This window comes from Coralloluteibacterium thermophilum (genome assembly GCF_042654365.1).
In the GTDB taxonomy this organism is placed as follows: Bacteria; Pseudomonadota; Gammaproteobacteria; order Xanthomonadales; family Xanthomonadaceae; genus Coralloluteibacterium; species Coralloluteibacterium thermophilum.
Genome location: NZ_JBHSGG010000002.1, coordinates 1 through 54981, shown reverse-complemented (window position 1 = coordinate 54981; position 54981 = coordinate 1). Strand labels below are relative to the sequence as shown.

General features: G+C 73.3%; 51 protein-coding genes and 1 riboswitch (1 of these 52 only partly in view). Of the genes, 26 read left to right on the top strand and 25 right to left on the bottom strand.

The genetic code is table 11. The annotated features are described in order from the left end of the window. Window positions 1-552 carry the end of a chaperonin GroEL gene (gene groL, locus ACFO3Q_RS00660; protein WP_377002596.1) on the top strand. Its footprint begins 1089 nt before the window's first position, so 552 of the gene's 1641 nt are visible here — the last part of the coding sequence; its start codon lies off the left edge, out of view; its stop codon occupies window positions 550-552. A gap of 121 nt (window positions 553-673) precedes the next feature. Here the strand turns inward: groL and ACFO3Q_RS00655 are convergent, their stop codons facing one another. Then, window positions 674-1276: a mismatch-specific DNA-glycosylase gene (locus ACFO3Q_RS00655; RefSeq protein WP_377002595.1), complete on the bottom strand. Its 603-nt coding sequence runs from the start codon at window positions 1274-1276 to the stop codon at window positions 674-676. A gap of 87 nt (window positions 1277-1363) precedes the next feature. Here ACFO3Q_RS00655 and ACFO3Q_RS00650 point away from each other — a divergent pair, with 87 nt between their 5' ends. Together ACFO3Q_RS00650 and ACFO3Q_RS00645 are read left to right on the top strand one after the other, a co-directional pair. Beyond that, on the top strand, window positions 1364-2965 hold the full coding sequence (locus ACFO3Q_RS00650) for a phytoene desaturase family protein (protein ID WP_377002594.1): 1602 nt from the start codon (window positions 1364-1366) through the stop codon (window positions 2963-2965). 366 nt (window positions 2966-3331) lie between these two features. Continuing rightward, the gene (locus ACFO3Q_RS00645) at window positions 3332-5824 is read left to right on the top strand and encodes a S8 family serine peptidase (RefSeq protein WP_377002592.1); all 2493 of its coding nucleotides are present in this window, start codon (window positions 3332-3334) and stop codon (window positions 5822-5824) included. 79 nt (window positions 5825-5903) lie between these two features. Here ACFO3Q_RS00645 and ACFO3Q_RS00640 read toward each other — a convergent pair whose 3' ends face one another. Continuing rightward, the gene (locus tag ACFO3Q_RS00640; RefSeq protein WP_377002591.1) at window positions 5904-6389 is read right to left on the bottom strand and encodes a hypothetical protein; all 486 of its coding nucleotides are present in this window, start codon (window positions 6387-6389) and stop codon (window positions 5904-5906) included. A gap of 72 nt (window positions 6390-6461) precedes the next feature. Between ACFO3Q_RS00640 and glnE the strand changes: the two genes are divergently transcribed. The 5 genes from glnE to ACFO3Q_RS00615 all read left to right on the top strand — a co-directional run bounded on the left by glnE (window position 6462) and on the right by ACFO3Q_RS00615 (window position 10809). Then, a complete protein-coding gene (gene glnE, locus ACFO3Q_RS00635; protein WP_377002590.1) occupies window positions 6462-9299 on the top strand; it encodes a bifunctional [glutamate--ammonia ligase]-adenylyl-L-tyrosine phosphorylase/[glutamate--ammonia-ligase] adenylyltransferase in 2838 nt (945 codons plus the stop codon). A 143-nt stretch (window positions 9300-9442) separates the two neighbouring features. Continuing rightward, window positions 9443-9772 carry an ArsR/SmtB family transcription factor gene (locus ACFO3Q_RS00630; protein ID WP_377002589.1) on the top strand — a complete coding sequence of 110 codons (330 nt, stop codon included), beginning with the start codon at window positions 9443-9445 and terminating at the stop codon, window positions 9770-9772. An 11-nt stretch (window positions 9773-9783) separates the two neighbouring features. Then, a complete protein-coding gene (locus tag ACFO3Q_RS00625; RefSeq protein ID WP_377002588.1) occupies window positions 9784-10044 on the top strand; it encodes a hypothetical protein in 261 nt (86 codons plus the stop codon). Next, complete coding sequence (locus tag ACFO3Q_RS00620; protein WP_377002586.1) at window positions 10041-10376, top strand: DUF3817 domain-containing protein; 336 nt, start codon at window positions 10041-10043, stop codon at window positions 10374-10376. Before ACFO3Q_RS00625 ends, ACFO3Q_RS00620 begins: the two co-directional genes overlap by 4 nt. Before the next feature lie 7 nt (window positions 10377-10383). After that, window positions 10384-10809, top strand: a complete 426-nt coding sequence (locus tag ACFO3Q_RS00615; protein ID WP_377002585.1) for a CopD family protein — start codon at window positions 10384-10386, stop codon at window positions 10807-10809. On the opposite strand, the gene ACFO3Q_RS00610 is transcribed toward ACFO3Q_RS00615, so the two are convergent. Next, a complete protein-coding gene (locus tag ACFO3Q_RS00610; RefSeq protein ID WP_377002584.1) occupies window positions 10796-11791 on the bottom strand; it encodes a mitochondrial fission ELM1 family protein in 996 nt (331 codons plus the stop codon). The genes ACFO3Q_RS00615 and ACFO3Q_RS00610 overlap by 14 nt on opposite strands. Before the next feature lie 154 nt (window positions 11792-11945). Between ACFO3Q_RS00610 and ACFO3Q_RS00605 the strand changes: the two genes are divergently transcribed. The 6 genes from ACFO3Q_RS00605 (at window position 11946) to ACFO3Q_RS00580 (ending at window position 16608) form a co-directional block, all read left to right on the top strand. Further along, window positions 11946-12545: a malonic semialdehyde reductase gene (locus ACFO3Q_RS00605; protein ID WP_377002583.1), complete on the top strand. Its 600-nt coding sequence runs from the start codon at window positions 11946-11948 to the stop codon at window positions 12543-12545. Window positions 12546-12573: 28 nt separating this feature from the next. Then, a complete protein-coding gene (locus tag ACFO3Q_RS00600) occupies window positions 12574-13149 on the top strand; it encodes a YceI family protein (protein WP_377002582.1) in 576 nt (191 codons plus the stop codon). 84 nt (window positions 13150-13233) lie between these two features. Next, window positions 13234-13917 carry a pirin family protein gene (locus ACFO3Q_RS00595; protein ID WP_377002581.1) on the top strand — a complete coding sequence of 228 codons (684 nt, stop codon included), beginning with the start codon at window positions 13234-13236 and terminating at the stop codon, window positions 13915-13917. A 58-nt stretch (window positions 13918-13975) separates the two neighbouring features. Continuing rightward, window positions 13976-14200 (top strand): zinc-finger domain-containing protein, encoded by a 225-nt coding sequence (locus ACFO3Q_RS00590; RefSeq protein ID WP_377002580.1) that lies wholly within the window; start codon window positions 13976-13978, stop codon window positions 14198-14200. Window positions 14201-14210: 10 nt separating this feature from the next. After that, window positions 14211-15338, top strand: a complete 1128-nt coding sequence (locus ACFO3Q_RS00585; protein ID WP_377002579.1) for a glycosyltransferase — start codon at window positions 14211-14213, stop codon at window positions 15336-15338. Next, window positions 15304-16608 (top strand): O-antigen ligase family protein, encoded by a 1305-nt coding sequence (locus tag ACFO3Q_RS00580; RefSeq protein WP_377002578.1) that lies wholly within the window; start codon window positions 15304-15306, stop codon window positions 16606-16608. The genes ACFO3Q_RS00585 and ACFO3Q_RS00580 overlap by 35 nt, the downstream gene beginning before the upstream one ends. 70 nt (window positions 16609-16678) lie before the next feature. Here ACFO3Q_RS00580 and lpxL read toward each other — a convergent pair whose 3' ends face one another. Beyond that, window positions 16679-17605: an LpxL/LpxP family Kdo(2)-lipid IV(A) lauroyl/palmitoleoyl acyltransferase gene (lpxL, locus tag ACFO3Q_RS00575; protein ID WP_377002577.1), complete on the bottom strand. Its 927-nt coding sequence runs from the start codon at window positions 17603-17605 to the stop codon at window positions 16679-16681. A gap of 109 nt (window positions 17606-17714) precedes the next feature. On the opposite strand from lpxL, the gene waaA reads away from it, so the two are divergent. Further along, window positions 17715-19028, top strand: coding sequence for a lipid IV(A) 3-deoxy-D-manno-octulosonic acid transferase (gene waaA / locus ACFO3Q_RS00570; protein ID WP_377002576.1), 1314 nt, complete (start codon window positions 17715-17717; stop codon window positions 19026-19028). A gap of 6 nt (window positions 19029-19034) precedes the next feature. Here the strand turns inward: waaA and ACFO3Q_RS00565 are convergent, their stop codons facing one another. Both ACFO3Q_RS00565 and ACFO3Q_RS00560 read right to left on the bottom strand, forming a co-directional pair. Further along, complete coding sequence (locus tag ACFO3Q_RS00565; protein ID WP_377002575.1) at window positions 19035-20498, bottom strand: TolC family outer membrane protein; 1464 nt, start codon at window positions 20496-20498, stop codon at window positions 19035-19037. A 42-nt stretch (window positions 20499-20540) separates the two neighbouring features. After that, a complete protein-coding gene (locus ACFO3Q_RS00560) occupies window positions 20541-21194 on the bottom strand; it encodes a protein-L-isoaspartate O-methyltransferase family protein (protein ID WP_377002574.1) in 654 nt (217 codons plus the stop codon). A gap of 582 nt (window positions 21195-21776) precedes the next feature. Beyond that, window positions 21777-21880: riboswitch (TPP riboswitch) on the top strand. Between the two features lie 52 nt (window positions 21881-21932). Between ACFO3Q_RS00560 and thiC the strand changes: the two genes are divergently transcribed. After that, complete coding sequence (gene thiC, locus ACFO3Q_RS00555) at window positions 21933-23813, top strand: phosphomethylpyrimidine synthase ThiC (protein WP_377002573.1); 1881 nt, start codon at window positions 21933-21935, stop codon at window positions 23811-23813. A 160-nt stretch (window positions 23814-23973) separates the two neighbouring features. Here the strand turns inward: thiC and ACFO3Q_RS00550 are convergent, their stop codons facing one another. The 10 genes from ACFO3Q_RS00550 to ilvD form a co-directional block, all read right to left on the bottom strand. After that, complete coding sequence (locus ACFO3Q_RS00550) at window positions 23974-25071, bottom strand: HDOD domain-containing protein (protein ID WP_377002572.1); 1098 nt, start codon at window positions 25069-25071, stop codon at window positions 23974-23976. 161 nt (window positions 25072-25232) lie between these two features. Next, window positions 25233-26333: a 3-isopropylmalate dehydrogenase gene (gene leuB / locus ACFO3Q_RS00545; protein WP_377002571.1), complete on the bottom strand. Its 1101-nt coding sequence runs from the start codon at window positions 26331-26333 to the stop codon at window positions 25233-25235. A gap of 11 nt (window positions 26334-26344) precedes the next feature. Further along, the gene (leuD, locus tag ACFO3Q_RS00540) at window positions 26345-26920 is read right to left on the bottom strand and encodes a 3-isopropylmalate dehydratase small subunit (RefSeq protein WP_377002570.1); all 576 of its coding nucleotides are present in this window, start codon (window positions 26918-26920) and stop codon (window positions 26345-26347) included. Then, entirely contained in the window at window positions 26920-28332 is a 1413-nt protein-coding gene (gene leuC / locus ACFO3Q_RS00535; protein ID WP_377002569.1) for a 3-isopropylmalate dehydratase large subunit, read from the bottom strand. The genes leuD and leuC overlap by 1 nt, the downstream gene beginning before the upstream one ends. Window positions 28333-28576: 244 nt before the next feature. Further along, window positions 28577-30178 carry a 2-isopropylmalate synthase gene (locus tag ACFO3Q_RS00530; RefSeq protein WP_377002568.1) on the bottom strand — a complete coding sequence of 534 codons (1602 nt, stop codon included), beginning with the start codon at window positions 30176-30178 and terminating at the stop codon, window positions 28577-28579. Window positions 30179-30259: 81 nt separating this feature from the next. Next, entirely contained in the window at window positions 30260-31144 is an 885-nt protein-coding gene (locus ACFO3Q_RS00525) for an aminotransferase class IV (RefSeq protein WP_377002567.1), read from the bottom strand. Continuing rightward, window positions 31135-31371 carry an ACT domain-containing protein gene (locus ACFO3Q_RS00520; RefSeq protein ID WP_377002566.1) on the bottom strand — a complete coding sequence of 79 codons (237 nt, stop codon included), beginning with the start codon at window positions 31369-31371 and terminating at the stop codon, window positions 31135-31137. Before ACFO3Q_RS00520 ends, ACFO3Q_RS00525 begins: the two co-directional genes overlap by 10 nt. Beyond that, on the bottom strand, window positions 31355-33124 hold the full coding sequence (gene ilvG, locus ACFO3Q_RS00515) for an acetolactate synthase 2 catalytic subunit (RefSeq protein WP_377002565.1): 1770 nt from the start codon (window positions 33122-33124) through the stop codon (window positions 31355-31357). Before ilvG ends, ACFO3Q_RS00520 begins: the two co-directional genes overlap by 17 nt. Continuing rightward, window positions 33121-34152 (bottom strand): ketol-acid reductoisomerase, encoded by a 1032-nt coding sequence (ilvC, locus tag ACFO3Q_RS00510; RefSeq protein WP_377002564.1) that lies wholly within the window; start codon window positions 34150-34152, stop codon window positions 33121-33123. The genes ilvG and ilvC overlap by 4 nt, the downstream gene beginning before the upstream one ends. An 11-nt stretch (window positions 34153-34163) precedes the next feature. Next, window positions 34164-35867 (bottom strand): dihydroxy-acid dehydratase, encoded by a 1704-nt coding sequence (gene ilvD, locus ACFO3Q_RS00505; protein WP_377002562.1) that lies wholly within the window; start codon window positions 35865-35867, stop codon window positions 34164-34166. Between the two features lie 564 nt (window positions 35868-36431). Between ilvD and ACFO3Q_RS00500 the strand changes: the two genes are divergently transcribed. Continuing rightward, complete coding sequence (locus tag ACFO3Q_RS00500; RefSeq protein WP_377002561.1) at window positions 36432-37028, top strand: DUF4136 domain-containing protein; 597 nt, start codon at window positions 36432-36434, stop codon at window positions 37026-37028. A gap of 34 nt (window positions 37029-37062) precedes the next feature. Here ACFO3Q_RS00500 and ACFO3Q_RS00495 read toward each other — a convergent pair whose 3' ends face one another. Together ACFO3Q_RS00495 and ppa are read right to left on the bottom strand one after the other, a co-directional pair. Then, complete coding sequence (locus ACFO3Q_RS00495; RefSeq protein ID WP_377002560.1) at window positions 37063-38154, bottom strand: HDOD domain-containing protein; 1092 nt, start codon at window positions 38152-38154, stop codon at window positions 37063-37065. Between the two features lie 103 nt (window positions 38155-38257). Next, complete coding sequence (gene ppa / locus ACFO3Q_RS00490) at window positions 38258-38785, bottom strand: inorganic diphosphatase (RefSeq protein ID WP_377002559.1); 528 nt, start codon at window positions 38783-38785, stop codon at window positions 38258-38260. Window positions 38786-38958: 173 nt separating this feature from the next. On the opposite strand from ppa, the gene ACFO3Q_RS00485 reads away from it, so the two are divergent. Together ACFO3Q_RS00485 and ACFO3Q_RS00480 are read left to right on the top strand one after the other, a co-directional pair. Further along, a complete protein-coding gene (locus tag ACFO3Q_RS00485; RefSeq protein WP_377002558.1) occupies window positions 38959-40545 on the top strand; it encodes a M91 family zinc metallopeptidase in 1587 nt (528 codons plus the stop codon). A gap of 178 nt (window positions 40546-40723) precedes the next feature. After that, window positions 40724-41257 (top strand): hypothetical protein, encoded by a 534-nt coding sequence (locus ACFO3Q_RS00480; protein ID WP_377002557.1) that lies wholly within the window; start codon window positions 40724-40726, stop codon window positions 41255-41257. Window positions 41258-41270: 13 nt separating this feature from the next. On the opposite strand, the gene ACFO3Q_RS00475 is transcribed toward ACFO3Q_RS00480, so the two are convergent. Both ACFO3Q_RS00475 and ACFO3Q_RS00470 read right to left on the bottom strand, forming a co-directional pair. Further along, complete coding sequence (locus tag ACFO3Q_RS00475) at window positions 41271-43322, bottom strand: sodium-translocating pyrophosphatase (RefSeq protein WP_377002556.1); 2052 nt, start codon at window positions 43320-43322, stop codon at window positions 41271-41273. A 253-nt stretch (window positions 43323-43575) separates the two neighbouring features. Beyond that, complete coding sequence (locus ACFO3Q_RS00470; protein WP_377002555.1) at window positions 43576-44454, bottom strand: SIR2 family protein; 879 nt, start codon at window positions 44452-44454, stop codon at window positions 43576-43578. A 275-nt stretch (window positions 44455-44729) separates the two neighbouring features. Here ACFO3Q_RS00470 and ACFO3Q_RS00465 point away from each other — a divergent pair, with 275 nt between their 5' ends. From ACFO3Q_RS00465 to ACFO3Q_RS00445, 5 genes are all read left to right on the top strand, one after another. After that, window positions 44730-45305 (top strand): adenylate kinase, encoded by a 576-nt coding sequence (locus tag ACFO3Q_RS00465; RefSeq protein ID WP_377002554.1) that lies wholly within the window; start codon window positions 44730-44732, stop codon window positions 45303-45305. Between the two features lie 16 nt (window positions 45306-45321). Continuing rightward, a complete protein-coding gene (gene mpl, locus ACFO3Q_RS00460) occupies window positions 45322-46680 on the top strand; it encodes a UDP-N-acetylmuramate:L-alanyl-gamma-D-glutamyl-meso-diaminopimelate ligase (RefSeq protein ID WP_377002984.1) in 1359 nt (452 codons plus the stop codon). 42 nt (window positions 46681-46722) lie between these two features. Continuing rightward, window positions 46723-47313 (top strand): LON peptidase substrate-binding domain-containing protein, encoded by a 591-nt coding sequence (locus ACFO3Q_RS00455; RefSeq protein ID WP_377002552.1) that lies wholly within the window; start codon window positions 46723-46725, stop codon window positions 47311-47313. Between the two features lie 94 nt (window positions 47314-47407). Then, the gene (locus ACFO3Q_RS00450) at window positions 47408-48049 is read left to right on the top strand and encodes a phosphotransferase (RefSeq protein ID WP_377002551.1); all 642 of its coding nucleotides are present in this window, start codon (window positions 47408-47410) and stop codon (window positions 48047-48049) included. 5 nt (window positions 48050-48054) lie between these two features. After that, window positions 48055-48873 carry an SDR family oxidoreductase gene (locus tag ACFO3Q_RS00445; protein ID WP_377002550.1) on the top strand — a complete coding sequence of 273 codons (819 nt, stop codon included), beginning with the start codon at window positions 48055-48057 and terminating at the stop codon, window positions 48871-48873. On the opposite strand, the gene ACFO3Q_RS00440 is transcribed toward ACFO3Q_RS00445, so the two are convergent. Further along, entirely contained in the window at window positions 48861-49727 is an 867-nt protein-coding gene (locus tag ACFO3Q_RS00440) for an ion transporter (protein ID WP_377002549.1), read from the bottom strand. The genes ACFO3Q_RS00445 and ACFO3Q_RS00440 overlap by 13 nt on opposite strands. A 181-nt stretch (window positions 49728-49908) precedes the next feature. Here ACFO3Q_RS00440 and ACFO3Q_RS00435 point away from each other — a divergent pair, with 181 nt between their 5' ends. Beyond that, window positions 49909-51144, top strand: coding sequence for an acetylornithine/succinylornithine family transaminase (locus tag ACFO3Q_RS00435; RefSeq protein WP_377002548.1), 1236 nt, complete (start codon window positions 49909-49911; stop codon window positions 51142-51144). Window positions 51145-51168: 24 nt separating this feature from the next. Here ACFO3Q_RS00435 and hemL read toward each other — a convergent pair whose 3' ends face one another. Further along, on the bottom strand, window positions 51169-52455 hold the full coding sequence (gene hemL / locus ACFO3Q_RS00430; RefSeq protein ID WP_377002547.1) for a glutamate-1-semialdehyde 2,1-aminomutase: 1287 nt from the start codon (window positions 52453-52455) through the stop codon (window positions 51169-51171). A gap of 28 nt (window positions 52456-52483) precedes the next feature. Further along, window positions 52484-53125, bottom strand: a complete 642-nt coding sequence (gene thiE, locus ACFO3Q_RS00425) for a thiamine phosphate synthase (RefSeq protein ID WP_377002545.1) — start codon at window positions 53123-53125, stop codon at window positions 52484-52486. A 57-nt stretch (window positions 53126-53182) separates the two neighbouring features. Between thiE and ACFO3Q_RS00420 the strand changes: the two genes are divergently transcribed. Then, a complete protein-coding gene (locus ACFO3Q_RS00420) occupies window positions 53183-53377 on the top strand; it encodes a rubredoxin (protein ID WP_377002544.1) in 195 nt (64 codons plus the stop codon). Window positions 53378-53399: 22 nt separating this feature from the next. On the opposite strand, the gene ACFO3Q_RS00415 is transcribed toward ACFO3Q_RS00420, so the two are convergent. Together ACFO3Q_RS00415 and ACFO3Q_RS00410 are read right to left on the bottom strand one after the other, a co-directional pair. After that, a complete protein-coding gene (locus tag ACFO3Q_RS00415; RefSeq protein WP_377002543.1) occupies window positions 53400-54245 on the bottom strand; it encodes a SirB1 family protein in 846 nt (281 codons plus the stop codon). A 70-nt stretch (window positions 54246-54315) separates the two neighbouring features. Next, on the bottom strand, window positions 54316-54795 hold the full coding sequence (locus ACFO3Q_RS00410; RefSeq protein ID WP_377002542.1) for a DUF192 domain-containing protein: 480 nt from the start codon (window positions 54793-54795) through the stop codon (window positions 54316-54318). Window positions 54796-54981: the final 186 nt, after the last annotated feature.

Sequence of the window (54981 nt, the reverse complement as noted above, 5' to 3'; positions counted from 1 at the left end):
AAGCTGCAGGAGCGCGTGGCGAAGCTGGCCGGCGGCGTGGCCGTCATCAAGGTCGGCGCGGCCACCGAGGTCGAGATGAAGGAGAAGAAGGCGCGCGTCGAGGACGCCCTGCACGCGACCCGTGCGGCCGTCGAGGAAGGCGTCGTCCCGGGCGGCGGCGTGGCTCTGATCCGTGCGCTCAAGGCCGTCGAGAACCTCAAGGGCATCAACGAGGACCAGAACCACGGCATCCAGATCGCCCGCCGTGCGATGGAAGCGCCGCTGCGCGAGATCGTCACCAACGCCGGCGAGGAGCCCTCGGTCATCCTCAACCGCGTGAAGGAAGGTTCGGGCAACTTCGGCTACAACGCCGCCAACGGCGAGTTCGGCGACATGGTCGAGTTCGGCATCCTGGATCCGACCAAGGTCACCCGCACCGCGCTGCAGAACGCCGCGTCGATCGCCGGCCTCATGATCACCACCGAGGCCATGGTCGGCGAGCTGCCGAAGAAGGACGAGCCCGCGATGCCGGGCGCCGGCGGCATGGGCGGCATGGGCGGCATGGACTTCTGAGTCCGGCCACCGGCTGCACCGCCTACGAAAAGGCCCCGCTTCGGCGGGGCCTTTTTTTTTTGTCGAAGGCGCGGTCGCCCCGGGACGGTGCGAGCCGCCACGTCGGCGACGCGCCTGCCCGTCAGCGCCTGCGGTCGGGCAGCCCGGCCGCCTCGCGCAGGCGCGCGAACTCGGCGGCCAGCGCGACGGGCTGCCAGTGCGCGTTGAGCCCGCTGGGGCTCGGCAGCAGCCATACCCGCGTGCCCTCGAACGGCTCGGGCTGCGGGCCGACCTGGGCGTCGCGTGCGCCCGTGGCGCTGCGCCAGGCGCCCAGGCCCACCACGGCGAGCCAGCCCGGGCGCGTCGTCCTCAGCAGGCGGCGCAGGCGCGCGGCGCCTGCCACGTATTCGGCGGCGGCGAGTTCGTCGGCGCGCGCGGTGGTGCGGGCGACCATGTTGGTGATGCCGAGGCCGAGGGCGGGCAGCCGCTCGTTCTCGAACGGGGAGAAGCGGGTCGGCGTGAACCCCGACGCGTGCAGCGCCGGCCAGAAGCGGTTGCCCGGACGCGCGAAGTGCCGGCCGGTCGCGGCGGAGTACAGGCCCGGATTGATGCCGCAGAACAGCACGGCCAGGCCCGGCGCCACCAGGTCGTCGAGCCCCAGCCCGCGCGCGGCCTCCAGCTCCGCGGGGGTGGGGCGGCGCAGGCCGGCGGCGACGTCGGGATGGCGGGTTGCGGCTGGAGGCATGGCGATGCTGCGGCGACGGGCGCCGCAGCATCGCGGTCCGCGCGCGAAGGCCATGTCCTATAGTCCCCGCCGGAGGGGAGGGACGGCATGACCAAGGCTGGCGACTGCGACATCGCCCTGATCGGCGGCGGCCACAACGGCCTGGTGTGCGCGGCCTACCTCGCCGCGGGCGGGCTGCGCGTGCGGCTGTTCGAGCGCCGGCCGGTGCTCGGCGGCGCCGCGGTGACCGAGGAGTTCCATCCCGGCTTCCGCAACTCGACCTGCAGCTACACCGTCAGCCTGCTCGACCCGGACATCATCCGCGAGCTGCGCCTGGCCGAGCACGGCCTGCGCATCGTCGAACGGCCGTTCGCGAACTTCCTGCCGCTGTCGGACGGACGCGCCTTCCGCCTCGGCGGCGCCAATGCGCAGGCCCAGGTGGCGCGTTTCTCGGCGCGCGACGCCGAGCGGCTGCCGGCCTACGTCGCCATGCTCGAACGCGTGGTCGCCGTGCTGCGCGCGCTGATGCGGCGGACGCCGCCCAACGTCTCGGAACGCTTCGTGCTGGCCGACTGGATCGCCTCGGCCGCGGTCGCCCGCCAGCTGAAGACGCTCGACCTGCGCGGCCGCCGGGACCTGCTCGACCTCTTCGCCAAGTCGGCGGGCGAACTGCTCGACGACTGGTTCGAGTCCGAGCCGCTGAAGGCCGCGCTGGGCTGGGACTCGGTGGTCGGCAACTTCGCCAGTCCCTATACCCCCGGCTCCGCCTACGTGCTGCTGCACCATGTGTTCGGCGAGGTCAACGGCAGGCAGGGCGTCTGGGGCCACGCCATCGGCGGCATGGGCGCGATCAGCGACGCCATCGCGACGGAGGCGCGTGCGCGCGGCGTGCGCATGCACACCGCGGCCGCGGTCGATGCGGTGCTGGTCGAGAAGGGCCGCGCCTGCGGAGTGGTGCTGGCCGATGGCGAGGTGGTGCGCGCGCGGGCCGTGGTCTCGGCGATCAACCCGCGCCTGCTCTACCAGCGTCTGGTCCCGCCCGAGCACGTCGATCCGGACCTGCGCGGGCGCGTCGCGCGCTACCGCTGCGGATCCGGCACCTTCCGCATGAACGTGGCGCTCTCGGAGCTGCCCGACTTCATCGCCGCGCCCGGCACCGGCCTGCAGGCGCACCACCAGGCCGGCATCCTCGTCGGCGAGTCCCTGGCGTACTTCGAGCGCGCCTACTTCGACGCCAGGTCGCGCGAGCACAACCCGGGCTGGGCACGCGCGCCCATCGTCGAACTGGTGATCTCCTCGACGCTGGACGACAGCCTCGCTCCGCCCGGCGCGCACGTGGCGAGCCTGTTCTGCCAGCACGTGAACCCCGAGGTCGAGGGCGGCTGGGATGCGCACCGCGACACCGTGGCGCGGCTCATGATCGACACCGTGGACCGGGTCGCGCCCAACTTCGCGCGCAGCGTGCTCGGCTGGCGGGCGCTCTCGCCGCTCGACCTCGAACGCGAGTTCGGCCTGGTCGGCGGCGACATCTTCCACGGCGCGCTGGGCGCCGACCAGCTGTTCTCCGCACGGCCCTTCCTGGGGCAGGCCGCCTACCGCGGCGCGCTACCGGGCCTCTACCTGTGCGGGTCCGGCTCGCACCCCGGCGGCGGCGTCACCGGCCTGCCCGGCCGCAACGCCGCGCGCGAGGTGCTCCGCGATCTCCGCTGAGGGCGTATTGCAGCGCAGCGTGCGTTGCGCGCGCGGCTCCGGGAGGATGCGGAACAAAGACGTGGGGGAGGGAGAAACCCGTGCCGGCAACGGCACGGGTTTCGTTTTTTTTCCACGCCCCGTCGCCATTGGCACGCATTCACATTGCCTCGCCCGGACGCCGCCGCTAGCGTCGGTCGCGTCCGGTCTGCAGCGGCGCGTCGCGCCGCCAAGCCCCGGCCGGACACGACCTGACGGAGGGTGTCGCGGCGGCGCCTCGCGGTGCCGCGTCGCGTGGCGCGGACAGGGGTCTTCGTCTTCCCGCAGCGGCCCGCACGGGCACGCGCTGCGGCCGGCCGGTGCCGGCGAACAACGGGAGACGTGCACGTGGAAACGAAGAAGGAAGCACTGCGCCGCCACCTGCTGGCGGGCATGATCGCCGCCGCACTCGCAGCGCCTGCGGCCCACGCGGGCGGCCTTGCGGCGGTCCCCGGCATCGGCGGCAAGGACGGGCGCGCGCTGGCCGCCGAGGTCGAGGCCGCCGGCGGCAGCGACCGCATCATCGTGAAGTACCGCGAGGGCTCGCCGGCCCGACAGGATCCCGCGGCGGCCGTCGCCCGCGTGCAGGCCGCGATCGCGCGCGAGCAGGGCGTCTCCATCGCGTCCGGCGACGCCGTCCAGGCCAGCCACCTGCGCCGGCTCGGCGTGGGCGCCGACCTCATCCGCCTGTCGCGCCCGCTGGATGCGCGCCAGCTCGACGCGGTGCTGCGCGGCATCGCCGCCGACCGCGAGGTGGAGTACGCCGAGCCCGACGTCAAGCAGAAGCCCCTGGCCGAACCCGACGATCCCGACTACGCCGCGCTGCAGTGGCACTACCACGAGCCGGCGGGCGGCGTGAACCTGCCGCCGGCCTGGGCGCGCAGCAGCGGCGAGGGCATCGTGGTGGCGGTCCTCGATACCGGCATCGTCGAGCACGAGGACCTGGACACCGCGCTCGCCGACGCGAGCTGGGACTTCATCACCGACGCAGCGACCTCCGGCCGCGACGACGACTGGCGCGCGCCGGGCGCCTGGGACCTGGGCGACTGGGAACTGTTCTGGGGAATCATCCCGATCCCGAGCAGCTGGCACGGCAGCCACGTCGCCGGCACGGTCTCCGCGCGCACCGGCAACGGCCTCGGCGGCGCGGGTGTCGCGCCCGGGGCGAGGGTGCTGCCGGTGCGCGTGCTCGGCACCGGCGGCGGCTATCTCTCCGACATCGCCGACGCCATCTACTGGGCCTCCGGCGCCGGTCCGGTGGGCGGCGGCCCGGGCGGCAGCGAGATCCCGGCCAATACCGCGCACAAGGCCGACGTCATCAACCTGAGCCTGGGCGGCGGCGGTGCCTGCGGCATCTACCAGGACGCGATCGACGCCGCGCTCGCGCAGAACACGGCCGTGGTGGTGGCCGCCGGCAACGGCAACAACGACGTCGCCAACAACCGCCCGGCCAACTGCGCGGGCGTGATCGCGGTGGCCGCCAACAACCGCGACGGCATGCGCGGCTTCAGCACCACCTGGGGCACGGGGATCTCCGTCAGCGCCCCCGGTGCCGGCGTGTGGTCGACGATCAATGCGGGCGAGGAGGAACCGGTTCCCGGTGGCGACGCCTACGCGTCCTACAGCGGCACCTCGATGGCGGCGCCGCACGTCGCCGGCGTGGTCGCGCTGGTGCAGAGCGCGGTGGTGGCGGCCGGCGGCGAGAAGCTGAGCCCGGCGGAGATCAAGGACGTGCTCGAGGCCACCACCCGGCCCTACGTCTACGCACCCGACGTTCCCGTGGGCACCGGCATCGTCAACGCGGAGGCGGCCATCGCCGTCGCCCTGGGCGAGGAGGCGCCGGAGCCGCCGGAGCCGCCCGATCCCGTCGATCCGCTGCCGCTGGCCAGCGGCGAGGCGATCCCGGTGGGCGTCGAGACCGACGGCCAGGTGCTGCGCTACGTGATCGACGTCCCGGAGAACACCTACACCCTGACCATCGAGACCGGCGGCGGCACCGGCGACCTCGACCTCTACGTCCGCCAGGGCAGCGAGGTCACCCCGCTGCTCTACGACTGCCGTCCCTACGAGGACGGCAACGACGAGACCTGCGCGTTCGAGAACCCCGCGCCCGGGCCGTGGCACGTCGCGCTCTACGGCTTCACGGCCTTCGACGGCGCGACCCTCACCGCCGTCGCCGACGACACCCCGCCGCCGCCGCCGGCCACGCTCGAGAACGGCGTGCCGGTGACCGGCATCGCCATCCCGGCGGGCGAATGGGCGCGCTACCAGATCGAGGTGCCCGAGGACGCCACCACCTTCACCGCGCAGATCGGCGGCGGGACCGGCGACGGCGACCTCTACGTGCGCCACGGCGAGGAGCCGACCACCACCGCGTACGACTGCCGGCCCTACAGTGCCGGCAACAACGAGACCTGCGCGTTCGACGATCCCGACGCCGGGACCTGGTACGTGTTCGTGCGCGGCTACAGCGCGGTCTCGGGCCTCACCCTGGTGGCGACCCACGACGGCGATGTCGGTGGCGGCGTCACCCCCATCGGGAACGGCACGACGCTCCGCGACCTGTCCGGCGCGCCTGGCGAGGCGCTCGGCTTCAGCATCGAGGTGCCGGAAGGCGCCGGAAACCTTCGCGTGCTGACCGCCGGCGGCAGCGGCGACGTCTCGCTCTACCTCAGGCAGGGTGAGATGCCCACGGTCGACGAGCACGACCTCGCCTCGCGGCGCCCTGGCAACAACGAGACCGTGAGCGTGCGCGTGCCGACGGCCGGCACCTGGTACGCGCTGGTGGTCGGCGAGACGGCCTTCTCGCGGGTGACCCTGCGCGGCAGCTACGACGAGTAGCGCCGCATCGCGCCGTGGTCCGTCCAAGGGGCCACGCCGCGCACGCGACGCCCCGGCGCAGGCCGGGGCGTCGTCGTCTTCAGAGCCTGCGCAGGGTGCCGCTGGCGCGGTGGGAGACGTCGTCGGCCGAGATGTAGTTGAAGTGCAGCTCGCCTCCGTTGCCGCGCATCAGGCGCACGCGACCTGGCGGCAGGCAGGTCGAGACGCCCTCCACGACGCGCTGGGCGAACTCGGGTTCGTCCGGCACGGCGAAGGCGGCGTCCCCGGGAACCAGCTCGGCGATGCAGCCCAGCGTGCGGTAGTTGACCCGGTAGGGCGCGGCGCCGGGCCGCGCGTCCAGTTCGACCGGCCACTGCGCGTTCTCGTACTCCCGGTACAGCGTCCCGTGCCACAGGCCGTCGAGCCAGTCGGGGGAGGCGCGCGCCTGCGCTTCGAGCCGGGCCTCCTCGGCACGGTTGTCGGATGCGGCCGGCGGTGCCGGTGCGGGGTCGGCGGCGGGCGCGCAGGCGCAGAGCGCCGCCGTGGCGAACGCGAGGGCGGCGAGGCGGGGGCGGAGCAGGAGCATGCCGCCATGGAGCCCGCGCGCGGGTCGAGGCGACGTGGAGGCCGCCGCGGCGGCGCATGCGACACTTCCTGCATGCACGCACACGCAGCGATCCTGGCGCGTTTTCCGCGCGTCCGCGACAGCCTGGAGGCGCTCGCCGGGGCCGGCATCGCCGTGGCCGGCCGCGAGACGGAGTTCGCGCGTCTGGCCCTGGTCAGCGATTTCGCCATCGACACCCTGCTGCGCCAGCCGGCGCTGGCGGAGCGGCTCGACGACGCGCCCACGCCGCCGCCGGTGCTGTCGCTGGAAGCAGAAGCCGACTGGCAGCGCCTGCTGCGGCGCTGGCGGGCGGCCGAGTCCACGCGCCTGATCTGGCGCGACGTGCGCGGCCTGGACGATGTCGCGGCCACCCTCGCAGGCTGCACGCGCATCGCGGAGCAGGGCATCGCCGCGGCGCTGGATGCCACCGTCGCGCGGCTGGAGGTCCGGCATGGGCGCTTTCGCGACCGCGAGGGCGCGCCGCAGCGGCTGGTGGTGTTCGGCCTGGGCAAGCTCGGCGGCGGCGAGCTGAACTTCTCCTCCGACGTGGACCTCGTGCTGGCCTACCCGCACGGGGGCGCGACCGACGGCGCGGAGCCGCTCACCGACGACGCCTTCGCCATCCGCGCGGTGCGCGGGCTCACCCGCCTGCTCGACGAGGTGACCGCCGATGGCTTCGCGTTCCGCGTCGACCTGCGGCTGCGGCCGTTCGGCAGCGCCGGGCGGGTGGCGCTGCCGTTCGCGGCGATGGAGCAGTACTTCCAGAACGAGGGCCGCGACTGGGAACGCTATGCCTGGATCAAGGCCCGGCCGGTCGCGGGCGACCTCGGCGCCGGCGAGCGCCTGCTGGAGGCGCTGCGGCCCTTCGTCTACCGGCGCTATCTCGACTACACCGCCCTGGAGGGCCTGCGCGAGATGAAGGCGCTGATCGCCACCGAGGTGGCGCGACGCGAGCTGGCCGACGACATCAAGCGCGGGCCGGGCGGCATCCGCGAGATCGAGTTCCTCGTGCAGGCGCTGCAGCTGGTGCGCGGAGGCCGCGAGCCCGCGCTGCGCGACCGCCGGCTGCTGCCGATGCTCGCCGCGCTGGCCGAGGCGGGGTACCTGGCGCCGGACATCGCGCGCGACCTGCGCGAGGCTTACCTGTTCCTGCGGCACCTGGAGAACCGCGTGCAGATGCGCGGCGACATGCAGACCCACGAGCTGCCGCGCGAGCCCGAGGCGCAGGCGCGGCTCGCGGCCGGCATGGGCTTCGCCGACTGGGATTCGCTGCGCGCTGTCCTGGATGCGCACCGCGACCGCGTCGCCGGCGAGTTCGGCCGCCTGCTCGCGGCGCGTCGCAGGCAGGCGCCGGACGGTGCACTGCGCATCTACTGGAAGGCGCTGCCCGACGGCGGCGAGGCCGCCACGCTGGCCGCCGCCGGTTTCGCCGACGCCGCGTCGGCGGATGCGGCGCTGCGGGCATTCGCGACCTCCCCGGCGCTGCGCGGCCTGAGCGCGCGCGGGCGCAGCCGGCTGGACCACGTGCTTCCGGCCCTGTTGGAGGCCGCCGCCGCCGGCACCGCGCCCGACGCGGCGCTGCCGCGCTTGATCGCCCTGGTCGGCGCCATCGCCCGGCGCAGCAGCTATCTGGCCCTGCTGCACGAGCAGCCGGGCGCGCTCACGCGGCTGGTGGACGTCGCCACGCGCAGCGCCCTGCTGGCGGAGCGCCTGGCGGCGCACCCGCTCCTGCTCGACGAACTGCTGGACGCGCGCGCGGCCGGCCCGCTGCCGACGGTGGAGACCTTCCAGGCGGAGTGGCAGCGGCGCAGCGGGCACCTGGACCCGGCCGACACCGAGGCGCGGCTGGAGGTGCTGAACGAACTGCGGCACGGCTTCGCCTTCCGCATCGCCCTGGCGGCGCTGACCGAGCGCCAGACCGCGGTGGAGTCCTCGCACCAGCTCGCGGCGCTGGCGGAGTGCGTGGTGGGGGTGGTGCTGGCGCTGGCCGAGCGCGAGGTGGTGGAGGCGTACGGACGCCTGCCGGACGGCGGCATCGCGGTGCTTGGCTACGGCAGCTTCGGCGGGCTCGAACTCGGCTTCGGGTCCGACCTGGACCTGGTGTTCCTCTACGACGCGCCCGCCGACGCGGTCTCGGACGGTGCCCGTGGCGTGGATGCCGCCCGTTGGTACGGGCGGCTGGCGCAGAAGATCGTCGCCCTGCTCGGTACCCTCACGGCGGCCGGGCGGCTCTACGAGGTCGACGTGCGCCTGCGCCCGGACGGCGCCAAGGGCATGCTGGTCTCCTCGGTGGCGAGCTTCGCCGCCTACCAGCGCGAGCGCGCCTGGACCTGGGAGCGGCAGGCGCTGGTGCGGGCGCGCCCCGTCGCCGGCAGCGAGGCGGTGGCCGCGGCCTTCGCGCGGGTCCGCCACGAGACCCTGGCCCACCCGCGCGACCCGGACGGCCTGCGCCAGGACATCCTCGCCATGCGCGCGCGCATGCGCGCCGAGCTCGACCGTTCCCGCGCGGGACGCTTCGATCTCAAGCAGGGGGAGGGGGGCCTGGTCGATCTGGAGTTCCTGCTCCAGGCGCAGGTGCTCGAACACGCCGCGGCGCATCCGGCGGTGGCCGCACCCCAGGATTCTCCCGGCCTGATTGCGGCGCTCGCCGATGCCGGCCTGCTCGCGCAGGTGCAGGCCGCGGAACTCGCCGCGGCCCACGCCGCCCTGGTCGCCCGCGGCCTCGCCTGCACCCTGGACGCACGTCCGCGCATCGTCGAGGAGGATGCCGATCTCGCGCGCACCCGCGCCGCCATCCGCGCGGCCTGCCGATCGGCGGGGCTGGACTTCACCGCGCTGCCTGCGCGCCCGGCCCGGACGATGCCGCTGCCCGAGCGCCTCTCCGACGCCTGAGCCGCCGCCGACCGCCTGCCGGGCGCCTGGCAGGCGGTGATGCGGGTCGCATATGGTGTAAGTAATTTCTTTCATGTGTTCGAAATCGTTGACTACGCGCGTCGTCGCCGCCTAGGATCCCCGCACGTGAGGAGGGGCCGCTTGTGACGAGCGCCGAAGGCGACCGATTGCTCGAGATGCTGGCTGCGCTGGCGAACCCGCACCGCCTGCGGATCGTCGCCGCCCTGCATGCCCGCGGCCGCGTCTACGTCAGCCAGCTGGCGCGCGAGCTGGGCATCAGTCGGCCTCTCCTGCACCTCCACCTGCGCAAGCTCGAGGACGCGGGCCTGGTGAGGAGCGAGCACGCGCTGTCGCCGGACGGGAAGGCCCTCAACTACTTCGAGGCCGCGCCCTTCCACATCGCGCTGACGCCCGCCGCCATCGCCGGGGCGGTGCGGTCCCTGAGCGCGCCCGAGAAGAAACCCGACCCCTGAGGAGTCGCACCGTGGAAAACCCGCAGCTGTTCCTGTTCGTCACGATCCTCCTCCTGGCGACCGTCCTGGCGATCTTCGCGATGAAGTTCGTCGTGGCGACCCGCCAGGCCCGTCTGCGCGCGGGCGCCGAGGAGGCGTATCGCGATCTCGCCGGGCGCGCGGTCGCGGCCCAGCGGGAAAACGCCGAGGCGCTGCGCGCGCTGCAGGCCGGCGTGGCCGACCTCGATGCCCGTCTGGCACGGGTGGAGAAGGTCCTGAAGGAGGTCGAATGAACGCTCCGTGCGGCCGCGCCGAGGACCTCGCCCAGCTGCGCCGCATGCGCGCGGTCTCGATCCTCGAGGGAACGACGCTCCTGCTGCTCGTCCTCGTCGCGGTCCCGTTGAAGCACCTCGCGGGCATTCCGCAGGCGAGCGCGGTCATGGGGCCGGTCCACGGCATGGCCTTCCTTCTCTACGTCTGGATGCTGATCCAGACCGTGAGCGGGGGCGGCTGGTCGCGCGCGGAGGTCGCCCGCATGCTGGGCGCGGCGTTCATTCCCTTCGGCGCCTTCGCCAACGAGCGCGCGCTGGCGCGACGGCAGAAGGCACTGCTGGCGGCGGGGTGAGGCCGCGATGCTCTATCTCTGGCTGAAGTCCCTGCACATCGGCGCGGTGATCGTCTGGATCGGCGGGATGCTGGCGGCGACGCTTGCGCTTTCGGTCGCGGCCCGGCACGGGGCAGGCCAGGCGTCCGCGGACTGGCTTCGGGACGTCCTGCGCTGGGACCGGATCGCGACGTCGCCCGCCATGCTGCTGGCGTGGGCGCTCGGCCTGGCGCTGGCCACGCAGGGCGGCTGGTTTCCGAGCGGCTGGCTGCTGGCCAAGCTCGTGCTGGTCCTTGCCCTCTCCGCGCTGCACGGGGTGGTCTCCGGGCGCCTGCGCAGGCTCGTCCACGCAGGCGACGACGGACCGGCGTCCGCCGTCGCCCGCCACGCGCCGCCGACGGTCGTCGGCCTGGCGCTCGCGGTCGTGATCCTGGTGGCGATCAAGCCCTTCTGATCGGGACCGTCTCCACGGGTGTCGCCGTCGGGGACGGTGGATCGCCCAGCCCCAGGCGCTCGCGCACCCAGGCCGCGGCGCGCGGCAGCTCGCGCAGCGGGGCGGCGTCCAGCCCGTCCAGGCGGCCGGAGCCGCGCAGGGCGGCGAGGAAGTCCGCGTGCCGGCCCGCTGCGCGCGACGCGAAGGCCGCGTGCAGCGTCGCGTGCGTGGCCGCGGCCTCCGACAGCAGGTTCACCGAGTCCGCGCCGACGACGAGGCGATCGCAGCAGGCCAGGATGCCGGGGTAGGGATTCTCGCCGTCGTGCGCGCCGAACCACCGCAGCCCGGGCAGGGAGCCCAGGCGCGCGTGGACGGCCTGCACCGCCCAGGCCGGCGTGCGGCGGGAGCCGGTGACGAGCAGGCTCGCCCCGCTCGCGCGGGCCTCGGCGGCGAGCCCGTCGAGGAGCGCGTCCAGGTCGGCCGGCGTCCATGGCACCTGGGCGATGGGCCCGCCCAGGAGCAGGCCGGTCCGTGGCGCGGGCAGGCCCGCCAGGCGCGGGGCCCAGGTGGCGCGGGCGGCCGCCAGCCAGGCGTCGTCGATGGGGTGCAGGCTGCCGCGGACGGTGAGGACGTTCTCCCCGCGCAGGCGGTCGTGCTCGGGCACGATCAGCAGGTCCCAGTGCCGTGGCGACAGGCGCGGGTCGAGAAGCTGGATCGTGCGGGTGCCCCGGGCGCGCAGCAGGCGGGTGGCGAGCGCGGCCTGGCGGCCGCAGCCGATCGCGAGCGCCGGCGCTGCGGCCGGCCCGCCCGCCAGGGCGGGATCGAAGCACCGTGCCGCACCCGGCACCCGGCGTGGCGCCAGCCAGCGCCAGGGCGCCCGCGGCGCCAGCACCAGGTCGCGCCGCGCCGTGCCCGCAAGCGCAGCCGCCAGCGCCTCGGCCTGCCGGCGGTTGCCGGCGGCGCCGTCGGTGAGGGTCCAGAGTGCGGGGGCGGGCGCGGGCATCGCTACAGTCTAGGCGGTGTCGCTGCCGCCGGGCCCGCGGCGGCGACGCGATGCGACAAGGGACGGCGGCGAAGACGATCAGTTCCGTCCACGGCGTGACGTCGCCCTTTCGGCGGACCCTTACACTTGCCGCATCGACCGCACGGAGTCCGCCATGTCCACGTCCACGCGTCAGCCCCTCGATGCCGCCGGCCTCGACACCCTGTTCCGCACCGCCCGCACCCACAACGTGCTGCGCGGCGAGGTGTCCGAGGAGACCCTGCGTGCCCTGTACGACCTGGTGAAGTGGGGCCCCACCAGCGCCAACCAGAGCCCGGCGCGCTTCGTCTTCGTGACCTCGCAGGAGGCCAAGCAGAAGCTCGCGCCCGCCCTCTCCGAGGGCAACCGAGAGAAGACCCTGGCGGCGCCGGTCACCGTCATCGTCGGCCACGACACCCATTTCTACGACAAGCTGCCCTACCTGTTCCCGCACACCGACGCCAAGAGCTGGTTCGACGGCGATGCGCGGCTCGCCGAGGTCTCGGCCTTCCGCAACGGCACCCTGCAGGGCGCCTACCTGATCCTGGCCGCGCGCGCGCTCGGCCTCGATGCCGGCCCGATGTCCGGCTTCGACAACGCCAAGGTCGACGCGCTGTTCTTCGCCGGCACCGCGATCCGTTCCAACTTCCTGGTGAACCTGGGCCACGGCGACGACAGCAAGCTGTTCCCGCGCTCGCCGCGGCTGCCGTTCGACGAGGCCGCACGCATCGTCTGATCCCCGTACCGACCGCAAGGAGCCGCACATGAAGTTCCGTCCTGCCGCACTCGCCGCCGCGCTGGCGTTCGTCGCCGCCCCGGCCCTGGCCGAGCCCACCACCTACCAGATCGATCCGGCCCACACCGACGTGCTGGCGAGCTGGAGCCACTTCGGCTTCTCCAGGCCGACGGTGCGCTTCGGCGACGTCGAGGGCAGCGTCACCTACGACCCGCAGAACCCGGCCGCCTCGCGCGTGGAGGTCACCATCCCGCTGTCCGGCCTGCAGACCCAGAGCGCCGAGTTCAACGAGCACCTGGCCGACGCCCAGTGGTTCGACATGGCCCAGCACCCGACCGCGACCTTCAGGAGCACGTCGGTCGAGGCCGCCGGCGAGAACCGCCTCAGCGTGACCGGCGACCTCACCGTGCGCGGCGAGACCCGGCCGGTGACCCTCGACGTCACCGTCAACCGGCTGGCGGAGCACCCGATGCGCAAGAAGCCGGCGGCCGGCTTCGATGCGAGCGTCACCCTGAAGCGCTCCGATTTCGGGCTCGGCGCCTACGCGCCGGCGGTGAGCGACGAGGTCCAGATCGCGATCACCGTCGAGGCGGTGGCCGAGTAAGCCGTCCGCCTGCCGCATACTGCTGCACCCTGCGGCGCCTCCGGGCGCCGCAGTCGCATCCGAGATCTGCTGGAGCCGTGGCGCATGCCGCTGATGTTCGTCCGCCGCGCGCAGGCGCGCGGCCTCACCCGCCGCCCGGGCGTCGAGACCCGCCATGCCTTCTCCGGCGGCGACTACCACGATCCCGCCTGGACCGGTTTCGGCGTCCTGCGCGCGCTCAACGAGCTGGTGCTCGCGCCGGGTGTCGCGCTGCCCCCGCAGCGCCGCGCCAACATGGAGATCCTGAGCCTCGTGCTCGACGGCACTCTGGCGGCCGAGGGCGGGGCCCTGGGCGCGGGCGATCTGCTGCGGCTGCGCGCGGGGCACGGCCACGTTGCGCACGAGGCCAATGCGTCCGCGGAGGCGCCGCTGCGCATGCTGCAGCTCTGGCTGCAGCCGGACCGGGTCAACCTGCCGCCCGACGTGGCGACGATGCCGGCGCCCGTCGCCTCCGCGCAGGGGATGCGCACCGTGGCGGCGCGCGGCCTTGCCGATGCGCTTCCGCTGGAGAGCGCGGCCGCGGTCGCATGGGGCCGCCTCGGTGCCGGCGCGGCGCTCGACCTTCCGGTCGGCGCGGATCGTCGCGCCTGGCTCCAGGTGCTCGCGGGCGGGGCGGTCCTCGGCGGCGAGACGCTGGGGCCGGGCGATGCCGCGGCCTGGGCCGGGACGGGCGGGCGCGTGGCGGCCGGCAGGGACGGCGCCGATCTCCTTCTCGTGACGCTGCCCTGACTGCGCCGTGCGGCCGCTCGGCTACACTAGCGCGCTTGATCCGCGCCTGTCCGTGACCATGACCGAGACCTCCTCTCCGCAGCCTGCCACCCCCCGTCCGGGCGGCGTGCAGGCGAACGCCGAACGCCGCTACGAGATCACCCGGGCGGACCTGCCGCTGTCGTGCCCGCTGCCGGAGATGAGCCTGTGGAACTCGCACCCGCGGGTCTACCTGCCGATCGAGGCCGAGGGCGGCGAGGTCCTGTGCCCGTACTGCGGGGCCACCTACGTCCTGAAGCAGTGACCTGTACGCGGTGGCGCGCCGACTGACCGTCGTCCAGCTGCTGCCGGCGCTGGAGTCCGGTGGCGTCGAGCGCTCCACCCTCGAGATCGCCGCGGCCCTGGTCGCCGCGGGGCACCGCTCCATCGTGGTCTCGGCGGGCGGACGCCTGGTCGAGCCGCTGCGCGCGGCGGGCAGCGAACACGTCGCGCTCGACATCGGGCGCAAGTCGCTCCTGACCTTCCGTCGGATCCGCCCCCTGCGCAGGCTGCTGGCGGAGGCCGGCGCCGACATCGTGCATGCGCGCTCGCGGCTGCCTGCCTGGATCGGCTGGCTGGCGCTGCGCGGCTGGCGCGGCCCCGGGCGGCCGCACTTCGTCACCACCGTGCACGGGCTCAATTCGCCCTCGCGCTATTCCGCGATCATGGCCCGCGGCGAACGCGTCATCTGCGTCTCGCGCACGGTGCGCGACTACGTGCTGCGCCACTACCCCGCGACCGATCCCGCGCGGCTGGTCGTCGTGCCGCGCGGCATCGAGCCCGCGGCCTTCCCGCGCGCGGCCGCGCCGCCGCCCGGCTGGCGCGAGGCGCTCGCCGCGACGCACCCGGAGCTCGACGGCGGTCGCCTGCTGCTGATGCCCGGCCGCGGCACGCGCCTGAAGGGCCACGGCGACGCGATCGCCCTGCTCGCCGCGCTGCGCCGGCGCGGCATCGACGCGCGGTTGTGGCTGATGGGCGCGGCCGGCCGCGGGCGCGAGGGCTATCTCGACGAACTGCGCGCACTGGCGCGCGAGGCCGGCGTGGCCGACGTCCTGGCCATCGGCCCCCCGCGCGCGGACGTCGCCCAGGCCTATGCCGCCTGCGACCTCGTCCTGCAGCTCTCGCGCAAGCCGGAGGCCTTCGGCAGGACCGTCCTCGAGGCGCTGTCGGTGGGGCGGCCGGTGCTCGGCTGGGACCACGGCGGCGTCGGCGAACTGCTTGCGGGGCTCTACCCGGCGGGTGCCGTGCCGCTCGCCGACCTGGAGGCGCTGGAGGCGCGCGCGCTGGCGCTGCTGGAGAACCCGCCGCCGGCGCCGGTTACCATCCCGCACTCCCTGGCCGCGATGCAGGCCGCCACGCTGGACGTGTATGCCCGACTCGTCGACCCGCTTCCTCGCCGCTGAACGCAGCTTCCGCTGGGCCCCCTGGTGGGTGCTGGCGCTCGTCGCGCTGTGGCCGGCGCGGGGCGTGACGGCCGGCCTGCTGGTGCTCGGCGCCCTGGCCGGCTGCGTGCTGCTGGTGCGGCACCGTTTCTGGCGCGGCAGCGCCCTGCTGAGCTACGAGGCCTGGGCGCTCACCACCGTGCTGTTCCTCGGCTACTGGCTGCCGGAGGCGGTCTCGCTGATCGGCGCGGTCGATCCGCGCGAGACCCTGCAGAACGTGGTCGGGCACCTGATCTACCTGCCCGGCCTGTGGGTCGCGGCCATGGCCGTGTCGGACCGTCGCGGGCGACGCATCACCTTCACCGGCATCGCGGTCATCGCGGCGGTCTGGACCCTGGACGGCCTGGCGCAGGCGCTGACCGGCTGGAGCCTGGGCGGGCGCCTGCCGACGGAGGTCGACCGCATCAACGGCATCTTCGGGCCCGACGGCAACTTCAAGCTCGGGCTCGTCCTCGCGAGCCTCTCGCCGTTCGTCCTCACCGCGGCCGCCAGCCGCTTCGGGACCGGGGGCTGGCTCGTCGCCGCGGCGGCGCTCTTCGTCGTCATCCTGCTGGCGGGCTCGCGCGCCTCCTGGCTGAGCTACGCCCTGGTGGTGCTCGTCAACGGCTGGGTCGTGCTCGGCCTGCGCCGCGTGCTGGTCGCGCTGCTGCTGGGCGGCGTCGTGCTCGGCGGGCTCGCCTACACCTTCTCCGACCGGCTGGCCGCGCGCTTCGAGCGAACGGAGGCGGCGCTGGCGGGGGACGAGGACGGCGTCGACCATGCGCTCTCGGGACGCGTCGCGATCTGGCGGGCCGCCTGGGACATGACCCTGGCGCATCCCCTCACCGGCGTGGGCGTGCGCGGCTTCCGCTGCGCCTACCCGGAGTTCGCGGCGCCCGACGACCAGTTCCTGCGTCCGGGGGGCGGGCGCCGCTGCGGCGGCGAACCCTACGGCGCCTTCCACGCGCACCAGATCGTGCTGGAGGTGCTGAGCGAGACGGGCTTCGTCGGCCTGCTGCTGTGGCTGACCGGCGTCGCCATGGCGCTGCGTGCCTGGTGGTTCGCCGGGGCGGGGGCGCGCATGCGCGCGGCGGCGCCGGGCCTGGCGCTGCTGGCCACGGTCTTCCCGCTCAACACGCACCTGGCGTTCTATTCCACCTTCTGGGGCAGCGTGACCCTCCTGCTCACGGCCCTGTTCGCCGGGGCGCTGCTGGCACGCGACCGCACCGGCGACGCGGGGCAGAACGCCTAGCGGAGCGCCTTCGGCGGGTGCGAGGAGGCAGTCGCGCGGCCGCACTGGCCCCGTAAGGGCGCGGCCCGCGCTAGTAGAGCGGCGGCGAACCCGGCGGGCGGCGCTTGAAGCGGCGGTGGATCCACAGGTACTGGTCCGGCGCCTCGCGCACCATCGCCTCGATCGCGGCATTCACCCGCGCGGTATCGGCCTCGGCGTCGGTGCCGGGGAAGTCGGGCAGCGGCGGCGCCACCCGCAGCACGTAGCGGCCGCCCTCGCGGCGATGGAAGAAGGGCACCACCGCGCAGCCGGTGAGGCGCGCGAGCTGGTGGGTCGCGGTGATCGTCGCCGCGGGCACGCCGAAGAAGGGCGCGAAGACCGTGTCCTTCCCGCGCATGTCCTGGTCCGGCGCATACCAGAGCGCGCCGCCCGACCTGAGCAGCTTGACCACGGGGCGCAGGGCGTCCTGTGTGTACATGGCGCTCGCATAGCGCAGGCGGCCGCGCTTGACCGCCCACTCCATCACCGCGCTGTCGTGCAGGCGGTACATGCCGGCCAGTTCGAGGTGGTCGCAGAGCAGGCGGCCGCACAGCTCGAGCGTGGTGAAGTGCCCGGACACCAGCAGGATGCCGCGGCCTTCCGCCCGCAGGGCGGCCAGGTGCTCCAGTCCCTCGATGCGCAGGTCGCGGCGCATCGGCGCCACGTCGCCCCACCATGCCCGCGCGAACTCGAACGCACCGATCCCGAGCGCATCGAAGCTCGCGTCGAGCAGCCGTTCGCGCGCGGCGCTGTCGAGTTCCGGCAGGCACAGCTCCAGGTTGCGGCGCGCGGCACGGCGTCGCGAGGGCATCGCGAACTTGAGCAGCCGGCCGAGGCCACGGCCGACGGCGCGCTGGAGCGGCCACGGCAGGCGGGCCGCCGCGGCGCCGATGCCGACGCCGATCCAGCCGACCCAGTGGCGGAGCGCGAGCGGCGGCGATCCTGCGGTGTCCGGGGGCGAAGCGCTGTGCTGGGGCATCCGCGGATTGTAGGGGCTCCGTCCGTCGCCATGCGGTCTGCGGCGCGTCCTCGCGGCGGGTTCGTCCGGGGAGGACGTGGCGATCCGCTCCAGCCCCTACAATCCGCGGATGCCCGACCGACCCGGCCAGCGCCTGCTGCGCGGCTTCTACTCCCTCGCTATGTACCTGCTGGCGCCGTTGACGCTCTACCACCTGGTCTGGCGCGGCATGCGCCAGCCCGAGTACCTGCAGCGCTGGGGCGAGCGGTTCGGGCACCTGCCTTCGCGGCCGGCCGCCGGCGCGCTGTGGGTGCATGCGGTGTCGGTGGGCGAGGTCAACGCCGCGCAGCCGCTGGTCAACGCCTTCCGTGCGGCGCATCCCGGGCGGCGCCTGGTGCTGACCACGGTCACGCCCACCGGCTCGGCCCGCGCGCGCGCGCTCTGGGGCGACGCCGTCGAGCATCTGTACCTGCCCTACGACATGCCCGGCGCAGTGCGTCGCTTCCTCGACCACGTCCGGCCCGAGGTCGGCGTGATCATGGAGACGGAGATCTGGCCGAACCTGTTCTGCCAGTGCCGCGACCGCGGGATTCCGCTGCTGATCGCGAACGCGCGCCTGTCCGCGCGATCCCTGCGCGGCTACGCGCCGCTCGGGCCGCTGGTGCGGATGGCGCTCGCCGCGGTGCGGACGGTGGCCGCGCAGTCCGAGGCCGATGCCAGGCGCTACCTGCTCCTGGGCGCGCCCGAGGGCGCGGTGATCGTCACCGGCAACCTCAAGTACGAGCAGCGGCTCGATCCCGCGCTGATCCCGCAGGCGCAGGCGTGGCGGGCGCGCTGGGGTGCCGCGCGCCCGGTCTGGGTCGCGGCGAGCACGCACGAGGAGGAGACCGAAGCCGTGGTGGCGGCGCATCGCGCCGTGCGCGAACGGCATCCCGACGCCCTGCTGCTGTGGGCGCCGCGGCATCCGGAGCGTTTCGTCAGCGCCGTCGTGCTGGCGCGCGAGGCGGGGTTCCGCACGCAGTGCCGCAGCGTGGACGGGCTGCCCGGCCCCGAGACCGACTGCTTCGTCGTCGACACCCTCGGCGAACTCAATGCCTTCTATGCCGCGGCCGACGTCGCCTTCGTCGGCGGCAGCCTCCAGGCCATCGGCGGGCACAACCTGCTGGAACCGGCGGCGCTCGGGGTGCCGGCCGTGGTCGGGCCGCACACCTTCAACTTCGTCGAGGTGACCCGTGCGCTGCAGGCGGTGGACGCGGTCCGCCAGGTTCCCGATGCCGCCGGCGTGGCCGGGGCGGTCGTCGCGCTCCTCGACGATGCGCCGCTGCGCCGGCGCATGGGCGAGGCGGGGCGCGGCCTGGTGGAGGCGCAGCGGGGTGCGCTGGCGCACACCCTTGCGCTGGTTGAGGCGCTGCTGCCGCCGGCCGCAGCGCCCCCCGGCGCCTGAGGCCGCTTACGGGTCGCGCGGCAGGCGGTCGAGGCCGGTGTCCGGCGTCGCGGACTCGCGGATCGCGTCGGGATCGAGGGCGGCCTCGGCGTCGATGGTCAGCAGCCGGTTGAGCGCCTCCAGGTCCGCGAAGGAGATGGTGCCGGTCGCCTGCTTCAGGCGCAGGGTGTTCACCAGGAAGTTGTGCCGGGCCGCGGCGTACTCGCGCTGGGCCTGGAACAGGTTCTGCTGGGTGATCAGCACCTCGACGATGGTGCGGGTGCCGACCTCCAGCCCCGCCTCCGAGGCGTCGTAGGCGCTGCGCGCCGAGACCACCGCGGCGCGGCGCGCCTCGACTTCGCTGATGCCGGCGACCACCGCGTCGTAGATGCTGCGGGTCGAGCGGTTGAGGGCGCGCCGGGTCTCCTCGAGAAGGTCGAGCGAGGCATCGCGCTGGTAGGTCGCCTGGCGCACGCCGGCACGGATCGCGCCGCCGGAGAAGATCGGGACCTGGAGGGCGATGCCCACCGAGCCGCTGCGCCTGTCCGAGGTGGTGAGACGCTCGAAGTCGCTGGTGGTCTGGGTTCCCCACTGGGCGGACTTGCCGTAGTTCGCGGTCGCCGTCAGGCGCGGAAGGTGCGCGGCGCGCGCGGTGTCGATGTCGTGCTCGGCGGCCTGCGCGGCGAGCTCCGCCGCCCTCAGGCTGGGGTTGTTGGCCATCGCCCGATCGATCCAGGCGTTCACGTCCTCCGGCATCGGGGCGGTGGGGACGTAGTCGGGGTCCAGGCCGCGGAGGTTGGTGGCGGGCTCGCCGGTGATCTCGGTCAAGGCCTCGTTGGCGTCGTTGAGGGCGGTCTGCGCGAGGATGGCGTTGGCGCGCGCGCTGTCGTAGGCGGCGCGGGCCTCGTGGACGTCGGTGATCGGCGCGAGCCCGACCTCGAGGCGGGTCTCGGCCTGCTCGAGCTGGCGGCGCACCGCCTGTTCCTGGGCCCGCGCCGAGGCCAGGGTCTCGATCGCCGTCAGCACGTTGAAGTAGGCCTCGGCCGTGCGCACGAACAGCGCATCGGCGGCGGCGCGGTACTCGAAGTCCGCCTGCTCGCCCCGGGTGCGCGCGGCGCGCAGCCGGGTCCAGTTGGCGTGGTCGTAGATCGACTGCTGGAGCGTCAGGCCATACTGGCGGTCAGTGGTATCGGATTCGCTGCGGGCATTGCCGTAGACGACGTTGCCTTCCTCGTCGATGATCGGGTTCAGGCCGTCCGTGGTGCTTTCGGAGCGCGTCAGCGAGGCGTTGCCGGAGATCTGCGGCAACAGGTTCGAGCGCGCCAGCGGCACGTTCTCCTGCGTCGCCAGTCGCGTGGCGTCGGCGCGCGAGAGCTGCGGGTCGCCGAGGCGCGCGGCTTCGTACGCCTGCAGCAGGTCGGTGGCGCCCGCGGTCGAGGCGAGGCCGAGGCCGAGGGCCACGGCGAGGGAGAGCGTGCGGAACGGGGTCATCGACGGTCCTTCGGAAGAGCCGCGGCCGGCGGCCGCGGTGGGTCAGAGAGTGAAGGTGGGAACCGGCGCGGCGCCGCGCAGGTAGGGAAGGTCGGTCTCGAACAGGCTCTCGCGCTGGCTGCCGGACGCGGTGCGGACGATGCGCAGCGCCTCCATGGCGGGCGAGCGCCCCTCGACGACGAAGAGGCGGCCGCCCGGGCGCAGCCACTCGACGAAGTGGGCGGGCACGGTCGCCACGGCGCCGGTCACGCAGACGGCGTCGAACTGCCGGCCGGGCGCGTAGGCCAGGGCATCGGCCACGGCCAGGTCGACGTTGCCGCAGCCCGCGGCGGCCAGGCGGCCGCGGGCGGCCTCGACGTAGTCGGCGCGGATGTCGATGCTGGTCACCGCGCGGGCGAGGCGGGACAGGCAGGCGGTCAGGTAGCCCGTGCCGGTGCCGATCTCGAGGACCTCGTCGCCGGCTTCCAGGTCCAGCGCCTGCAGCGTGCGGCCCTCGACGACGGGCTTCATCATGGTCTCGCCGTCGCCGAGCGGCAGGCCGACGTCGGCGAAGGCCAGGTTGCGCTGCGCCGCCGGCACGAAATCCTCGCGGCGGACGCTCGCCAGCGCCTCGAGGACGCGCGGATCCAGCACCTCCCAGGGGCGGATCTGCTGCTCGATCATGGCGAAGCGGGCGTGGTCGAAGTCGAGGCTCATGATGGTGTCCTGGAGGAAGGGCGGAGGGCGCCGTGGCGCGCGTGGCGCGCAAGTTTATCAGCGCCCTCGCGGGCTTCCTGCTGTGTGAAGCATCGCCAGCCGCTTCCCGGAGGCCGCAGTGCCGGAAGTCACCGGGATGAAGGGCACGGCGACCCGCCCGGATTGCAACGCGCGCGCCCGCGGCTTCCGTCGCGGGCCCGCCTCCTGGAGGCGACCTGCCGACACGGACATCTGCGTGCGGCGTGCGTCGCTCCATGCGGGCGGCCCTGTCCGACGCCTCCTGGGCTGGCGCCGCTGGTCCATGGCGCCGCGTCTTCGCAAGCCATTGATCCGCAATGCGCTTAAGCGGGGAGACAGGTTCGGGGGAACGTTCCGCGAGGGACAGGGTCCATCTCCACGGCGGCTGGGTGGGTGGCCCGGTCGCCACTTGATCGCGGCCGGGCCGTTCGACGGATCTCCCCTCCCCCCGAGAACGGCCCGGTCCGCGGTTTTTACTTGAGGTCAGAAGAGTGGACTGCAGCCGCCGAATCGCTTCGGCGGCTTTTTTGTGCGTGTGGGGAACCCGCGGGCGTGCTTCAATGCCCTCTGAAGCGGGGGTGCCCGCCGGCGTCGTCCGGCAGGGCTGAGAGAGTCCCTTCGAACCTGATCCGGCTCGTACCGGTGTAGGGAGCTTCGCCCGGGGCCGCGCGTGCGGTGCCGGGCGCCGCCGCTTCGTCCGCCTCCACCAGGACGAACGCCATGAACGCCCAGTTGCAGCCTCTGCTCGACGAGACCCGGAAGCTCTCCGAGTCGGTCACCCGCCCGATCCCGGGCTCCCGCAAGATCCACGTCGCCGGTTCCCGCGCGGACCTGCGCGTTCCGATGCGCGAGATCGCGCTCGCCGACACGCCGCGGATCGGCCTGCCGCCCGAGCCGAACGCGCCGTTCACCGTCTACGACACCTCCGGCCCGTACACGGATCCGGACCGGACCATCGACCTCGCCGTCGGCTTGCCGCCGTTGCGCGCGGCCTGGATCGCGGAGCGCGGCGACAGCGAGCCCCTCGGCGGCCTGAGCTCGGACTTCGGGCGCGCCCGCGAGGCCGACGCCCGGCTGGACGCGGTGCGCTTCCCGGCACGCCGCGCGCCGCGTCGCGCCCTCGCGGGCGCCAACGTCACCCAGATGCACTACGCCCGGCGCGGCATCGTCACGCCGGAGATGGAGTTCGTCGCCATCCGCGAGAATCAGCGCATCGAAGCGATCCGCGAAGCGCATCTGCTGCGGCGGCATCCGGGCGAGTCGTTCGGCGCGGCCATCCCGCAGCGCATCACGCCGGAGTTCGTGCGCGACGAGGTCGCCCGTGGCCGCGCCATCATCCCGGCCAACATCAACCATCCCGAGCTCGAGCCGATGATCATCGGCCGCAACTTCCTGACCAAGGTCAACGCCAACATCGGCAATTCCGCGGTGTCGTCGGGGATCGCCGAGGAGGTGGAGAAGCTGGTGTGGTCGCTGCGCTGGGGCGCCGACACGGTGATGGACCTGTCCACAGGCAAGCACATCCACGAGACCCGCGAGTGGATCGTGCGCAACTCGCCCGCGCCGATCGGCACCGTGCCGATCTACCAGGCGCTGGAGAAGGTCAACGGCCAGGCCGAGGCGCTGACCTGGGAGATCTTCCGCGACACGCTGATCGAGCAGGCCGAGCAGGGCGTGGACTACTTCACCATCCACGCCGGCGTGCTGCTGCGCTACGTGCCGCTCACGGCGAAGCGCGTCACCGGCATCGTCAGCCGCGGCGGCTCGATCATGGCCAAGTGGTGCCTGGCGCACCACAGGGAGAACTTCCTCTACACGCACTTCGAGGAGATCTGCGAGATCATGAAGGCCTACGACGTGGCCTTCTCGCTGGGCGACGGCCTGCGCCCGGGCTCCATCGCCGACGCCAACGACGCCGCGCAGTTCGGCGAGCTGGAGACGCTCGGCGAGCTGACGAAGATCGCGTGGAAGCACGACGTGCAGACCATGATCGAGGGGCCCGGCCATGTGCCGATGCAACTGATCAAGGAGAACATGGACAAGCAGCTGCGCGAGTGCGGCGAGGCGCCGTTCTACACGCTCGGGCCGCTGACCACCGACATCGCGCCCGGCTACGACCACATCACCAGCGCCATCGGCGCGGCCATGATCGGCTGGTTCGGCACCGCCATGCTCTGCTACGTCACGCCGAAGGAGCACCTCGGCCTCCCCAATCGCGAGGACGTGCGCGAGGGTCTGATGGCCTACCGCATCGCCGCGCATGCCGCGGATCTCGCCAAGGGGCATCCCGCCGCGCAGGCGCGCGACAACGCACTGTCGAAGGCGCGCTTCGAGTTCCGCTGGGAAGACCAGTTCAACCTGGGGCTCGATCCGGAGCGGGCGCGCGACTACCACGACGAGACCATGCCCAAGGAGGCGCACAAGTCGGCGCACTTCTGTTCGATGTGCGGGCCGCACTTCTGCTCGATGAAGATCACCCAGGACGTGCGCGAGTACGCCGACGCGCAGGGCGTCGCGCCCGACGACGCCCTGGAGCGGGGCATGGCGGAGAAGGCGGCGGAGTTCAAGGCCGCCGGCTCGCAGCTCTACCGGGTGGACTGAGCGGGACGGGCGGGCGTTGCGTCGTGCAGGCCCGCCCTCTCTCGCGGTCGTGCAGGCGGGCGGAGGGTTCGCGCGGCTCGGTCGCCGCTTCGCCTTCCGGGGTGCCCGCAGTGGATGCGGGAGCGACGAACGGACGGGCGCTGCCGCCGCCGCGCGCGGGTCAGGCGACGGTGGTGGCGACCAGGTCCTCCGCCTGCTCGCGCCAGCGCGGCAGGCGGTCGAGCGCGCCGATCCGGGCGAGCCAGGCTTCGTCCACGGGAGCGTCGGCGATGAGCGCGGTGGCGACGTGGACCGCACCGGTCACCCAGAAGCTGCGCTCGCCGCTGCGGGCCGGGGTGCGATGGAAGGCGACCGCCTCGACGATGGGCATGGGCAGGCCCCAGAGGCCGAGCAGGTAGGCGCCGGCGGAGACGTGGTCGGGCGCGGTGGGATCGGCCGGGGCCGGGTCGCGCGCATCGCGCACGTCCGCCAGCAGCAGGCCGATGTCCGCGAGCAGGGCGGCGGTGGTGCCCAGCTCGGCGCTCGATGCGGGGAGCAGCTTTCCGGCGAGGCGGGAGGCGAGCAGGCCGCGGCGCTGTACCGCCTCGATGTCGACGTGCTTCGGCCAGGCGGAGGAGAACACCTCGCTCGCCAGGACCACGTCGCGCAGATGGCGCAGGCCCAGCCGGGTCACGGCCGCGCGCAGGTCGGTGGTCGGCCGGCCGGTCGAGAAGTAGGCGGAGTTGCAGAGCTGCAGCACCTTCGCGGCCATGGCGGCGTCGCTCATCACCATCTGCGCGATCTGCGGCATGCCGACGCTGTCGTCCTCCAGCGCCCGGCTCAGCGCGAAGTACAGGCGCGGCGGCGAGGGCAGGCGCTCGATGCGGCCCACCCGCTCCTGGAGCGAGGGGTCGTTCAGCAGCTCCCGCAGCTCGGTGGCGCTGTAGAGCGCGTCGAGCAGCCCTTCCACCGGGAGCGTCGCCGGCAGGAAGCGGTGGGCCTCGTTGATGACGCGCGGGGAGGGCGGCGCGTCGCCGTCGAGCAGCACCACGCGGATCGCGTCCGGGCGCAGCGTGCGGATCTGGCCGAGCAGGTCCGCGGCACCGAGACCGGGCGTGGTCCCGACCACCACCATGCCGTAGGTCCGCTCGGAGACGGCCTGGATGGCGGTCGCCGCATCGGAGGCCGCGGCGATGTGCCAGGGCTCCCCCATGTCGGACACCAGTGCGCTCAATTCCTCGGAGTAGCGCGTCGCGCTTCCGGCCAGCAGAACATCCACGGCCCCGTACCTCACCCTCGCAGTGCAACCGCGGGATGGTACGCGACTGCCGCCCGCCCTGTCCGGTCCGAGGCCGGAGTCGTGTGTGGGCCGTCACGGTTGCGGCAGCGGCAGGGGCCATATCCGCTCCCATACTTGATCGTATGGAATTGCACGCGGGGTCAGTCGCGCATCCCGGCCACCTGGCAGGGCGGGTCGAGCGCCGCGATCACCGCCCGGGTGGCGGCGGCGGTGTCGATCGCGGTGCCGGGGCCGGCGAGGTCCGCCGTCAGCGCGCCGGCGTCGAGTGCCCGGGCCATGGCCTGCTCGATGCAGGCCGCCTCGTCCTCCAGCCCCAGCGAATGCCGCAGCAGCAGCGCGGCGGAGGCGATCGCAGCGAAGGGGTTGGCGACGCCGCGGCCGGCGATGTCGGGCGCCGACCCGTGGATGGGCTCGTACAGGCCGACGCGGCCATCGCCCAGCGATGCGGAGGGCAGAAGACCGAGGGAGCCGGCCAGCATCGACGCCTCGTCGGTGAGGATGTCGCCGAACATGTTCTCGGTGACGATCACGTCGTACTCGCGCGGCCGCGCGATGAGATGCATCGCCATGGCGTCGACCAGCTGGTGCTCCAGACGCACGTCGGGGAACTCCTCGCGCATCACCCGGGTCGCGGTCTCGCGCCACAGCCGCGAGGTCTCCAGCACGTTGGCCTTGTCGACCGAGACCAGGTAGCCGCGGCGCTCGCGCGCCAGCGCGCCGGCGCGTCGCACGATGCGTTCGATCTCCTCCACGCTGTAGGTGCACAGGTCGCTGGCGTGGGTGGCGCTGCGTTCGCGCGCGCCGAAGTAGATGCCGCCGGTGAGTTCGCGCACCACAAGCAGGTCCACGCCGGCCAGCAGGTGCGGCTTGATCGGCGAGGCGCCCAGGGCCGCCGGGTGCGGGCGCACCGGGCGCAGGTTGGCGTAGAGGCCCAGTCCCTGGCGCAGGGCCAGGAGCCCCTGTTCGGGGCGCGCGCGCGCACCGGGATCGGACCACTTCGGGCCGCCGACGGCGCCCAGCAGGACGGCGTCGGCGGCCCGGCAGGCGGCAAGCGTTTCGGCCGGGAGCGGCTCGCCGGTGGCGTCGATGGCGGCGCCGCCGACGAGATGCTCGCTGACCTCGATGCGGTAGCCGTGGCGCTCGGCGCCGGCGCGGAGCACGGCGACCGCGGCGGCGGTCACTTCCGGACCGATGCCGTCGCCCGGCAGGACGGCGATGTGGTGGGTGCGGGATGCGGACATGGCGGTTCTCCTCAGGCGTGCAGGGCTTCGTGGCGCGCGATGGCATCGGCCTGCGCGAGCAGGTAGCCGAGCTCGTCGACGCCCCGCATCAGGCAGGTGCGCGCGAAGGCGTCGAGCGGGAGCGCGTGCTCCACGCCTGCGGGCGTGCGCAGCACGCGGCGGTCGATGTCGATCTCGAGCACATCGTCGGGGCGGGTCATCAGGTCCTGCACGACGGGCTCGTCGAGCACCACCGGGACGAGGCCGTTCTTCAGCGCGTTGCTGCGGAAGATGTCGGCGATCTCGCTGGAGACCACGGCGCGCACGCCGAGGTCGCGCAGCGCCCAGGGCGCGTGCTCGCGCGACGAACCGCAGCCGAAGTTGCGGCCCGCGAGCAGGATGGCGCGGCCGGCGTTGCGCGCCTGGTTGAACGGGAACGCCGGGTTCGGTGCGCCGTCGTCGAGCCAGCGCCAGTCGTTGAAGGCGTGCCGTCCCAGGCCCGCCCGTTCGGTCGTGGACAGGAAGCGCGCCGGGATGATCTGGTCGGTGTCGATGTTCTCCTGCGGCAGCACGACGGCGGCGGAGGCGAGGGTGGCGAAGGCGTGCATCAGGCGGCCTCCGTCAGGGCATCGAGCGTGCGCGGGTCGGCGACCGCGCCGGCGACCGCGCAGGCCGCCGCGGTGCGCGGGGAGGCGAGCATGGTGCGCGCGCCCTGGCCCTGGCGACCCTCGAAGTTGCGGTTGCTGGTGCTCACCGCGAGCTGGCCCGGGGCGACGAGGTCGCCGTTCATGGCGATGCACATGGAGCAGCCGGGCTCGCGCCACTCGGCGCCGGCGGCGCGCACCACCGCGTCGATGCCTTCGGCCTCGGCGGCGCGCTTGACCGCCTCGGAGCCCGGCACGACGAGCATGCGCACCCGCGGATGCACGCGTCGGCCCTCCAGCACGCGCGCGACCTCGCGCAGGTCGGTCAGGCGCCCGTTGGTGCAGGAACCCACGAAGACGACGTCCACCGGCATCCCCGCGAGCGGCTCGCCCGGTCGGACCCGCATGTAGTCCATGCCCTTGCGCGCCGAGGCGTCCGCGGGGGCGGGCACCGGTGCGTCCACGGCCAGCGCCGTGCCCGGATGGGTGCCCCAGGTCAGGGTCGGGCGGATGTCGGCGGCATCGACGACCACCTCGCGGTCGAAGCGGGCGCCCGGCTCGGTGGCCAGCGCCGCCCAGCGCGCCTTCGCCGCCTCGAAGGCCGCGCCCTTCGGTGCGCGCGGGGCGTGCGCGAGCCAGGCGAAGGTGACCTCGTCGGGCGCGACCATGCCGGCGCGCGCGCCGGCCTCGATGGACATGTTGCACACGGTCATGCGCCCTTCCATGTCGAGCGCGCGGATCGCGCTGCCGCGGTACTCGATGACGTGCCCGGTGCCGCCGTTGACGCCGATGACGCCGATGACGTGGAGGACGAGGTCCTTGGCCGTGACGCCCGGCCCCAGTTCGCCCTCGACGGTCACCGACATGGTCTTCGGGCGGCGCTGCAGCAGGCACTGGGTGGCGAGGACGTGGCCGACCTCGCTGGTGCCGATGCCGAAGGCCAGCGCGCCGAAGGCGCCGTGCGTGGAGGTGTGGCTGTCGCCGCAGACGATGGTCATCCCCGGCTGGGTGAGGCCGAGCTCGGGCGCGACCACGTGGACGATGCCGCGTTCGGCCGAACCCAGGTCGAACAGCTCGATCCCGTGTCGCGCGCAGTTGGCGCGCAGCCGCTCGACCTGCGCCTCCGAGGCCGCCGAGGCGTAGGGCAGGCGCCCGTCGGGTCCCGGGGGCAGGGTCGGGGTGGAGTGGTCGAGCGTCGCCTTGGTGCGGTCCGGCCGCCGCGGCGCGAGCCCGCGCGCATCCAGCTCCGCGAAGGCCTGCGGCGAGGTCACCTCGTGGATCAGGTGCAGGTCGATGTAGAGCACCGCCGGTGCGTCGTCGGTTTCGGGCGCCACGACGTGGGCGTCCCAGAGTTTGTCGAAGAGGGTTCTTGGCATGGTTTGAGTGGTGAGGCGGGAAGGGGGAAGAGGGAGTCGGGAGTGGGCCTGGGGCCTGGGGCTTGGGGCTTAGGGCTTAGGGCTTAGGGCTTAGGGCTTAGGGCTTAGGGCTTAGGGCTTAGGGCGTGGGCGTGGGGCTGGCTACTTGGGCTTGTTTTCGAGCCCTGTGCCCCGAGCCCCGTGCCCATTCTTGCCCTGCGCCCTGCGCCCTGCGCCCTGCGCCCGCCCCAGGCCCAGTCCCGCCTCAACACGCCACGGCTGGAGCGGGGCGTGCGGGGCCAGGGCGCGTGCCGGGTCCCGATTCCCGGTTCCCCATTCCCGCTCCACCCTCCTTCCTCGCCACCCGGTTCGCGACGTCCAGCCAGGCCAGGGCGCTGGCTTCGATGATGTCGCGGCTGGTGCCGGTGCCGGTGTACTCGACGCCCTCGTGGGCGACGCTGAGGCTGGCTTCGCCGCGGGCGTCGGCGCCGATGCCGATGCTGTGCACCTGGTAGCTCTCCAGCGTCAGCGCGATGCCGGTGGCGCGGGCCATGGCGGCGAACAGGGCGGCGACGGGGCCGTCGCCCTCGGCGGTCTCGGTGACCACGCCGCCGAGCGGGTCGGAAAGCACCACCTGCGCGTGGGCGCGGCGGCGGCCGTCGGCGACGCTCAGCGCGGCGATGCGCCAGCCGGCGCCGGCCGCATCCTCGCCCTCGACCAGACGCTGCAGGTCGGCGTCCTCGACCAGGCGCTGGGTCTCGCAGAGCGCCTTGAAGCGCGCGAACACGTCGTTCAGCGCGTCGTCCTCCAGCACGTAGCCGAGGGCGCGCAGGCGGTCGGCGACGGCGGCACGGCCGCTGTGGCGCCCGAGCACCATCCGCGTGGCCGGCCAGCCCACGTCCTCCGGGCGCATGATCTCGTAGGTGCCGCGGTGCCTCAGCATGCCGTGCTGGTGGATGCCGGCCTCGTGCGCGAAGGCGTTGGCGCCGACGATGGCCTTGTTGCGCTGCACGCCCATGCCGGTCAGGCGCGTGAGCAGGCGCGAGGTCGCCAGCAGACGCCCGGTCCGGATGCCGGTGCCGACGCCGTACCAGGCCGCACGCGTGCGCAGGGCCATCGCCAGCTCCTCCAGGGCGCAGTTGCCGGCGCGTTCGCCGATGCCGTTGACCGCCACCTCCACCTGCCGCGCGCCGCCCTCGATGGCGGCCAGGGAGTTGGCGACCGCGAGGCCGAGGTCGTTGTGGCAGTGCGCGCTGAACACCACCCGCTCCGCCCCGGCGACGCGCGCGCGCAGGCGCTCGAACAGCCCGCGCATCTCGCCCGGTGTGGCGACGCCCACGGTGTCGGGCACGTTGATGGTGCCCGCGCCGGCGGCGATGGCGGCGGAGAAGATCTCGACCAGGAAGTCCTCCTCGGTGCGCAGCGCGTCCTCGGCGGAGAACTCGACGTCGTCCACCAGGCCGCGCGCGCGCTCCACGCCGCGCACCGCGCGCTCGAGCACCTGCTCCCGGCTCAGCTGCAGCTTGTGCTCGCGGTGGAGCGGACTGGTGGAGATGAAGACGTGGATGCGTGGCCGCGCGGCGTGCTCGAGCGCGCGTGCGGCGGCGTCGATGTCGCCGTCGCTGCAGCGGGCGAGGCTGCACAGCGTGGTCTCGCGCAGATCCTGGGCGATGGCGCGGCAGGCCTCCATGTCGGCCAGCGAGCTGGCGGCGAAGCCGGTCTCGATGACGTCCACGCCGAGCTCGGCGAGCGCGCGGGCGAACACCCGCTTCTGCGCCGGCGTCATGCTGCAGCCCGGCGACTGCTCGCCGTCGCGCAGGGTGGTGTCGAAGACGCGTACCTGGTCCGAGGGGTCGGATGCGGTCATGCGGTGCACTCCTCTGAAGGAAAGCCCGGGCGGGCGGCGTGTGCCGCAGGGCAGGGAAGGCGCGGCATCGGCCGCGTCGGGTCAGGCGGCATGGGCGTGCGCGCCGGGCACGCGGGTCAGCCATGCCTCGTGCTGCGGCGCGCCGCCGCGCACGACGCGCAGGTACTCCGCACGCAGGGCATCGGCCACCGGCGAGGGACCGAAGCGGCGGCCGTCGATCTCCGCGACCGGCAGGACCTCGGCCGAGGTGCCGGCGACGAACACCTCGTCGGCATCCAGCAGCTCGTCGAGGCCCACCGCGCGGGTGCTGCCGCCGCTCAGCGCCAGCACCGTGTCGCGGGTGATGCCGGGCAGCGCATCGGCATGCTCGACCGACACCACCGCACCGTCCTTCACCAGGAACACGTTGACGCCGCTGCACTCGACCACCGCGCCGGCCTCGTCCACGAACAGCGCGTCGTCGTAGCCGCGCGCCGTGGCCTCGCGCTTGGCGAGGATGGCGTTCACGTAGCCGCCCGCGAGCTTCAGCGGCGGCATCGCCCGTGCCGGGTTGCGCCGCATCGGCGAGACCGTCAGGCGGATGGGCCGCTCGCCCAGATGCGGTTTCCACGGCAGGGAGGCCACCATCAGGTGGCGCGTCAGCGGCGCCACGTCGAGGCCGAGGCCGCCGGTGCCGCACCACAGCAGCGGCCGCACGTAGGCGTCGCGGTGGTGGTTGGCGCGGAGCACGGCGATGGTCGCGGCCGCGGCGCGGGCCACATCGAACTCCATGCCGAGCGCCTCGGCGCCGCGGCGCATGCGCTCGAGGTGGTCGTCGAGGCGGAACACCGCGGCGCCGTCGGGGGTCGCGTAGCTGCGGATGCCCTCGAAGACGGCCGTGCCGTAGTGGAGGGCGTGGGTGGTGAGCGGCGCGGCCAGCTGGTCCTGGGGACCCAGGCGGCCGTCGAACCAGAGCATCAGGGACATGCGGTGATCTCCACTTGCAGGCAGTCGTGGTTCTTCTGCATCAGGCGACGCAGGGGTTCCGGCGGGCGGCTGCTCTCCACCGTCATGCGCAGGCGCCAGCAGCCGTCGGCGCCGTCGGGGGCGCCCTCGATGGCGCGGGGGGCGAAGCCTCGGCGCTCGACCAAGCCGATGGCCCGCTGCAGGGCGCCGTCCGCGGACCGCAGCACGAGCTCAAGCCGATAGCGCACGGCGCGGCTCCCGGCTCGGCGCGCCGGCGCCCGCGGGCGGGGCGTCGAGCATGCTGTGGTTGGCGTGGTTGGGCGGCACCAGCGGCCAGACGTTGGCGCGGGCATCGATGGCCACGTGCAGCAGGGCGGGGCCGGGGACGGCGAACAGCGCGTCGAGCGCGGGTCCGACCTCGTCGCGGCGCTCGATGCGCCAGGCCGGGATGCCGAACACCCGCGCCAGCGCCGCGAAGTCCGGGTTGTCGGACAGGTCGATCTCGCTGTAGCGCTCGGCGAAGAACAGCTCCTGCCACTGGCGCACCATGCCCAGGGCCGCGTTGTCGAGCAGGACCATCCGGATCGGCAGCCGGCAGCGCGCGACGGTGGCGAGCTCCTGCACGTTCATCATGAAGCTGCCGTCGCCGGAGACCAGCACCACGCTGCGTCCGGGGCAGGCCAGCTGCGCGCCCATGGCGGCCGGCAGACCGAAGCCCATGGTGCCCAGCGCGCCGCTGGTCAGGTGGTTGCGCGGGTGGTGGAAGCCGCAGTGCTGGGCGACCCACATCTGGTGCTGGCCGACGTCGCAGGCGATCACGGCGTCGTCCGGCGCGCGCTCGGACAGCATGCGCAGCAGGGCGGGCGCGTAGATGTCGTTCCCGGGCGCGTCGTAGCGCGGTGCGTGGCGTTCGGCGCGTTCGCGGCAGTGTTCCCGCCATGCCTCGCAGGGACTGCGCGCGGCGGCGAGCATGCGCAGCGCCGGCGCAAGCGCGCCGGGGATGGCGATGTCGGCGGCGCGCAGCTTGCCGATCTCGCAGGGGTCGGCATCGAGGTGGACCACCCGCGCCTCCGGCGCGAAGCCGTCCAGCCTGCCGGTGGCGCGGTCGTCGAAGCGGGCGCCGACCACCACCAGCAGGTCGGCCTCCTGCACCGCCATGTTGGCCGCGCGGCTGCCGTGCATGCCGAGCATGCCCAGGGCCTGCGGATGCCCGGGCGGCAGGGCGCCCAGGCCGCGCAGGGTCAGCACGGTGGGCAGCGCGGCGGCCTCGACGAAGGTCCGGAAGGCCTCGACCGCATCTCCCAGCGCGATGCCGCCCCCGCCGTAGACCACGGGACGCTCGGCGGTCGCGATGGCGGCGATGGCCTCGACGAGGGCCGCCTCCTCGGGCATCGGTGGCGGCGCCACGGTCGCAGGGCAGTGCGCCGGCAGGTGGCGTGCATCGGCGAGCTGCACGTCCTTGGGCAGGTCGATCAGCACCGGCCCGGGGCGGCCCTCGCGGGCGAGGCGGAAGGCTTCGGCGACGATCCGCGGCAGCTCGTCCACCGCCCGCGCGAGGAAGCTGTGCTTGACGATGGGCAGGGTCATGCCGAACACGTCGAGTTCCTGGAAGGCGTCGGTGCCCATCAGCGGCGTGGCGACCTGGCCGGTGAGGATCACCATCGGCACCGAGTCCAGCAGCGCGTCGGCGATGCCGGTGACCAGGTTCGAGGCGCCGGGCCCCGATGTCGCCACGCAGACGCCGACCCGGCCACTGGCGCGCGCGTAGCCGTTGGCGGCGAGCGCCGCGCCCTGCTCGTGGCGCACCAGGACGTGGTGCAGGCGCGCGTCCACCAGGGCGTCGTAGAACGGCATGATCGTGCCGCCGGGGTAGCCGAACAGCACGTCCACGCCTTCCGCCTCGAGCGCGCGCACCAGCCACTGCGCGCCGTTCGCGGGCTGCGGGCGCGGGGCGTCGGCGGGCTCCCCGGCGGGCAGGGCCTCGGCCGCCAGCGCGTTCATGCGGCCGCGGCGGCTTTGTCCGCCGCATCCTGCGTGGTGGAGGACGCCTCGCGGTTCGCCTGGAGCCAGCGCATCGAGGCGCGCAGGCGGCGCCCGGTCTCCTCGATCGGATGCGCGAGATCCGCCTGCTTGAAGGCGGTGTAGTTCGGCAGACCGGCCCGGTACTCGGCGATCCAGTTGCGCGCGAAGGTGCCGTCCTGGATCTCCGACAGCACGGCCTTCATGCGCGCCTTGGTGCCGGCGTCGACGATGCGCGGCCCGCTGACGAAGTCGCCGTACTGCGCGGTCTCCGAGATGAACTCGAGCATCCGCGTGATGCCGCCCTCGTAGAAGAGGTCGACGATCAGCTTCAGCTCGTGCAGCACCTCGTAGTAGGCGATCTCCGGCTGGTAGCCCGCCTCGACCAGGGTCTCGTAGCCGGCCTGCACCAGGGCGCTGGCGCCGCCGCACAGCACCGCCTGCTCGCCGAACAGGTCGGTCTCGGTCTCCTCCTTGAATGTCGTGCGGATGACGTTGGCGCGGGTGCCGCCAAGGCCGGCGGCATAGGCCATGGCATGCGCCTCGGCGCGCCCCGCCGGGTCCTGGTGGACGGCCCAGACGCAGGGGACGCCGCGCCCGATCTCGTACTCGCGGCGCACCAGCGCGCCCGGGCCCTTGGGCGCGACCAGCACCACGTCGAGGTCGGCGCGCGGCGCGATCTGGCCGAAGTGCACGTTGAAGCCGTGCGCGAACAGCAGGGTCGCGCCCTGCCTGGCGTTCGGCGCGATCGTCTCGGCGTAGAGCTGGGGCTGCACCATGTCGGGCGTCAGCACTGCAATGAGATCGGCGGACGCGACGGCCTCGACCGGCGTGCGCACGATGAAGCCGTCCTCCCGCGCGCGCAGGGAGGTCGGGCCGCCGGGGCGCAGCCCCACGGTCACGTCGAAGCCGGAATCCCGCAGGTTGAGGGCGTGCGCACGGCCCTGGCTGCCATAGCCGATCACCGCGATGCGCGGGCGCTGCGAGGAGGAAGCGGAGGTCTGGGTCATGGTCGGGCTCTTCAGTCGGTGGTGGCGAGGAGGTGGGCCGTGGGAACGGCGCGCGGCGGCGTCGCCGGCGCGGGGGGATCGGTGGTGACCGCGCCGCGTGCGGCGGAGCCGACCAGGCGCGCGTACTTGCCCAGCGCGCCGCCGACCACGCGGGGCGCGATGCGCGCGGGCGTGCGCACGGAGAGGTCGGCGTCGACCTCGATGCGGCGCGCGACGGCGTCGATGCGGATGCGGTCGCCGTCGCGCAGGCGGGCGAGCGGGCCGCCGCGCGCGGCCTCCGGGGCGACGTGGCCGACCATGAAGCCCCGGGTGGCGCCGGAGAAGCGGCCGTCGGTAACCAGGGCGACCTCGTCGCCGAGTCCCTGTCCCACCAGCGCCGCGGTGACCGCCAGCATCTCGCGCATGCCGGGGCCGCCGGCCGGGCCCTCGAAGCGGATCACCACCACGTCGCCGGCGCGGATGGCGCGCGCCTGCACCGCGGCGAAGGCGGCCTCCTCCGAATCGAACACCCGCGCGGGACCCTCGTGGCGGCTGCGCCCGTGCCCGGCGAGCTTGAGGATGCAGCCCTCCGGGGCGAGGTCGCCGTAGAGGATCGAGTAGCCCCCGCTGGGCTTGATCGGGTCGCCGAGCGGCCGCACCACGTCCTGCGCGGGATCGCCCGGCGGCGCGTCGGCGAGTTCGGCGAGGAAGCCACGCCCCGTCACTGTCGGCACGTCGTCGAGCAGGCCGGCGTCGGCGAGCGCGCGCGCCACCAGGGCGGTGCCGCCCATGGCGTACATCTCCGCCGCGGTGTAGCGACCGCCCGGCTTGAGGTCGGCGATGACCGGCACCCGCGCCGTGGCCTCGAACTCCTCCAGGTCGAAGGGCACGCCGGCCTCGTGCGCGATGGCCAGCAGGTGCAGGGCGGCGTTGGTCGAACCGGCGGTGGCCGAGACCGCGCGCGCGGCGTTGCGCAGCGAGGCCGGCGTCACCAGGGCGCGTCCGCCCGCGCCTTCGCGCAGGCGCGCCATGACCAGCTCGCCGCAGCGGCGCGCGGCCGCCGCCTTCGCCGGATGCGTGGCCGGGATGTCGTTGTCGCCGAGCGGCGACATGCCGAGGAAGGTCAGCACCATCGCCATGGTGTTGGCGGTGAACTGCCCGCCGCAGGCGCCGGCGCCGGGACAGGCGCTGCGCTCGACCGCATCCAGCTCGGCGTCGTCGATGCGGCCTGCCGCATGCGCGCCGACCGCCTCGAACACGTCCTGAACCGTGGTGGCGCGGCCGTGGCAGCGGCCCGGCATGATGGTGCCGCCGTAGAGGACGACGCCCGGCAGGTCGAGCCGCGCGAGCGCCATGGCGGCGGCGGGGATGGTCTTGTCGCAGCCGCACAGCAGCACGACGCCGTCGAGGCAGTGGCCGCGGACCGCGAGCTCGATGGAGTCCGCGATGGTCTCCCGCGAGGCCAGCGAGGCGCGCATGCCGTCCGAGCCCATGGCGATGCCGTCGGTGACCGCGATGGTGTTGAACTCCATCGCCGTGCCCCCGGCCGCGACCACGCCCGCGCGGACGTGGCCGGCCAGGTCGCGCAGGGTCATGTTGCAGGGCGACACGTCGGTCCAGGTGTGGACCACCGCGATCATCGGCCGCGCGATGGCGGCGTCGTCCAGTCCCGTAGCCCGCAGCATGGCCCGGGCGGGCGCGCGGGCGGGACCTGTTTTGATGGCGTCGCTGTTCAAGCTGGCTGCTCCCTGCGGGACGGGCCAGACCCTGAAAAACGAAGAACCCCGCGCCGTTGCCGGTGCGGGGTTCTCGATTCGGGACCTGGTTGTTGCGTTGTTTCAGTCGGTCACGACGATTCCGCACCTGTCGGCGAGGTAATAAGAAGCGAAAGTACGAGGACGAGCGCGACCGGCGCTGCGGCAGGCGCGACGCCGCGCGGGAGCGCGGCGGTGCGGGTCTGCGGCAGTGCATCAAGGTTCATGTTGCGGACCAGAACACGCTGAACGGGCGCTGTCAACAGTTTGTGCTGAAACCGTTCGCGCCGCCGGTCGCGACGCGCGCCAAGCGGCTGATCGCAAAGGCCAACGGCGCCCGGCGCCGCCCGTCGGCCCCGGAGCCCCTGCGTTCCGGCAGGTGCGGGGATCGTCCGGTCCGCGTCAGAATGACGCGCCCCACACCGCGTCGGGCGGAACATCGTCCGCGTGGCCGGCTGGCTGCTGAACGCGCCGTCGCGCGACTGCAACCGGGCGCCGTCCGCCGGCGTACTGGGCCTTCAGAACGAAACGAACCGGAGTGAGTCCATGTCCCCTGTTTCCCGCTGGCTCGCGCGTGGCGCGGTGCTCGTACTGGTCGCCCTGCTCGCGGCGTGCGCGACCGGTCCGTCGATCCGCACCGAGGTCGATCCGCAGGCCGACTTCAGCCGCTACCGCAGCTTCGCGTTCTACTCGCCGCTGGCGATGGACCGCGAGGGCTATTCGTCGTTCTCGACGCAGCGGGTCAAGGACGCCACGCGCCGCGAGATGGAGGCGCGCGGCTACGTGTACGACGAGGCCAACCCCGACCTGTGGGTGAACATCAACGCCTACCTGCAGGAGCGGACCGACGTCTACTCGATGCCGACCGTCGACTACGCGTACTACTACAGCTACCGCGCCCGCGGCTACTTCGCCGTGCCGTACTGGCGCGACCGTACCCAGGTGACCCGCTACACCGAGGGCACGCTGAACGTCGACATCGTCGACGTCGCGCAGAACCGCCTGGTCTGGGAGGGCGTGTCGGTCGGCCGGGTGGCGAACACGCGGTCCCCGGACGAGCGTGCGGCGCGGCTGGACCAGAGCATCGCGGAGATCTTCGCCCAGTACCCGTTCCGGGCGGGCAGCGCCGGCCCCGTCTACTGACGTCGTCCGCGGCGGGCGCGGCCGCGTCCGTCGACTAGATGCCCGAGGCGCGGATGGCCTCGGCCATCTCCTTCCACATCGGGACGCGGCCGGTCAGGCCGAGGCTCTCGAGATAGGCCTCGTCGAGCGGGTAGCCCGCCGCGAGCGAGGTCGCCACGTGCACCGCGCCGCCGACCCAGAAGCCGCGGAACCGGCTGCGGCGCGGCTGGCGCTGGTTGGCGACCGCCTCGACGATCGGCATGGGCAGGCCCCACAGGCCCAGCAGGTAGGCGCCCGCTTCCGCATAGTGCGGGCCGCGGGTCTTGGCCAGCGCGGGCTCCTCCGGGATGCGCACGCCGGGCAGCAGCATGCCCACTTCCGCGACCACCGCGGCCGTCGCCGCGAGGTCGGCGCTCGGGCCGTCGAGCAGGCGCGCGGCGAGCCGCGAGGCCACCATCGCCCGCCGGCTGAGGGCGTCGCGGTCGATGCCCTCGGGCGCGCTGAGGGCGAACACCTCCCCGGCCAGCACGACGCGGCGGATCGCGTCCTGGCCCAGGCGGACGACCGCCGAGCGGATGTCGGTGACCTTGCGGCCGAAGGCGAAATAGGCCGAGTTGCACAGCCGGAGCACCTTCGCCGCCGTCGCCGGGTCCTGCGCGATCAGCGCGCTGATCGCCGCGGTGGTGGCGCGGGGATCCTCCAGCTTGCGGTGCAGTTCCAGGTAGAGCCGCGGCGGCGGGGGCAGGGCACCGATGCGCCCGATGGCCTCGCGCAGGTCGGTCGAATCCAGCATCTGGTGGAGTTCGATCACGCTCTCCACCGCCGAGACGATCTCGTCCGCGGACAGCGGGCGGCGCAGGAAGCGGTGGGTGTTCTCGAGCGCGCGCAGCGCGCCGGGCGCATCGTTCCCGTCCTCGTCCAGCACGAGGATGCGCACGGCCTTGGGGTTGCCGAGCCGGACCTGCTGGAGCAGGTCGATGCCGCCGGGCGCGTGCGCATCGGCGACCACCACGTCGGCGTCGCGGACCGCCGCGGCCGCACCGGCATCCGCCGTCCATTCGACGTCCCAGTCGACCCCATAGTCGACCAGCGCGCCGGCCAGTTCCCTGTCGGCCCCTTCGGCCTGCACCGCGATGACTACGCGCACCAACCCCCCGACTCCCCGCACCGGGCGCAGGCGCGCCGGTGCGCCCGAGTCTAGCAGCGAAGCGGGCCGCCCGCGGGCTGCGCCGGGACGGCCCGGGGACCGGTTACTTCGCGGCGCGCTCGACCGCCTCGGTCAGGATGCGGCGCGCCTCCTCGGCGTTGCCCCAGCCGTCCACCTTGACCCACTTGCCCTTCTCGAGGTCCTTGTAGTGCTCGAAGAAGTGGCCGATGCGCTCGAGCCAGTGCGACGAGACCTGGTCGATGTCCTCGATGTGCGCGTAGCCGGCGAAGATCTTGGCGACCGGCACGGCGAGCAGCTTCTCGTCGCTGCCGGCCTCGTCGCTCATCTTCAGCACGCCGACCGGGCGACAGCGGACCACCGAACCCGGGATGAGCGGCAGCGGGAGCACGACCAGCACGTCGGCCGGGTCGCCGTCGCCGCACAGGGTGTTCGGCACGTAGCCGTAGTTGCAGGGATAGCGCATCGGGGTCGACAGGATGCGGTCGACGAAGATCGCGCCGCTGTCCTTGTCCACCTCGTACTTCACCGGCTCCGAATCCTTGGGGATCTCGATGACGACGTTGATTTCGTTCGGCACATCCTTGCCGGTGGGGACGCGGTCGAGGCCCATGCGCTCTCCTGGGTTGTGGCCGTGCGGCCAGTGGTTGCGGGGGCGGGCATGGTAAGGCATGCGCTGCTGCGTCGCAGCAGGGGGGCTGGGGTCCGCCCCAGCTTGGCGGCGGTCCGTACCGGGGCGTATCCCTGTCATTCCCCTGTCATCTTCGCCGCTTCCGAGGTCCCGCCATGTCCCTGCAGCTCGATGTCCGCACGCCTCTCGCCGACGCCGCCACCGCCCAGGCCCGCGCCAACGACCTCCAGGGCTACTGGGCCGGTCCGACGCTCCAGGAGGCGCCGCCCGGCCTGTTGAGCGAACCGCAGTCGAGCCGCCTGGTGAGCGCCGAGTACGCCCTGACCGACGTCGCGCAGCGCAGTCGCCTCGCCGCCGTGCCCGTCACCGTGGACGGCAACGGCAGCAATGCCGCGGAGCGGACCCAGACCGAGACGCCCGACGGCAAGCCGGTGGTCACCGACGTGCTGCACCGGGGCAGCGAGGTCGTCGTGCAGCGCGAGCAGACGCTCACCGAGTACGGCGGCCGCTACTACCTCGCCAGCGACCAGCTGACCCTGGTGACCGGCGACGATGCCGACAGCATCCAGGTGTCGCAGGGCGCGAACGGCGCGCTGGCCGTGGACGTCAACGGCCAGCGCATCGACCTGCGCCTCGCCCAGGGCCAGGAGCTGCAGATCCGGGCCGGGGGCGGCGACGACGTGATCGTCGTGGCGCCGGACGTCGGCGTGAACACCGTGGTCCGTGCGGAGTCCGGCGACAACACCATCGCCACCGGCGGCGGCAGCGACCGCATCTTCACCGGCAGCGGCAACGACACCATCGACGCGGGCGCCGGCGACAACTACGTGGTCAGCCACGGCGGCAGCAACACCATCGTCGCCGGCGACGGCAACAACGTGATCTACGGCGGGAGCGGGAGCGACGAGGTCCGGGTCGGCAACGGCCGCAACTACATCGACGGCGGGGACGGGGACGACCTGATCTACACCGGCGCCGGCGACAACATGGTGCATACGGGCGCCGGCGACGACCTCGTGTACAGCGGGACCGGCAACGACCGCATCTACACCGGCGGCGGCAGCGACCGCATCGAGGTCGAGGGTGGCCGCGGGAACGTGGTCTACGCGCTCGGCGGGGCCGATGCCCACGCCATCGCCACCGGCAGCGGCGCCGCGGTGGAGACCGTCGACGTCGCCGACCGGCCCGCGCTGGGCAGCCGCGGCGTGAGCGTGGAGGGCTCGCCCGAGTTCGTGCAGCGCGTGCAGGCCGACCTGGCGATGCTGGCCTCCTCGCCGGCCGGGCAGCAGATGCTGGCCGCGCTCGATGCCGCGGCCGACGCCTCCGGTAACACCGTCGCCATCCGCGAGCTGGCCAACGAGCAGAACGGCTATGCGATCAGCTCGGGCGGGCGGATCGTCAACGGCCGCCCGAGCGCCGGCTCCGACGTCGAGGTGCGCTACAACCCCGACTTCTTCATGGCGCAGGAGTTCCCGGCCCCGGTGGTGGTGCTCTACCACGAGCTCTCGCACGCCTTCAACGGCGTCACCGGTACCTTCTTCCCGGGCACCTACAACGGCAGCGACCGCGTCGACGCAGGCAGCGTGCCGAACGCCGAGCGCCAGGCGGTCGGCGTGGAGAGCGACTTCGTCTACGACTTCGGCGACGGCAGCGGTCCTATCGCGCACAACCCGTTCCCGCTGACCGAGAACGGCCTGCGAACCGAGCTGGGCCTGCCGCTGCGCCTGCACTACACGCTGTGACCGCGAACGACGCATGCCGGGGCGCCGCCGCCGTGCGTGCCTGCCGCGGCGGTCGGGCCCTCCGCGGGCCGCCGCGCCTGCTAGGCTCGGCGGCATGATCCGGGCCCGCCTCGCCTGCTGCGTCCTGGCCGCGGCAGGCGCGTTCCCGGGCGCCATCGCGGCAGAGGAGCCGATCCACGTGTCCACATCCCGTCCCACCGCCGAGCTGCGCGATGGCGCGGCCGTGCTCGCGGTCGCCATCGACGCCGGAGAGGTCCTGCGCCTGCGCTATCGCCTCGCCAACGACGGCGAGGTCCCGCTGGCGGTGTTCGACCGCGGGACCAACCAGCGCCCCGGCGGCGGCGTGTTCCGCATCGACCTGGAGGGCGAGGGCGACGCCAGCATCGCCCAGACCGGCCTGCCGCTCCCGGACCCCGCGCCGACGCGTCCCATCCTCCCGCTGGCCCGGGTGCTGCCGCCGGGCGGTTCCGCCGAGGGCGAACTCTTGGTGCCGACGCCGGTGGAGGCGCCAGCACGCGACGCCGGGGGCCGCTTCGGGATGGTGCAGGCGCGCCGCGTCCGCTACTGCCTCGGCGTGGCCGACTTCGTCGAGGAGGACTTCGTCGACCGCGGCGAGGGCGTGTGGATGCCGACCCTGCGCGTGATCGAGCAGGGCCAGCGCATCCTGTGCACGCCGTGGTTCGACCCGGCGCGCGGCCGCTTCGCGGAGTGACCGGCCGGCCCGCCTAGAGCAGGGGCACCAGCAGCAGGGCGACGATGTTGATGATCTTGATCAGCGGGTTGACCGCGGGCCCGGCCGTGTCCTTGTAGGGATCGCCGACGGTGTCGCCGGTGACCGCGGCCTTGTGGGCCTCGCTGCCCTTGCCGCCGTGGTGGCCGTCCTCGATGTACTTCTTGGCGTTGTCCCAGGCGCCGCCGCCGGTGGTCATGGAGATCGCGACGAACAGGCCGGTCACGATGGTGCCGATCAGCAGGCCGCCGAGCGCGCGGATGCCCGCCCCCGGGCCCATCAGCCAGTTCATGCCGAAGGCGACCGCCACCGGGACCAGCACCGGCAGCAGAGAGGGCACGATCATCTCGCGGATGGCCGAGCGGGTGAGCATGTCCACCGCGCGGTCGTACTGCGGCTTGCCGCTGCCGTCCATGATCCCGGGGATCTCGCGGAACTGCCGGCGCACCTCCTCGACCACGCTGCCCGCCGCGCGGCCCACCGCCTCCATCGCCATCGCCGCGAACAGGTAGGGGATCAGGCCGCCGATGAACAGGCCGATGATGACCGCCGGGTCGGCGAGGTCGAAGCGGAAGGTCGCGGCGGGGTTCGCGGCCTCCAGGTTGTGGGTGAAGTCCGCGAACAGCACCAGCGCGGCGAGGCCGGCGGAGCCGATGGCGTAGCCCTTGGTCACGGCCTTGGTGGTGTTGCCGACCGCATCCAGCGGGTCGGTCACCGCGCGCACCTCCGGCGGCAGCTCGGCCATCTCGGCGATGCCGCCGGCGTTGTCGGTGATGGGGCCGTAGGCGTCGAGCGCCACGATCATGCCGGTCATCGACAGCATCGCCGTCGCCGCGATGGCGATGCCGTAGAGGCCTGCGAGGCTGTAGCAGGCCCAGATCGCCGCGCAGACCGCCAGCACCGGCCAGGCGGTGGCCTTCATCGAGACGCCGAGCCCGGCGATGATGTTGGTGCCGTGGCCGGTGGTGCTGGCGGCGGCGACGTGCCGCACGGGTCGGTAGTCGGTGCCGGTGTAGTACTCGGTGATCCACACGATGACGCCGGTCAGCACCAGGCCCACCAGGGCGCAGCCGTAGAGGTTGAGCGTGCCGAGCGCGGAGTCGCCCATCAGCGCGGCGGTGACCGGGTAGAACGCGACCGCCGCGAGCAGGCCCGAGACGATCACCCCCTTGTACAGCGCGCCCATGATCGAGCCGTTGCCGCCGATGCGCACGAAGAAGGTGCCGACGATCGAGGCGAGGATGGAGCCCCCCCCCAGCACCAGCGGATAGAGCACGCCGTTCGCGCCGACCGTCCCGGCCATCAGGAAGCCCAGCAGCATGGTCGCGATGACCGTGACCGCGTAGGTCTCGAACAGGTCCGCCGCCATGCCGGCGCAGTCGCCCACGTTGTCGCCGACGTTGTCCGCGATCACCGCCGGGTTGCGCGGGTCGTCCTCGGGAATGCCGGCCTCGACCTTGCCGACCAGGTCTGCGCCGACGTCGGCGCCCTTGGTGAAGATGCCGCCCCCCAGGCGCGCGAAGATCGAGATCAGCGAGCTGCCGAAGGCCAGGCCCACCAGCGCGTGCAGCGCCGCGTCCGTCGCGACGCCCATGCCCTGCAGCACCGCGTAGTAGCCGGCGACCCCGAGCAGGCCCAGCCCCACCACCAGCAGGCCGGTGATGGCGCCGCCCTTGAACGCCACGTCCATGGCGGCGTTGATGCCGTGCCGCGCGGCCTCGGCGGTGCGGACGTTGGCGCGCACCGAGACGTTCATGCCGATGTAGCCGGCCGCCCCGGAGAGCACGGCCCCGAGCAGGAAGCCGATGGCGGTGCCCCAGTCGAGCGCCAGGCCCAGCGCCAGGAAGAGCACGACGCCGGCGATCGCGATCGTCGTGTACTGCCGGTTGAGGTAGGCGGCCGCACCTTCCTGGATCGCCTGCGCGATGGCCTGCATGCGGGCGTCGCCGGCGGGCCGCGCCAGCACCTGCCGGGTCCAGACGATGCCGAACGCGATCGCGAGCGCGGCACAGGCCAGCGCCAGCCAGAGTCCGTGGGTCTGCAGCATGGGGATGTCTTCTCCGTGTCGAAAAGCACTTCGGGCGCGGGCGCACGGAGGGGGCGGTTTCAGGACGCGCTGCGCGCGTCGAGCTGGCGATTCGGGATTCGTGGAGCGTTTCCCGAGCGCACACGCCGGAACCGTTCGACCACAGGAATGCCACGCGGCCGCCGGCCGCGCCCCGAGTATGTCCAATGCGACCGGCGACAGCCACGCTGCACCCGCAGCATCCGCCGCCCGGTCAGCGGTCGCGCTTCCCGTGCTATGCCTTGCCGGCGGCCGCCGCGGCACGCGGGCGCGCCGGCGTCGCCTCGACCAGCCGGGTCATGAGGCGTTCCAGCGACTCCGCCGGGTCGTCGCCGTCGGCGGCGATCATGCGGATGTTCCACTGCGCCAGGGCCGCCTCCTGCACCGGGTTCGGCCGCGTCGAGAAGATGAAGGAGACCGGCTGCGGCACCCCGTGCGGGGCCTGGCGCCAGAGCTTCGACAGCTTGAAGAACAGGTAGCGGATGTTGATGTCGGAGAGGCTGTAGCCGATGAACAGCACCGAGCGCCCGAGCACGTCCGCCCGCAGCTTGATGTCCAGCGGCGACTCGAACTCCAGGCGTTCGAAGAAGCTGCTCTCGTCGAGCACGAGCGAGGTGTCGTCGTCGAAGTCGCCGTGGAACTTCACGATCTGGGTGCTGTCGCCGCAGACGGCGGAGAGGTCGCCGACGCCGGTGATCTTCAGGTAGGGCTTGCCGTGGTGCTCGAAGGCCTTCTCGATCCAGCGGTCGTAGTTGGTGGTGTAGATGAGGTCGAACTCGGCGCGCGCGATCAGTGCGTGGATGCGCGAGTTGGCGATGTCGTAGGCGCCGCTGTGCCACTCGCGGTCCATCCAGCTGCGCAGCGGGCCGATCTGGCCCTTGGCGATGCGGTAGAACTCGGCCAGGGTCAGCTCGCTGCCGTAGCCGCGGAACTCCTCCGGGTCGAAGCCGAGCTCCTCCGCCATGTGGTCCACCAGCTCGTGCCAGGAGGGCAGCCCGAGGCTCATCGACACGCCCGCGCCGACGAAGAGCATCAGGCTGCGCGACCGGTAGGCCTGCACGAGTTGTTCGATGGCGTCGCCGCCGAGGGCGGCGTCGGGTTGTGGAACGGCCATGGCCTCGCGTCGTCGGGACTGTGCGCAGCCGGTTCCCGGGTGCGCGGCGACAGGTGTAGCCGCGGTGCGGCAGCGGTGGCGTGATCGGCCCGGCAGCGCCGAGTGAACGCCGCGGCGACCGGTTTGACTTGTCCCCGCGCCGGCGGGTAGCGTTGCCCGGTCCGCACGGGCGTACGGCTGGGCGAGTGATCGCGAGGAACCGTTGCGCGCCGTGCGTCGTTCTTTTCAGGCGGACGCCGCGTTCGCGCCGCCCACATACGGGAACCCCCACAGCGATGCGACTGGTACTTCTGGGCGCGCCCGGTTCGGGCAAGGGCACGCAGGCCACTCGGCTGAAGACGCACTTCGACGTGCCGCACATCTCCACCGGCGACCTGCTGCGCGCGGAGGTCGCCGCCGGCACCCCGCTCGGGAACGAGGCCAAGGCCATCATGGCCCGCGGCGACCTGGTGTCCGACGAGATCCTGCTCGGCATGCTCGAGAGCCGCTTCTCGCAGCCCGACGTGGCCAAGGGCTTCATCCTCGACGGCTATCCGCGCAACCTCGCCCAGGCCGCCGCGCTCGATGCGCTGCTGGAGCGCCTGGGCCAGCCGGTGGATGCCGCCATCCAGCTCGAGGTGCCCACCGAGCTGCTGGTCGAGCGCATCGCCGGCCGCGCCAAGGCCGAAGGCCGCGCGGACGACAGCGCCGAGGCCGTGCGCCACCGCCTGAAGGTCTACGACGAGCAGACCGCGCCGGTGGTGGAGCACTACCGCGAGCGCGGCCGTCTTGCGCTGGTCGACGGCGTCGGTGGGCTGGACGAGGTGTTCGCGCGCATCATCGCCGCGACGGAGCAGGCCACCGCCGCCTGAGGCGGCGCGGAACGCGATCGTGAAACTGCACATCCTGGGGATCGCCGGCACCTTCATGGGCGGCGTCGCGGCCCTCGCGCGCGAGCAGGGGCATCGCGTCGAAGGCTCGGACCAGAACGTCTATCCGCCGATGTCCACCCAGCTCGAGGCGCTGGGCATCGCGCTGGCGTCCGGCTACGACGCGGGGCATCTCTCGGCGGATCTCGACCAGGTCGTGGTCGGCAATGCCCTCTCTCGCGGCAATCCGGCGGTCGAGCACGTCCTCGACGCCGGCCTGCGCTACACCTCGGGCGCGCAGTGGCTCGCCGAGCAGGTGCTGCCGGGGCGCCGCGTGCTCGCGGTGGCGGGCACGCACGGCAAGACCACCACCACCTCGATGCTGGCGCACGTGCTGGACGCCGCCGGCCGAGACCCCGGCTTCCTCATCGGCGGCGTGCCGGAGAACTTCGGCGTGTCCGCGCGGCTGGGCAGCGGCGCGGAGTTCGTGGTCGAGGCCGACGAGTACGACACCGCCTTCTTCGACAAGCGCTCCAAGTTCGTGCACTACCGGCCGCAGGTCGCGGTGCTCAACAACCTCGAATACGACCACGCCGACATCTTCCCGGACCTGGCCGCCATCGAGCGCCAGTTCCATCACCTGGTGCGCACCATCCCCGGCAGCGGGCGGATCGTGGCGAACGGCCACGACGCCAACATCGCGCGGGTGCTCGGCATGGGCTGCTGGACGCCGGTCGAGCGCTTCGGCCTGGATCCCGCGTTCGAGTGGGCCGCGCGGCCGAGCCGTCCGGACGGCTCGGCCTTCGCCGTGCTTCACCGCGGGACGCCGGTGGGCGAGGTGGCGTGGTCCCTCCTGGGCGAGCACAACGTGCTGAACGCGGTCGCCTCGGTCGCCGCGGCGGCGGCGGTCGGTGTGCCTCCCGCGGAGGCCTGCGCGGCGCTGGCGGGCTTCCGCAGCGTCAAGCGGCGCCTCGAGCTGGTCGCCGAGCACGGCGACATCCGCGTCTACGACGACTTCGCCCATCACCCCACCGCGATCCGCACGACGGTCGCCGGCCTGCGCGCCGCCACCCGCGGGCGCGTGCTGGTGGCGCTGGAGCCGCGCAGCAACTCCATGCGCCTGGGCGCGCACGCCGACGAGCTCGCGCCGTCGCTGGAAGGCGCGGATGCGGTGGTGTTCCTGCAGCGGCCGGAGCTGCCGTGGGACGCCACCCGCGTGGTGGCGGCGCTGCGTGGCGAGGGGGTCGCGGTCGGCACCGTGGAGGCCTTGATCGACGCGTTGCGCGCGCGCGTGCGTCCGGGGGACAGCGTGGTGTTCATGTCCAACGGCGGCTTCGAGGCCGCGCCGCGCCGCTTCGCCACCGCGCTCGCCGGCTGACGTCGACCGGCGCGTCGCGCGTCCAGGTCCTAGACTGGCCGCATGGTCGCCGACGCACTGCCGCTGTTCCCGCTGAACACCGTGCTCTTCCCGGGCGGCGAGGTGGGGCTGCGGATCTTCGAGACGCGCTACCTCGACCTGGTCCGCGACTGTGCGCGCGCGAGCAGCGGCTTCGGCGTCTGCCTCATCCTCGGCGGCGCGGAGGTCGGCGCACTGGCGACGCCGGCGGCGGTGGGCACCGAGGCCTCCATCGTCGACTTCTCGACCACCGACGACGGCCTGCTGGCCATCGTCGCGCGCGGCCGGCGGCGCTTCCGGGTGAACCGGACCCGGGTGCGCGACAACGGCCTGCTGCTGGCCGACGTGCGCTGGTGCCCGCCCGACACCGCGCCCGCGCTGCGCCCCGAGCACGGCCTGCTCGCGGTCCTGCTCGCGCGCCTGCTGGAGGTGGCGCAGGGGCCGCACGCCGGGGCGGCGCAGCATCGGTTCGACGAGGCCGACTGGGTCGGCTGGCGCCTCGCCGAGCTGCTGCCGATCGGTGCGGAACTGCGCCAGCAGCTGCTGCAGGAGGACGATCCGCACCGTCGCCTCGACCGGCTCGTCGAGGCCCTGCCGCAGTTCCAGCAGGAATAGGTCGGAGCCGGCGGCCGGGGCCGTGCCGCCGCTGCGTCGCGCAGCGGCGGCTTCCAGCGTCGACACGCCCGGCCCAGCCGGTAGCATTGCGGTCATGGCCGTCTTCCCCGCCCGCGAGAGCCTGCTCAAGAAGGACCTGTTCGGGCGCATCGTCTGCATCCGCAGCGGTGCGGTCCCGGTGATCCGCCGCGACTACCGGGGCGCCCCGCTGCCGCGGCTGGCGGGCTGGCTGGCCCGCAACGAGGCCGCCTGCCTGCGCCGGCTGGAGCGCGTCCCCGCGGTCCCGCGCGTCCTTGCCTTCAGGCAGGGCAGCCTCGACCGCAGCTACATCGAGGGGCGCCCGATGTACGAGGGCAGGCCCCGCGACATCGCCTATTTCCGCGCGGCACGGCGCCTGATCCAGGCCGTGCACCGCGCGGGCGTCTGCCACAACGACCTCGCCAAGGAGTCCAACTGGCTGGTCCGCGACGACGGCACGCCGGCGGTGGTCGATTTCCAGATCGCGGTGCGCGGCAACCCGCGCGCCCGGTGGATGCGCCTGCTCGCGCGCGAGGACCTGCGGCACCTCCTCAAGCACAAGCGCACCTACTGTCCGGAACGGTTGACCCCGGTCGAGCGGCGGCTGCTGGCGCGGCCGTCCTGGTTGCGCGAATGCTGGTTCGCGACCGGCAAGCCGGTCTACCGCTTCATCACCAGGCGCCTGCTCGGCTGGCGCGACAACGAAGGCAGGAACTGAACGACATGGGCCTCTTCACCGACCGCACCATCTTCATCACCGGGGCGTCGCGCGGCATCGGCCGCGCCATCGCGGTGCGCCTCGCGCGCGAGGGCGCCAACATCGTCGTCGCCGCGAAGTCGGGGGTTCCCAACCCGAAGCTGCCGGGCACCATCCACGAGACGGCCGCCGCGGTCGAGGCCGCGGGCGGCCAGGCGCTGGCGCTGAAGGTCGACATCCGCGAGGAGGCCCAGGTGCACGAGGCGGTGGCGCGGGCGGTGGAGCGCTTCGGCCGGATCGACGCCCTGGTCAACAACGCCAGCGCCATCTGGCTGCGCGGCACGCTCGAGACGCCGATGAAGCGCTTCGACCTCATGCAGCAGGTCAACGCGCGCGGCAGCTTCCTGTGCGCCCAGGCCTGTCTCCCGCACCTGCTGGAGGCGCCGGATCCGCACATCCTGACGCTTGCGCCGCCGCCGTCGCTCGACCCGAAGTGGTGGGGCCCGCATACCGCCTACACGCTGGCGAAGATGGGCATGAGCTTCGTCACCCTCGGCCTCGCGGCCGAGTTCGGTCCCCGCGGCGTGGCCGTGAACGCGCTGTGGCCGCGCACCCTGATCGCGACCGACGCGCTCAACATGATCCCCGGTGTGGAGGCGCGCAACGGCCGGTCGCCGGAGATCATGGCGGACGCCGCGGCGCTGGTGCTGGCGCGGCCGGCGCGGGAGCGCACGGGCCGCTTCCTGATCGACGACGAGGTGCTCGCCGAAGCCGGCATCACCGACCTCGACCGCTACGCGGTCGATCCGTCCAGGCCGCTGCTCCCCGACCTCTACCTCGACTGAGGTTCCGGCGGGGTCTCGAACGCCAGGCCGGCCCCGCACTGGCGGCAGAACACGGCGTCGGCCTCGTGCCCCCGCAGTCGGCAGCGCGGGCAGGCGCGCTGGCGCGCTCCGCGGCGCAGGCCCGAGGCCAGCTCCGCGGTGTAGATGCCGGTCGGCACGGCGATCATGCCGTAGCCGATCAGGATGAGGACCGACGCGAGCATGCGGCCGAGTGCGGTCGCCGGGGCGATGTCGCCGAAGCCCACCGTCGCCACCGTGACGATCGCCCAGTACATCGACAGCGGGATGTTGTCGAAGCCGTGCTCCGGCCCCTCGATCAGGTACATGAGCGCGCCGAACACCGTCACGATGGTCAGCATCGCGAAGACGAACACGAAGATCTTGCGCGCGCTCCGGCGCAGCGCGTCCGAGAGCTGGCGCGCCTCGTAGAGGAAGCGCACCAGCTTGAACAGGCGGAACACGCGCAGGATGCGCAGGATGCGGATGACCAGCAGGTACTGGCTTCCGGCGACGAGCAGCGACAGATAGGTCGGCAGGATCGCCAGCAGGTCGATCACCCCGTAGAAGCTGCGCGCATAGCGCAGCGGGCGCGCGACGATCCACAGCCTGAGCAGGTACTCCACCGTGAACAGGACGGTGAACCCCCACTCGACCGCGTAGAAGGCGTGGCCGTAGCGCGCGTGCAGGCCTTCCACGCTGTCGAGCATCGCGATCAGCACGCTCGCGACGATGGCCACCATCAGGCACAGGTCGAAGGCGAGGCCGGCGCGGGTGTCGTGCCCGAACACGACCGCGTAGATCCGCCGCCGGACCGGCGTCGGCGCGGGCCCCAGTTCCGGGTCGGGCCTGTTCATGCGGCCCCTCCCTGCAGGAACGGCGCGGGGCGGAAGCTGCTGCGATGGCGCGTCATCGACCCTCTCTGCGGATGCTCCGGCCCGATTCTGGCCGCAACGCCGCGCACAGGCGAGCGAAAGCCCCTGCGCAGCCGGCGCGGCATCCCGGATAATCGCGTCCTTTCCCCGACGACCTGCCGCAATGACCGCCACCGCCGACCTGCTCGCCAAGGGCGAGCGCCACTATCTGCCGATCTACCGCCAGCGGGCGATGGTGCTCGCGCGCGGGCAGGGCGCGCGGGTGTGGGACACCGACGGGCGCGACTACGTGGACTTCGCCGCGGGCATCGCGGTCAACGCCTTCGGCCACTGCGACCCCGACCTCGTCGCCGCGCTCACCGCCCAGGCCGGGCTGTTGTGGCACACCAGCAACGTCTTCCACAGCGAACCGCCGTTGCGGCTGGCGGAGGAACTGGTCGAGGCCAGCGGCTTCGCGGAGCGCGTGTTCCTGTGCAACTCGGGCGCCGAGGCCAACGAGGCGGCGATCAAGCTTGCCCGCCGCCACGCGGCGGCGCAGGGGCGGGGGCCGGAGCGGCGGGTCATCCTGACCTTCCGCGGCAGCTTCCACGGCCGCACCCTGGCGACGGTCACCGCGACCGCGCAGCCGAAGTACCAGGAGGGTTTCGAGCCGCTGCCGGGCGGCTTCCGCTACGTGGACTTCAACGACGTCGAGGCCGCGCGCGCCGCCTTCGCCGGCGGCGACGTCTGTGCGGTGCTGGTCGAGCCGATCCAGGGCGAGGGCGGGGTGATGCCTGCGGCGCCGGGCTTCCTCGCGGAGCTGCGCGCCCTCTGCGACGCCCACGGTGCCCTGTTGATGCTGGACGAGATCCAGGCCGGGATGGGCCGCACCGGGCGGTTGTTCGCGCACGAGCACGACGGCGTGCGTCCCGACGTGGTGACCCTCGCCAAGGCACTGGGCGCGGGGTTCCCCATCGGCGCCATGCTGGTGGCGCCCGGTCCCGCGCAGAGTCTGGGCTTCGGTGCCCACGGCACGACCTTCGGCGGCAATCCGCTCGCCGCGGCGGTGGCGCGGGTGGCGCTGGCCAAGCTGCGCGCGCCGGCGCTGATGGACGACGTCGCGGCCCGCGGCGAGACGCTGCGGGCGGCGCTGGCCGGGCTGGCCGAGGAGTTCGGCCTGATCGGGGCGATCCGTGGCCGCGGCCTGATGCTCGGGGCGGTGCTCGCACCGGCCTGGCGCGGCCGGGCCGGGGAGATCCTCGACCATGCCGCCGGCCACGGCCTGCTGATGCTGCAGGCGGGGCCCGACGTGCTGCGCTTCGTGCCGCCGCTGAACCTCACCGAGGAGGAACTCGCGGACGGGCTGGCGCGCCTGCGCGCGGCACTCGCCTCCTTCGTGGCGACGACGGCCGGCGGCTGAGCCGCCGGTTGCGCGCGTCGGCGGTCAGGCCGCCTCGGCGAAGGCGCCGCGCGCCGCCTCGACGGTCGCGGCGATGTCCGCGTCGCTGTGCGCGCTCGACACGAAACCGGCCTCGTACGCGCTCGGCGCCAGGTAGACCCCGCGGCGGAGCATGCCGTGGAAGAAGCGGTTGAACGCCTGCACGTCGCAGGCGGTCGCCTCGGCGTAGCTCTCGACCTTCCGGTCGGTGAAGAACAGGCCGAACATGGCCGGCGCGCGGTTGGTCGTGACCGCCACCCCCGCGTCGCGCGCGGCGGCCTCCAGGCCGTCGCACAGCAGGTGGGTCTTGCGCAGCAGGTCCTCGTGGAAGCCCGGTGCGCGCACGAGGTCCAGCGTCGCCAGTCCCGCCGCCATGGCCACGGGGTTCCCGCTCAGGGTGCCGGCCTGGTAGACCGGCCCCGCCGGAGCCACCTGCGACATCAGCGCGCGGCGGCCGCCGTAGGCGCCGACGGGCATGCCGCCGCCGATGATCTTGCCGAAGGTGCTCAGGTCCGGCGTCACGCCGAACAGCTGCTGCGCACCGCCCGGGGCGACGCGGAAGCCGGTCATGACCTCGTCGAAGATCAGCAGGGCGCCGTGCTTCTCGGTCAGCGCGCGCAGGTGCCGGAGGTAGCCCTCGCGCGGGAGGATGCAGTTCATGTTGCCGGCGATCGGCTCGATGATGAGCGCGGCGATGTCGTCGCCGTGCTCGGCGAACAGCGCGTCCGCGGCGGCGGCATCGTTGTAGGGAAGGGTGAGGGTCAGGTCCGCCAGCGGCTTGGGCACGCCCGGCGAGTTCGGCAGGCCGAAGGTCAGGGCGCCGGAGCCCGCCTTGACCAGGAAGGAGTCGCCGTGGCCGTGGTAGCAGCCCTCGAACTTGACGATCCGCGTGCGCCCGGTGGCGCCGCGCGCCAGGCGGATCGCCGACAGCGTGGCCTCGGTGCCCGAGTTCACCATCCGGACCATCTCGCAGCTCGGCACCATCGCGGCGATGGTTTCGGCCATGCGCACTTCCAGCGCGTTCGGAACGCCGAAGGACAGGCCCTTGCGCATGGTCGTCTCGACCGCGGACATCACCGCGGGGTGCGCGTGCCCGGCGATCATCGGCCCCCACGAGCCCACGTAGTCGATGTAGCGGTTGCCGTCCACGTCCCAGAGGTAGGCGCCTTCCGCGCGCTCGGCGAAGAACGGCTCGCCGCCGACGGATCCGAAGGCCCGGACGGGCGAGTTGACGCCTCCGGGGAGCAGGTCGAGGGCGCGGGTGAACAGGGCGTGGGACGCGTCGGTCTTCATTCGGGTCGTCGTATCGCGGAAGGGAAGGTCAGCCGCGCGCGGGCGGCGGGAACAGGGCGCTGATCGCGCGCGCGGCCGCGGTCGGGTCGGGAGCGCCGAACACGCCGTCGATGACCGCGAGGAAGTCGGCGCCGGCCTCGACCAGCGGACGCGCATTGTCCGGGGTGATCCCGCCGATGGCCACTCGCGGCAGGCCGAGGCCCGCGCAGGCGGCGAGGATGGCGGGTTCGGCGCGCACCGCCAGTGGCTTGGTCCCGGAGCTGTGGAAGGCGCCGAAGGCGAGGTAGCTAGCGCCCGCCTCCGCCGCGGCGCGCGCGCGCGCCGGATCCGCATAGCAGGAGGCGCCGACGATGGCGGACTCGCCCAGCCGGGCGCGCGCGGCGGCGATACCGCCGTCCTCCGCGCCCAGATGCACGCCGGCCGCGCCGACGGCCTCCGCCAGGGCCACGTCGTCGTTGACGATCAGCGGGACGCCCGCATCGTCGCAGAGGCGCTTCAGGGCAAGCGCCTGCGCGCGCCGGAGCGCGGGAGGTGCCGTCTTGTTGCGGTACTGGAGCAGGCGGGCGCCGCCGCGCAGGCCCTGTTCCACCCGCCGCAGCAGGCGGTCGGTGTCGGGATCGTCGGGCGTCAGGAGATAGAGGCCGCCACTGGGCAGGCTGGCTGCGTTCACGCGGGAAACCACGATCGTGGGAAAATGCAGGGCCGTGCAGTCTAGTCCCCGAGCGCCATGACCGATGCATCCGCCACCGCCTCGCCCACCCGCACCTGGATGTGCGTGGTGTGCGGGTTCATCTACGACGAGGCCGTCGGGATTCCCGAGGAGGGCATTCCTCCCGGCACACGCTGGGAGGACGTGCCCGACACGTGGACCTGCCCGGACTGCGGCGTCACCAAGGACGACTTCGAGATGATGGTCGTCTGATCCCGCAGCGGGCGCGGTCCGCCTAGTGCAGGCGGACGGGCGCCTGTCCCGCCTCGATGATGGCGTTGCGGACCGCGTCGGCGTCCGCCGCCCCGGGCGCCAGCGAGAGATAGCGGCCAAGATCCTCGCGCGCGCCCGCCGCGTGACCGAGGCGCAGGTAGGCGAGGCCACGGTCGCGGAGACCGTCGAGCGTCCCCGGGGCCAGCTTGAGCTGCCGGTCGGCGCAGCGCGCGACCTTCTCCCAGCGCTCGCCCTCGGCGTACAGCGACTTCAGGTTGCGCAGCATGCGCATGACGATCGCCCGGTTGGACGCCGGCGCCAGGATCTCGAACAGCAGCTCGTCGTCGGGCGTCTGCCCGCCGAGGTGCGGGGTCGCCCGCTGCTTCAGTTCGTCCGCGCCCACCGAGCGGCCGCGGTTGAAGGGGTCCATCACCAGGACCCCGTCGTCGACCGCCAGGCTCACCAGGAAGTGGCCCGGGAAGGAGACGCCGTCCAGCGGCACGTCCAGCGCGCGCGCCAGCGACATCTGCACCATCGCCAGCGACAGCGGAATGCCGCGGCGACGGTCGAAGACGTCGTTGAGATAGCTGTTGCGCGGGTCGTAGTAGCGGTCCGCGTCGCCCGCGAAGCCCAGCTCCTCGAACAGATAGCGGTTGATCGCCGCCATCTTGGCCGCCGGATCCTCGAGCGCCTCCACCCTCGGGCGCAGGGCCGCCGCGTAGCCGGCGATGCGCTCCCTGTAGAGCTCCGGGTCGAGATCGGGATACTCGTCGCGCGCGACCAGCAGGGCCGTGTCGAGCAGCGGGACGTCGTCGTCGGCGAGCGTCGCCAGCGCGTCCCAGTCCGGAAGTGTCTTGGGCCTGTCCATGCCGACGAATGTGGATGCCCGTCCGTGACGAATCAAGCGCGGGGGCGTCCTGCTCGTCGGCAGGATGTCTTCAGGGCAGCTGGCGCTCGATCTCGGGCGAGAAGGTGAGCGTGTCTCCGCGCTGCACGCCGAGCCTTCGCGCGACGCCTGCGTTGAGCTCCAGTACGTAGAGGGCCGGCCGCTCGCTCGGGTAAGGCGGGCAGCGGTCGCCCGCCGAACAGGTGGGCACGCCGAGCTGTGCGGAGACCAGCCGACGCTCGGCATCGAAGTAGAGGATGTCCAGCGGGATCCGCGTGTTCTTCATCCAGTAGGCCAGCGGCGCCTCCTCCTCATGGATGAAGAGCATGCCGCGGTCCTGCGCCATCTCCTCCCGGAACATCAGCCCCCGCGCCCGGCTCTCGTCGTCCATGGCCAGTTCCACCGTGAAGCGCTGGCCGCGGAGCTCCACCCACGGTTCGCTCGACGCGCAGCCGGGCAGCGCGAGCGCCCACAGGAGGAGCAGAGCAAGGAGGAGGCGGGCGCGGGAGGCCCGGCGAAAAAAAGTTGTCATGGGGGACTAGCGCGGCGCCGGAAGATGCGCCTATACTAGCCGACCGCTCAGCGAGGCGGCGCCGGTCTGAACGACGGCGGGGTGATGAAGAAGAAAGTTCTTCGAAACCTGTTGACGAGCCGCGGATCTCATGTATGATGAGCGGCTCCCCGGGGCGAGAGTCGCGGGGCCGGAAGAGGGAAGCGA

What these genes read in the sequence shown, in the direction of transcription:
- hemL (WP_377002547.1), bottom strand. Translation starts at nt 52,455, where the DNA reads ATGAAGACCGACGCGTCCCACGCCCTGTTCACCCGCGCCCTCGACCTG.
- ACFO3Q_RS00650 (WP_377002594.1), top strand. Translation starts at nt 1,364, where the DNA reads ATGACCAAGGCTGGCGACTGCGACATCGCCCTGATCGGCGGCGGCCAC.
- ACFO3Q_RS00455 (WP_377002552.1), top strand. Translation starts at nt 46,723, where the DNA reads ATGGTCGCCGACGCACTGCCGCTGTTCCCGCTGAACACCGTGCTCTTC.
- ACFO3Q_RS00410 (WP_377002542.1), bottom strand. Translation starts at nt 54,795, where the DNA reads ATGACAACTTTTTTTCGCCGGGCCTCCCGCGCCCGCCTCCTCCTTGCT.
- ACFO3Q_RS00500 (WP_377002561.1), top strand. Translation starts at nt 36,432, where the DNA reads ATGTCCCCTGTTTCCCGCTGGCTCGCGCGTGGCGCGGTGCTCGTACTG.
- ACFO3Q_RS00605 (WP_377002583.1), top strand. Translation starts at nt 11,946, where the DNA reads ATGTCCACGTCCACGCGTCAGCCCCTCGATGCCGCCGGCCTCGACACC.
- ACFO3Q_RS00620 (WP_377002586.1), top strand. Translation starts at nt 10,041, where the DNA reads ATGAACGCTCCGTGCGGCCGCGCCGAGGACCTCGCCCAGCTGCGCCGC.
- ilvG (WP_377002565.1), bottom strand. Translation starts at nt 33,124, where the DNA reads ATGAACGCGCTGGCGGCCGAGGCCCTGCCCGCCGGGGAGCCCGCCGAC.
- ACFO3Q_RS00435 (WP_377002548.1), top strand. Translation starts at nt 49,909, where the DNA reads ATGACCGCCACCGCCGACCTGCTCGCCAAGGGCGAGCGCCACTATCTG.
- ACFO3Q_RS00450 (WP_377002551.1), top strand. Translation starts at nt 47,408, where the DNA reads ATGGCCGTCTTCCCCGCCCGCGAGAGCCTGCTCAAGAAGGACCTGTTC.
- ACFO3Q_RS00530 (WP_377002568.1), bottom strand. Translation starts at nt 30,178, where the DNA reads ATGACCGCATCCGACCCCTCGGACCAGGTACGCGTCTTCGACACCACC.
- ACFO3Q_RS00525 (WP_377002567.1), bottom strand. Translation starts at nt 31,144, where the DNA reads ATGTCCCTGATGCTCTGGTTCGACGGCCGCCTGGGTCCCCAGGACCAG.
- lpxL (WP_377002577.1), bottom strand. Translation starts at nt 17,605, where the DNA reads ATGCCCCAGCACAGCGCTTCGCCCCCGGACACCGCAGGATCGCCGCCG.
- ACFO3Q_RS00470 (WP_377002555.1), bottom strand. Translation starts at nt 44,454, where the DNA reads ATGGCCGTTCCACAACCCGACGCCGCCCTCGGCGGCGACGCCATCGAA.
- ACFO3Q_RS00475 (WP_377002556.1), bottom strand. Translation starts at nt 43,322, where the DNA reads ATGCTGCAGACCCACGGACTCTGGCTGGCGCTGGCCTGTGCCGCGCTC.
- ACFO3Q_RS00465 (WP_377002554.1), top strand. Translation starts at nt 44,730, where the DNA reads ATGCGACTGGTACTTCTGGGCGCGCCCGGTTCGGGCAAGGGCACGCAG.
- thiC (WP_377002573.1), top strand. Translation starts at nt 21,933, where the DNA reads ATGAACGCCCAGTTGCAGCCTCTGCTCGACGAGACCCGGAAGCTCTCC.
- ACFO3Q_RS00440 (WP_377002549.1), bottom strand. Translation starts at nt 49,727, where the DNA reads ATGAACAGGCCCGACCCGGAACTGGGGCCCGCGCCGACGCCGGTCCGG.
- ACFO3Q_RS00590 (WP_377002580.1), top strand. Translation starts at nt 13,976, where the DNA reads ATGACCGAGACCTCCTCTCCGCAGCCTGCCACCCCCCGTCCGGGCGGC.
- ACFO3Q_RS00655 (WP_377002595.1), bottom strand. Translation starts at nt 1,276, where the DNA reads ATGCCTCCAGCCGCAACCCGCCATCCCGACGTCGCCGCCGGCCTGCGC.
- ppa (WP_377002559.1), bottom strand. Translation starts at nt 38,785, where the DNA reads ATGGGCCTCGACCGCGTCCCCACCGGCAAGGATGTGCCGAACGAAATC.
- ACFO3Q_RS00600 (WP_377002582.1), top strand. Translation starts at nt 12,574, where the DNA reads ATGAAGTTCCGTCCTGCCGCACTCGCCGCCGCGCTGGCGTTCGTCGCC.
- ACFO3Q_RS00420 (WP_377002544.1), top strand. Translation starts at nt 53,183, where the DNA reads ATGACCGATGCATCCGCCACCGCCTCGCCCACCCGCACCTGGATGTGC.
- glnE (WP_377002590.1), top strand. Translation starts at nt 6,462, where the DNA reads ATGCACGCACACGCAGCGATCCTGGCGCGTTTTCCGCGCGTCCGCGAC.
- waaA (WP_377002576.1), top strand. Translation starts at nt 17,715, where the DNA reads ATGCCCGACCGACCCGGCCAGCGCCTGCTGCGCGGCTTCTACTCCCTC.
- ACFO3Q_RS00580 (WP_377002578.1), top strand. Translation starts at nt 15,304, where the DNA reads ATGCCCGACTCGTCGACCCGCTTCCTCGCCGCTGAACGCAGCTTCCGC.
- ACFO3Q_RS00415 (WP_377002543.1), bottom strand. Translation starts at nt 54,245, where the DNA reads ATGGACAGGCCCAAGACACTTCCGGACTGGGACGCGCTGGCGACGCTC.
- ilvC (WP_377002564.1), bottom strand. Translation starts at nt 34,152, where the DNA reads ATGACCCAGACCTCCGCTTCCTCCTCGCAGCGCCCGCGCATCGCGGTG.
- ACFO3Q_RS00640 (WP_377002591.1), bottom strand. Translation starts at nt 6,389, where the DNA reads ATGCTCCTGCTCCGCCCCCGCCTCGCCGCCCTCGCGTTCGCCACGGCG.
- ACFO3Q_RS00610 (WP_377002584.1), bottom strand. Translation starts at nt 11,791, where the DNA reads ATGCCCGCGCCCGCCCCCGCACTCTGGACCCTCACCGACGGCGCCGCC.
- ACFO3Q_RS00560 (WP_377002574.1), bottom strand. Translation starts at nt 21,194, where the DNA reads ATGAGCCTCGACTTCGACCACGCCCGCTTCGCCATGATCGAGCAGCAG.
- ACFO3Q_RS00615 (WP_377002585.1), top strand. Translation starts at nt 10,384, where the DNA reads ATGCTCTATCTCTGGCTGAAGTCCCTGCACATCGGCGCGGTGATCGTC.
- ACFO3Q_RS00595 (WP_377002581.1), top strand. Translation starts at nt 13,234, where the DNA reads ATGCCGCTGATGTTCGTCCGCCGCGCGCAGGCGCGCGGCCTCACCCGC.
- leuB (WP_377002571.1), bottom strand. Translation starts at nt 26,333, where the DNA reads ATGTCCGCATCCCGCACCCACCACATCGCCGTCCTGCCGGGCGACGGC.
- ACFO3Q_RS00445 (WP_377002550.1), top strand. Translation starts at nt 48,055, where the DNA reads ATGGGCCTCTTCACCGACCGCACCATCTTCATCACCGGGGCGTCGCGC.
- ACFO3Q_RS00485 (WP_377002558.1), top strand. Translation starts at nt 38,959, where the DNA reads ATGTCCCTGCAGCTCGATGTCCGCACGCCTCTCGCCGACGCCGCCACC.
- ACFO3Q_RS00565 (WP_377002575.1), bottom strand. Translation starts at nt 20,498, where the DNA reads ATGACCCCGTTCCGCACGCTCTCCCTCGCCGTGGCCCTCGGCCTCGGC.
- leuD (WP_377002570.1), bottom strand. Translation starts at nt 26,920, where the DNA reads ATGCACGCCTTCGCCACCCTCGCCTCCGCCGCCGTCGTGCTGCCGCAG.
- leuC (WP_377002569.1), bottom strand. Translation starts at nt 28,332, where the DNA reads ATGCCAAGAACCCTCTTCGACAAACTCTGGGACGCCCACGTCGTGGCG.